Raw genomic sequence first — 57,671 nt, forward strand, 5'->3', positions numbered from 1 at the left:
AAAATTTAGCATCATCAACAAAAACTGCCTTCTGACGGGCAATCTCATTTACCACAACGGGGACACTCGCGTCATAACGATTACGGATTTTTACAATCTTACGATTTTCAAAATCTACACCACTTAAATGCTCAATGAACGTAGTCACGAAATGTTGGCGTGTTTGCTCACCATCACATATAATGTCTGCCCCTGCCAATAGCTGTTCTTGCAAAGCGATGCGCAAAGCATCTTGTTTACCTTCCATTAACTTATCGCCTTCTAATATCCAGGGCGACCAAAGTTTTTCGGGTGGTGCCAGCCAGGCAGGTTTCGGTAAACTTCCCACAATTGAGGTGGGCAATAATATATTCATGATAAAAATAATTTTTAGTATTGTAAGATTAATGCGCAAAATTGGCTGACCACTCTTCTAATAAACTTTTGTAAGGCTTGATGAAATGCTCTTCTGCAAACTTACCTTGCTCAATGGCTAACTGGCTGCGTTCTTCACGGTTGTAAATGATCTTTGTTAACGAATAGTCTTTATTTTTCAAACTTGGCTTATAGCATGATCCTGCAAAGGAATTGGCATTATAAATCTCAGGCCTGTAAACCTTTTGAAATGTTTCCATGGTACTGATTGTACTAATTAGTTCAAGGTTGGTATAACCATCCAACAGGTCGCCAAAAAAATAAAATGCTAAAGGTGCAGTGCTATGTGGTGGCATAAAATAGCGAACCTTCAGACCCATTTTACTAAAGTATTGCTCTGTTAAAGAAGATTCAGTGGGTTTGTATTCAAAACCTAATATAGGATGACAGTTTCCTGTACGATAATAGATTTTACTCTCCGCTACGCTCAGACATATAACAGGTGGTTTGATAAAGCGCTTTTTGTAGCTTTCTGAATTTACAAAATGCTTAAACATTTTGCCGTGTAATTCGCCAAAGTCGTCAGGAATGCTGAATTGCTCTTTGCCTTTGTTATGCTCTGAAAGTAAAACGTTGAAATCATAGTCGCGTATATAAGAAGAGAAATTGTTCCCGACTATTCCATCAACACGTTTTAATGTTTGATGATCAATTATATAAGTTTTTAATATTTCAATCGATGGGAATGTTTTACCACTACCATCAATATCCATATCAACAGAAACAATTTCTAGTTCAACCGAATAGCGATCGTTTTCAGGATTATCCCAATGTGCTAAAGTATTGAAACGATTATTGATCATCTGAATGGTGTTACGCAAGTTCTCCTGACGACTTGTTCCCCTTGCCAGGTTAGCAAAGTTGGTAGTTGTGCGCGTACTAATGGACGGTTTATAGTCCTCATTAAAATAAACACTGCTCAATTTGAACACGAAATCATTCTTAATTGTATACTGCATAATATCTAGACACCTTTTTTTTATTATCAAATTGTAAGTAAGATGAGAGACTAAAGGTAAAGAGGCGGGTTAATCAGGAGATGCATGGACGAGCAGGCGCAATCAACCTTATAAGCTGGCACCTTAAAAGCTATACAATCTGACCAATGACCTCTTTACGCGGAAGCATCGTCAATTCAGTAAAGGCAGGTATCCTGACTTGTAACGGCTTTTACCGGCCTTCCCGCTTGCGCAGTGACCATCTTTGCCCAAGCCTTTTGCGTTACTTACAGTTGCGCGACAGCTCGTGATTTGCACACGATTCCCTATTAATTCACCGTTAAGTAAAACCTTTACTGATTGCTTAAATAAGCAAAGAACCACGAGTTAAAACTCTGTACAAAGCTAAGTAAACAGCTATAAACGCTATATTAAACAAGTGATATAAGTAAAACCAGCTTGAAATTTTGATTTTGATAACTTTTTATGCGGTTTGTATTTAACTTCGTATTCTAAAACGGTGAATTATGCTATGGAACAACTGGACGATATAGATTTAAGACTATTAAAAATATTAGCCAATGACTCAAGTTTTACCATTAAGGAACTTGCAGCGAAAGTGAATTTGACACCATCACCGGTGGTGCAGCGTGTTAAACGCTTAGAAACCGGAGGGTATATCAAAAAGTATATCGCCTTGCTGGATCCGGAAAAATTTAACAAAGGCTTCATTGTTTTTTGTAACATCAAGTTGAAACAGCATGACCGGAAGATCGGACATAATTTTGTGAAAGATATTAAGCAGATTGAAGAGGTTGTGGAATGCTATAATATTTCTGGTGATTACGATTTCTTTTTAAAAGTATTTGCCCGTGATATGAAACACTATCAGGATTTCGTTTTTAACAAATTAGGTTCGGTAGAAAGCATAGGCAGCACCCACAGTACTTTTGTAATGGCCGAAATTAAAAACACGCACAATATCAATTTTTGAAGGTCACGCAAATATGATCGACTGGCCTACTACGTGTTCGTTACCAGGTGGAATATATGAACTTTTTTGGATCGGTTTACTTTGCTGAAAAGAGGGAACATCATGATTTACTATTCATTTATATTTACTCACAGGTTTATGTTAAGTTATAACAATCAGAAATTTTATGTCAAATAAAGGTTTACAACGTTCAAAAGAACAAGCAACTCATTTGAAACTTGTCACCATTAAAGGAATGATAGTAGAGCCAAAAAATAAAGGAATTTTAGGTTCTATGTCATCAAAATTGCGTATAATATTTGGGATAAGAGTACATGATATTATTGCGAAGACTGGTTAAGATGGCTAAAGTGTTTGATTTAGAACTTAATGCGTTATTAGCAAGTATGTCAATCAAGTGATAAGATAAGATAGGCTTTCTATTATCAAGCAGCCACTTCCAAGTACCGCTGCTACTGCCATTTATCAAAGAGAGCAGTAAGTATTACTGTTATATTAATAGTGTATGGATACAATGTTCCCAATTGATTAATAATGTGTCCTTCCATCGGCCAAGAATAATGCTCAATGTTAATGCTGTCGATATTATAAAGCTTTTTGCCAATGTAAATTTGATCACCTGTTGACATTTGTCCAATATCATGTGGGTGTATATGCTTTTTGTAAGCGTTCAAATCAGAAGTCGAAAAAATGATCTCTTCTTCACAAACGAACAGTAATCTGGCTGCTATAGTAGTAAATGAAGGCTCTATCATATCATTATTCCGTTGTAGAAAATTTAAACAACCTTGAAGAAGCTTTATTGTTCTAATATTGAATGTAAATGATCTAACAATAATAATGCACTTCCAAGTCATATTAGTTAAATTGGAAGTGCGATGCCCAGTATAAAGGAAAATGTAAATTCAAATAGCACTGAAGATGGAAAGTGCTTAAATTTAGGTATAAGCGAATGGAAGTAGCTTGTACCTATTAGACTAACGTTGTTGACAATGTTCATTCATATGCTCCAGCTAGACGTAGCCATCAAATGCAGACTATGGCCGGACGTTATATCGTATTCGCATTTAAGCAACTGGGTAGTCTCAACATTTATGAACGTCAAAATACTTTAAGACTTGGATAGCAGAAGTTACACAGTTAGGCTCTACTCCTATCAACTTACATCGTTATTTAGATTACCACTAGTGGCGAAGCAAAATTTTGTTGTGGTGTGCTATGTACTATCTTTAGTACTGCATTTCATCATTGTTATGTCAATCGCTTAGGTATATGCGCTCTAAAAGTTCATTATTGTTTCTTATTCACTTTCTCAGAGGTGTTCCGGTCTGTCAGCGCAGACAGACGCTTTTCTCCCTATTAAAGATGCTGGTTTGGGGACTTATATCGTTATTTGCGGTCAGTTTTCTCATTGCTTTAGTTCAAATGCTTTTGGCACGTTGGAATTTCATTTCCACGGTACCTTCACACGGACCAATTCCCCAATATCTCCGGGAACAACCCCGCTACCGGATTTTTCTCGAAATCGTTTTAATTGCGCCGATCTTGGAAGAATCTGCTTTCAGGGGCATATTACAACGCAAGTTCTCTTATTTCCGCATAGGTGTTATTACCTTGATTTACCTACTCACCTGTAAAGTGTTGAGCTTGAACTTCTATCTAATAACGATTGAGACTATTGTTATCCTGTCAACCGTTGTATTAGTAGTATTTTTCTCGAAGAAAAAGCTTTACATGTCAATGAGATGGTGTAACCGGCCTGATGTATACCCTTGGTTACTATGGATCAGCGCCTTTGGTTTTGGACTTTGGCATTATCACAACTTCAATTTCGATCAGGCAAACTTAGGTGCAATTATGATCAATTTGCTGCCTTTTGCCGTCAATGGACTAATCTTCGCTTATGTTTCTTTACGGGCAGGTTTATGGTGGAGCATTGGCCTGCATACGCTCAATAATGCCTGGCCGCTTTTATTATGGTTTTAAAATTGTTGTTACGAACAGGTGGAGATGAGATGCTCAGCAGTTATTGCCTTTCTTATTACAAAGATTTACAAGCGCCATTAACTGAAGTGCAAAAGTCCAACCGTTACGCTAGATGAGCCTTGTACCTAGTGAGATTCGCTATTTTGAATATCTTCTGATGATCGTCACAATACCAAAGTAGTGTGAAACGCCTCGCCGCAGTCTCAAACGCAACGTGGTTTGATTTTAAGCCAGTGCACTTTATAGTTTACAAGAATGCAGTTACCTCAGATGGTTATAAAATTACTAATGGTTACATTATTGGCCTGGGATGTGGCCGATGATCTAAACTAAAGGAGGCTTAATCTGTTAACAATTAAAACTAAAAAACTATGCTGTCATCATTAATAAACAAAGACAATAACGCTGAAAACAGCGATCTTACAAGCAAAATTATGAATTCTGTAGGCCCCGTAATTGCTGAAAACTGGCCAAAGATTGAACCTTACGCTGACAAAGCTTTAGCCGCGGCTCAGGATGATCAAACGTTTGAAATGCTTGCCAGAAAAGTTTACCCATTTCTTCCGATGGTCGTACGCTTAGCGGTAAAAGAAGATAAATTCGTTACCTTTACTTTACAACATAAAGGACCTCTATTGGCGAAACTGGTAGAAGTGAAAAACAAACAGGGTGCCTGATATCGTATCCTGATAAGCTATTCGAAAACAAGAGACGCAACGCATAAGTGCTGCGTTTTTTTGTTTTATCCTATATCCAGTCCTGTAAATCTATTTGCTGTCAGCGCCGGCCCTTAACAATTGTTCTAATATCTCAGTATGATTACGCTCACTAACAAAATCCATCGCACGGCAACTTTCATTATCTACTGCATTTACGTCTGTTTCTTTCTCAATCTGCATAGCTGTTAATCATTAGATCTGCATTGTGCAGCTACTAATTTTAATCAGTTCTTTGCTGCCGCTACGAGAAGCGATGTGCAGCGGCACCTCACTGCTATTGTTAGCTAGGTTTACGTCAGAATCAGGATCGATTGGCAATTTGGCAATGTTTTTAGCGCCTTTTCCCCATAGTTAATACAGCGGTGTATTAACTATGGAGCACTTATCGACATTAACGCCACCATTTTTAAAAAGCCCGTATTACCGTTTCTGAGCATTTTTACAGGCGTTAAAAACATATTGTTCATTATATTCCGCTTTTCTTTTATTTCATAAGTCGCTTAACAACAGCCTCATTATTATGCTGTATGGCCACGTCCATTGCCGTTTGACCGGCATTATTCAATCGTTCGAGGGTTGATCTGTCTTTGTCCAGGATTAAAGAGACTATCTGCTTGCCTGATATGTGATCTGGATTGCCAGCGGCGTAAATTAAGGCCGTGTTGCCCAATTGGTCCACATAATTAACATCAGCATCATTATCCAGGAGTAATTCGGCTATGCCAAATTTCATTTCGTTACCCTTCTGTGCAAACGACATCAAAGGTGTTTTGCCTGACTGGTTTGGCAGGTTAACATTAGCGCCACTATCGATCAATTCTTCGGCCAGTGTGGTATCCAGATCAGCTAGATAATAATTTGCCTGGCAAAGCAGGTTTAATGCAGTATTACCTTCATTGTCAATCGCCGCGTTCACAGCTAGCCCATTGTCCAATAAATAGCGTAGCATCGTAATTATTTCTTTATTAACCTGGCTCATACCACGCCCTATATTAAATATAGCTTTGGTAAGCAAGTAGTATACTGCTGCTTCACCGCTGCCTGCCCTAAAATTGATATCAGCACCACCATCAGCCAATAGCTTTACCAAAGGTGCAGAAGCATACTCGCAAGCTAGCATGAGTGGCGTGCGCCTGTATTGATCTGCTATTTCATCAAGATGAACTTTGGCTTTAATCAACGCTTCCAACGCACCCGGATCGCGGTTTAGGACAGCTTCATGGATGGTCATTCCACCGGTAGCCAAGTCACTTTCATCGCCAGAAATTAGTGCCGCTACCTCTTTTACTCCGCTGCGCTGCGCGTAAGTAAGCGGTGTTGTACCAAAAACATCTTTATCTTCTACGTCGATACCACCCTTTTCCAGTAATATACGTACGGTTTTCATAACGGCGGGTATGGCGCCTTTGATATCTTTCCGGTTACCCAGTTTTTCACAGATCACATGCAACAGGTTCCTACCGCCGGATTCAGCTGCATCCATTTTAACACCGGCTTCGCCCATGGCCTGCAAAAATGGATACATATAGAGCAAGCCGGCTTCAAAATAGGCCAGTTTGCCCGAATCATTTTTCCTTTTAGGATTTACAGCGGCATCTAACAATGCCCGAGCGGTATCGTAAATTTTTGCAGCTTTTTCATTCAGGTTCGGATCGTCGTAATCAAAACGTGTTTTGGTAAGTGCATGAAATGCAGTGTTGCCATATTCGTCAGTTTCAGGTTTCAGCCCTGACTTCTTTAAAAACCGAATGGCCTCCGCGTCAGCGAATTGGGCCGCCAGGTGATAAAGATTTTCTTCATAGTCGTTGGTGATGCTGGTATCAGGTAGCAGCTTGATTAAGTTCAAAACATCAACCTTATTACCCGGGGCGGCAAACATGTTGCGCTGGTAGGCTTCCTTAATTTGATCAAATTCCGTTATCATTGGCTGATTGAGCTGTTTTTAAAGCTTCCTTAATATTTCTATTCCTTTGTTCGATCGGAGTGGCACTAGCAATCACCTTTGCATAGTCGCCCACTAATGGCAGCAATCTGTCTTCAGCCGGATAATTAAATCACGAGTTAAAGCTGGAAAAAATCTAACGTAATCATTAGTAGTTTCGTTTTGCTGACTTTTTATCAATTTGAATTGTATTGACTATCAGTACTTAGCTGGCTTCCTTTATGTAATTGCGGTGCGAGCTAAGTCCGCTCCAATTGTTTTAGTGTGTCCTCGCAGGTACCACTCCATTACAGGCAAAGTGCCAGGTTATAAAGTACTGGAATTTTGCAGGGTCCTGATCCATCAATAGTTGGTATGCTTCAGCATAACATTGTTGTAAAAGCAACTTGTTTATTAGCGATTCTGCGCCCGGGAAAATGTGTTTTTACCACCTGTAGTCCTAAAAGCATACCTAAAACATTGTTTTCTTAATTAGTAGGTGTTAAACAAAAACCACAAAAAAAGAAAATAAGTTCAAGCTTAATCATCATCACAACATCTAATAATCACCACACCGGTAAATATCCGTTGTTAGTGGATTCGAACCAATAACAACTCACAAACATTAATAATAGGGTATTGTTTATAAGCTAACTTATAACATTTATCAATGAAAAGATCTTTTATCTATTTAGGTGTTGCCGGGATACTTATCACTACTGCACCCTGCGCCACTGCTCAAATCAAATTAAATTCAAAAGGTATAGGCGCCTTAGGAAAAGGAGTAAAAGCTGTGACATTTTCTGATGCCGATGCGGCTAAGTTAGCTTCAGAAGCAGTAGCTTACATGGATACGCACAATACTGTAGCCGGAGAAAATGATCCTTACACTATAAGGCTTAAAAAGTTGTTCGCCAAACATCAGAATGAAGGAGGCTTAAAACTGAATTTTAAAGTTTACAAAGTGAGCGATATTAACGCATTTGCCTGCGCCGACGGTAGTGTTCGCGTATTCTCATCGCTGATGGACATTATGACAGATGACGAACTATTAGGAATTATTGGTCATGAGATCGGTCATGTAGCTAATAAAGATTCACGTGATGCGGTAAGAAGCGCATACAAAAGGGAGGCATTAACCGATGCGGCATCTTCACAGTCCGGAGTGGTGAATACGTTATCAGAAAGCCAGTTGGGTGCTTTTGCCGGCGCCTTGTTAGACAGCAAATATAGTCGTAAACAGGAAAGTGAAGCTGATGACTTTGCTTATAGCTTTATGAAACAGCATAATTATAAAGTAACCGCCTTAGCCAGCGCCTTCAATAAATTAGCTGATATGGATAAGTCATCAGGTGCCAAGAAAAGCAAGTCTGAAAAAATGCTGAGTTCACATCCGGACAGTGCGGAACGGGCGGCTAAAGTTTTAGAAAAAGCTAAAAAAGATGGCTTAGCGGGATAGCTGTTTTGCTAACAATAGCACATACAGCTTGAATAAATTCTGTTTGTAGCATATAGTTTAAGTTAACTTATCACAACAAGCTTTGCTGAGCGAAATTCCTCTAGATAAAGCTTGAAATAAAAGTGACGAGAGATATCCTTCTGGAATGCCCACTGAGTCAGTCGGGCATTTTTTTTAAGCCGAAAATAATATCACTGCTTAAAATACCGTGTCCAAAGTGCTCGCGCAGAGGGAGCGAAGCAAGTGGACATAAGTAGTACATTTTTCCGGGTGATTGAGTTAGTGATTTCGATGAAGCGTACAGTACTCAATCAAATTAATTTCATATCCGGTACAATCTCTCAACTTGGTAAACTCGAACCTTCAATCATTATTAATATTCATATAAAAATAATGTATTAGTGTTCAATGAAATCTCAAAACAATTGTTGTTTAATTTGGCATCCAGTGACTGAGTTTACTTAAAGCAAAAGACCGGCGGCCAATATCAAAATCATACCAATAAAAAATACTGCAAGCAAAATTACCTTTACACGGTTTAATATGAAAAAATGTCTACTTTGATTCTTATGACTTTTTTTTATTGCATTCGAGAAATATTTCCCTCGAAATGAATAATACAATATGTACAGTGTAAACGCAACGAAAAGCCACCAGTAACGGCTGAACCAGTCCTTAATATACAGCCATCGAGCCTGATAGCGCTGGTGTGGAGCTACGTTTAATTTGACAGCATATATATTGCCGGTATAAGAACGACCGATCATTGCCCTTAACTGCTTTTTGTCTCTTAAATAGTAATAACTTGTTCTAGTTCCCTCCAAAACATACAATCGATGATTGTACTTAATTGTGACGTTGGTATGCACAAAACCAGCTTTCCTGGCAAATACCCTCTCCACCCGTTCAACCGGCAATACCATTTTCTTTGCAGGTCCAAAAGCGGCACTCACCAGCAGATCTATATTCAGCAAACTAAAGTAAGCGGCAAAAAAGTAAATACCAAACGTACTAATAGTCAGTATTATACCATAATACCATTTGGAGAAAAAGATCTCTTTGCCCAGGTAAATCGTATAGGCCACCAATGGCATCACGGCTATTCCCATATACCAGGCAACCTTAGCTGAATCTTTGTAAGTATACAAGTCCAGCCAGATGTCTAAAGTGAAATAGATCAATGAACACACGGCCCAAAAGATTAATAAAATATAATTAGCAAAGCGTTGCAAATGTTTCATGATCCTCAAAGCAATTTACTAAAGGGTCCAACGTAGCTACCTGCCATATTCATCATGCTGTCTCGGACTATCAACTTTTTGTATATCAAATTTAAACACAAAAGACTTTTAGCGGTTTTAGGAGGTTGGTTATTGTTCACCAACAGATCATCGAAGTATTTAATACTCCTGCATTTCATTCACTTGCTAAATTATCGGTATCCGCTTTTATAGTTAAAATCAATTTCTATAGCTCAGAGTCATAGTCTGTCTTGATCGCGTTGAAAATGTTTGCTATAACTCCTTTTATTTGAAAAATCGTACCACCAACATCAATATAAAATGCGAAAGTGGTACTTTTTAATAAGATAGAAATTGAGCTAAACAAAAAGGCATCACATATTGTGATGCCCTTAAATACGGAAAGATTCATATTTGGAGCTACCTTATATAGACAAATAATTGCTTAAGGTCAACGCTACAGTATAAGCGAGCTGAATGATCGCTTTCGTGATATTCTCTATGCTGGTTGATAATTTTCAAGTATCGCAATGCCGTCTTCATTCCCTTGCTGAGCGGCTAAATCAAACACGGACATACCACGGTTATCTAGTAATGTTATATCCGCGCCGTGCTTCAATAAAAGCTCAATCATAGTATTGCGGCCAAACATTGCGGCAAACATCAATGCAGTACCACCATTTCCGTGCTGCCTGTTTAAGTCTGCTCCATTTTCAATAAGTAATGTGGCTATCTCAGGGTAGCCTTTAAAGCAGGCACCCATTAGGGCTGTATTGCCACCAAAGTCGGCTGCATTGGGGTCTGCTCCTGCTTGCATCAGGTATCGCGCTGCTTCCAGGCGATTACTATAACAAGCAATAATCAGCGGCGTATAACCTTTTTCATCAGTTGCGTTAAGGTTAGTGTCAGCAGTTATGAGATTTTGTAAAGCATCAACGTCGCCCGTGCGGGCAGCGTTGATGATAGGTTGAATCGTGTTAGTCATAAAACGCAGAATAATTAAGCAGGTATAAGTCTTGGTTTTTCACGCTCCCAAAAGCGATGTTGTGCAATCATTTTGGTTAAAAGCTCTGCAAAGAGCTTATCTGGCTTTCCTACGAGTATACCTTCGCGTAATACCGAGTCTTCAGAAAAATCAGGCGGTAGCTTTTTACTGAAATAGGTAGCATCAATCACTTGCATGGCTTCTTCCGCTGCTGCTATTGGCTTGCAATGCTTAAATGCTTCATTTAGAAAGTGTACGGCATTCGCTTCTGCTTCCAATGTAGCTACGGCATTGTTACCACCAGCCACGTATACAGCATCAAATAATACGGAAGCAGCGGTTAAAAAGCTATGATCCACTTCTATTTTTGAGTCGTCCTCAGCTATTATAAAACCCTGGCGCGGTGCAACTACCTCCACAGTAGCTCCTTGGGCGGTAAGCGCGTCTTTAACTGTTTTAACTGAGTTTGCATCTGCGCCGTCAGCAGCAAGCAAAGCAATCTTGCGGCTTTTGATAGTATCTTTAACGGTATTGGCCATACTCAGCGCTTCAGACTTAGACAGAGCGCCGTCTACTTGTACCGACTGGTAATCTGCCGGATTGCCGTCAGCCGGAATGCTTTGATTGGTTGGCAATACATCAGGCAGGTGTAACCCTAAGCCGTAAGCCACTTGCGTAGCCAGGTCCTTATCAATCTGTACCAGAATACCCAGCATCCGCTCGCGGATGGCGATGGTTTTAACTTTCCCCAACTCAAAAGTGAGCGCGTCCACAATGTGATTTTTTTCCGGGTCCGACTGGCTATTAAAGAATAGTCTTGCCTGGCTAAAATGATCAAAGAAACTTTTATTACGCAGGCGTTCCTTGCGGGCCTCAATGCGTTCGCGGTAGCTTACAAACCCTCCTGCGGATTCTTTGACTTGCTGCGGGTCATTGCCGCTTAATGAGTTCGGATTATAACTGGTTTTACCACGGTTTATAGTTTGTCGCATAAATCCGTCGCGCTGGTTATTATGTACCGGTACTATCGGCCGGTTAATAGGTATCTCCTGAAAGTTAGGCCCGCCTAAACGGGTCAGTTGTGTATCAGTATAAGAAAACAGGCGACCTTGTAACAACGGGTCGTTGGTAAAGTCAATGCCCGGCACCACATGACCGATGTGGTAAGCAATCTGTTCTGTTTCTGCAAAGAAGTTATCCGGATTGCGGTTCAGTGTTAGTTTACCTACGCGCTGCACGGGTACTAATTCTTCGGGCACCAATTTGGTTGAATCGAGCAAGTCAAAGTCATATTTGAATTCATCTTCCTCCGGAATGATCTGTAAGCCCAATTCATACTCAGGGAAGTTGCCGCTTTCGATAGCATCCCAAAGGTCGCGGCGATGAAAGTCCGGGTCTTTACCGGAAATATTTTGCGCTTCATCCCAGGCTACGGAATGCACGCCTAATAACGGTTTCCAGTGGAATTTCACAAAACTGGCCTTGCCCTCAGCATTAATCAGGCGGAATGTATGCACCCCAAAACCTTCCATCATCCGATAGCTGCGCGGAATAGCGCGGTCACTCATTGCCCACATAATCATGTGCGCCGATTCCGGCATCAGGGAAATAAAATCCCAAAAGGTGTCATGCGCAGACGCTGCCTGCGGAATCTCATTGTCTGGCTCGGGCTTAACAGCATGGACCAAATCCGGGAACTTAACGGCATCCTGTATAAAGAAAACCGGCATGTTGTTGCCTACCAGGTCGAAATTACCTTCCGTGGTGTAAAACTTTGCAGCAAAACCGCGCACATCGCGCGCCAAATCTGTAGACCCCCTTGAGCCTGCCACTGTTGAAAAGCGTACAAATACCGGTGTTTCCACATCTGTGTTGTTCAGGAATGCGGCTTTAGTATATTCAGTCAATGGTTTATATAATTTAAACACGCCATGCGCACCCGAACCACGGGCATGCACTACCCTTTCGGGTATACGCTCGTGATCAAAATGCGTCATCTTTTCGCGGAAGAGAAAGTCTTCCAACAAAGACGGGCCACGGTCGCCCGCCTTTAGCGAATTTTGATCATCGTTTATCGGTAACCCGGTATTTGTGTTCATTTGCTCGCCCGCGGCATCTGCGGTATGTGGAGCAAGGCTTTGAGTTTTTGTATTTTCAGGTTGTGGGGCCAGTTGTTTGTCAATGGCAGCCTCAGTACCCATTTTAGGTGATGGTTTCTTTGCCATGTTATGCTTCAGTTGCTGCTGTGTAGTTAATGTCGCTTTCGGCTACTTGGGTTAATTTTTCGTCTGCGGCCTTTTCTTCCGCCAACGTTTCAGCCAAAATACCTGCAACGTCTTCCAGACCAAGCGTAATGGCAAGTTGATGTAATCCGCCGTATGTAGCGATTTCATAGTGCTCCACTTTTTGGGAAGCCAAAATGATTCCGACGTCTCGTGTGGCTGTGCCGGGTGCGGTGCTTTCAATAATGCCCTCGCCCTCTTTGGCTAATCCTTCCATGGCGTCACACTTTTGTGCTTGTACTTTTTCGCCCAACAATTCAAACACCTGTTCCAAGCGTGATACATGCGTTTTGGTTTCTTCCAGATGATCTGCAATTCCTTGAGCAAGCGCTTTCGATGTAGCTGCCGAGATCATCTTAGGCAAATTTTTAACCAAATGGTTTTCTGCCCAATAAATGTCTTTAATGCCGTCTGTAAATAATTCCAGCAAAGCCGGCTGCTCTTTAGGCGATGTTTTAGTACTGAATTTAGGTTCCCCTGACTCTTTTTTCATAATGCACGAATGGTAAATGACGATATCTTTTTAGCTGATGGCCCGATTTGCTAACTCATAGGATGCTTCGGCGGTAAGTATTGTAACCTAAACCCTTGGGTTATGCAATTGTTTATTTTGTTAGTAATTAATGTATGGTCATTTGATATTTACATTCTTGGGCTGTAGTACACCAACATGTTTTGATTCTTGATTTGTATGTCCTAACACACCAAGGGTAGATAGTATAGCATCGTAGTGATGGGTGTTCTGTTTAGGGAAGTACAGGATTGCCTGATCAATAAGATGATTATTTAAGCTCTACGTTATTACAATTAACAAACCGCAGTATTTCAGCTATTATGCTTAATTATGTCGTTAACGATTAATAGCGAGTGAGAATACGGGTTTTATCACAGGCATTTGCTATATTTGAATGTAAATGGGTTGAGTCACCTAAGTGACTACCTTAAATTTGACCTTCTTCATAAAATACTGGTGATAAGCATATTATAAGGATGGGTTCGAATCCAAACGGGATCACTTTTTATAAAGCTTCTTAAATTTTAAGAGGCTTTTTTTTATGTATTTATTTGAGCAAATTCTAAAAGATTTCTTCTTTTTTAAATCTCGCTTCTGGTTTTAAAACTATAAACAGGTTTAAGCTGTTTGTAGCTGCATCAACCATTTACAAGTTCACTTTATAAATGACAAAACAAAGCGCCGGATTATTATTGTACCGCAAGCGTAATAGCGAGCTTCAGTTTTTTTTGGTCCATCCTGGAGGGCCCTACTTTAAGGGTAAAGATGCGGGCGTTTGGAGTATACCAAAAGGTGAGTATGATAGCAGCGAAGATGCGCTGAGTGCAGCTAAACGTGAATTTGAGGAAGAAACCGGCTTACCTGTAAAAGGTAATAACTTTATAGCACTTACACTAATTAAGCAAAAAGGCGGTAAAATTGTAAGTTGCTGGGCTATTGAAGCAGATGTTAATCAGGGCAAAATTGTAAGCAACAGCTTCGATATGGAATACCCTTATAAATCAGGAAAATTTGTAACCGTACCCGAAATTGATAGAGCTGGTTGGTTCAATTATAATGATGCTTGTGTGAGAATCAACGAGCGTCAAAAGAGTTTCCTGGATGAGTTGCTAACTTTGCTAACCACTTAGTGATTTTGAGTATACGTGTACAACCACAGATTGTGAGTAGATGTTATTAAATACTCCTTTCCCTTTTTAAAAAAGTATTATATTTTTGTTAGCTATACACCGTTACATTGTTAATGACTGATAATATAAAGCCCACGCTAGATGATTCTGTAGTTCTGCAGGTATTAGCGCAAAGTAAAAAGGCTACCGCTATCTATAACTCCGAAGATCTACATATACGTTTTGCTAATGATTCAATGCTCCGCATTTGGGGCAAGGACAGGAGTGTGATTGGAAAAGCTTTTGAAGAAGCTCTGCCTGAAATAAAAGGACAGCCGTTTACTTCTTTGTTACAAAACGTTTGGCGTACTGGTGAAACATACGTTGCGGAATGTATGCCTGCCGAATTACTGATTAATGGAGAATTTAAACGCTCGTTATTTGATTTTGAATATAAGGCCATCAAAAATGATGATGGAAGTACTTTATGCATATTACATACCGCTACCGATGTTACTCAGCAGCAAAAGTACTGGCAAGAAATAAGAGAGCGTATTGAGAATGAGCAGCAGTTAGTTGAAGAACTTACCGCTAATAATGAAGAACTACGCTCACTAAACGAGGAATTAGCTGCAATAAGCGAAGAGAACCGCAATGCGCTTGAGCAACTGGCTATGGCAAAGCAGGCCGGTGGTGTAGGTATATTTGATTTAGATGTAACTCATGATGTGCTTATTTGGGATGAGCGCTGTAAAGAACTATTCGGTGTATCGCCTAAACAGAAGGTTACTTACTCTTCTGACTTTGTAAACGGTTTACATCCTGACGATCGTGAACATACAGTTAATGCTGTAAGTGACGCATATAATAAGCAAAAAACCGGCGGCAAGTATAACGTAAAATATCGTACTGTTGGCGCAGAAGATGGACGCATACGCTGGGTACATGCTATTGGACAAGTGCATTTCGACGCGGCTGATAAACCGCAACGCTTTATTGGTACTGTAACTGACATTACCGAAGAAGTTAATTCAAGACTACAGCTTGAACAAAGTGAAAGCCGTTTACAGGATGCCAATGAAGAGTTATATGCAATTAACGAAGAGCAGGCATCAATAAACGAAGAGTTACGCGCTACCAACGAGGAACTCGCCGATACCCAGTCGCAACTATTACAATCGAATAATAATTTGAGCGATAGCAGGGCACGTTTGCGCGATGTATTGGAGCAGGCACCTGTAGGAATGTGCGTTTTGCGTGGACCTGATCATGTAATTGAAATTGCTAACGACGCCATATTGAACATATGGGATCGTAAATATGAGGATGTAATTGGACGCCCACATCGTCAGGCACGTCCGGAGTTGGAAGGTCAGCCAGTGTTTGACTGGCTCGACAAAGTATATCAGACCGGCGAACGCCAGGTAAACCGTGAATTTAAAGTAATGCTGCGTAGCGGTGACGGCATGCGCGAAGCGATTGTAAATTCAGTTTACGAAGCCTTGAAAGACTCATCGGGTGTGATTGACGGTGTTTTGATTATACTTGAAGATATTACCGATGCTGTTAAAGAACGCCGACAGGCACAACATATGCAGGAAATGTTCAATCTGGCTATAGATGCTGGTGAACTTGGCGCATTTTATTATAACCCACAATCTAATCTTTTTTCGGGAAATGAAATATTGAAGAAATGGTTTGGTTTAGGAGCCGACGAACATATTTGCCTGGAGTTAGCAACAAATGTAATTGCCGAAGAAGACCGCAGATTTGTAAATGAAGCGATAGCTACAGCATTAAATCCTGCATCTGATGGTAAATATGATATTGAATATACTGTCATTAATCCTAATACAAATATACCGCGAATAGTTAAAGCCAAAGGTAAAGCACGCTTTAACGCAGACGGCAAGCCCGAAAGTCTTAATGGAATGTTGTTGGACATCACTGAACGTAAACAGGATGAACAGCGTAAAAATGATTTCATAGGCATGGTTAGCCACGAGTTAAAAACCCCGCTTACCTCAGTAAATGCATATATACAAATGCTGCAAGGGCGTTCGGTTAAAAATCAGGATGTTTTTACTGCCGGTGCATTAGATAAGGTTGCCAACCAAATCAAAAAGATGACTGTCATCATCAATGGATTTTTGAATGTATCCAGATTCGAATCGGGCAAGATTCATATTGATAAGCAGTTTTTTGATATGGCCGAACTGGTTAAAGAGGTTGAAGATGAATCACTCACAACAATTAGCAGTCACAAAGTTGTATTTGCACCGGTGGAGTATACTCCCGTAATTGCCGATCGTGATAAAATTGGCCAGGTTATTAATAATTTAATCAGTAATGCGGTTAAATACTCGCCGCAAGGCAGTACCATACAAATTGCCTGTGTAACTAAAGAGAATTTTGCCGAGGTATGCGTTACCGATGCCGGGATGGGTGTAAAACCTGAAGATCAACAAAGGTTATTTGACCGGTATTACCGCGTAAAAGGAGAACATATGACTGCAATCTCGGGCTTTGGCATAGGATTGTACCTTTGTTCGGAAATTGTGGCGCGTCATAATGGTAATATATGGGTAGAAAGTGAATTTGGTAACGGATCTACTTTTTGCTTTAAAATTCCGGTAGTAAATTAACAGGTAAGCTATTGCGGCTTACCTGTCTTCAGCTCTAATTCTTCGGTAGCTTTGCGCAAATTGTACCCTTTGCCTGCAAGATAGTTGTTGGCCCGGCCACGGAATTTCGCAAACCACTGATTAATCTCGCGTTTAGTCAGTACATCCATAGCATTGTCCCTTGCTTCTGATAGGTAGGCATGAACCTGTTTTTTCTCATCAGCTTTTAAGTTCGGAAGCAATGCTATAAAATGTTCGTATTCAACTATTAGCCCATTATTAGTCATAGCGTTTTTTAAATGCTCTAATTCCTTTGCGCTCAAAATGGGTGATAGTTTTTGTGTAAAAGCATTTCTTTGCTTCTCTAATCCCGTTTTCATTTCAAGCCAGGTGCTATTATCTGCTTTTTTGAATTCAGTCTTGCTCAGGGTCATACTATCTTTTAACCTTTTGAGCTTATCATTTCTCTGATTGTTAAACTCAATTATCTTTTGATATTGCAAAGCCACCAAGTTGTAAATTGTTAAATTTTTAGCTTTATTACTAGCGTCAAGGTTCAAGGTTGCAATTACTTCGTTAGCTCTTTTTATGGCTGCATCTTGTGATGTAGTATCCCGTCGTTTCGCCCAATCATCTCCTTCCTTTTTCAAATTGTAACCCTCGCCGGCAAGGTAATTGGCGATTTTGCCTTTATATTTACCAAACCACTGCTGCTTCTCCTTTGCTGTACCTCCGTCAATTGCAAACTCACGAGCTTCAATTAAATAATTTTTTATCTGTGTTTGCTGAGCTTCTGTTAAGTAAGGAAGCATTAGTAAATAGTTTGCATAGGTAAGCGGTACAGTATTGTAAGTCATGCCATCTTTAACGGCATCCACTTGCTCTCGAGTAAGCTGGGCATAAAGCTTAGTTATATAAGCTTTATGAAGCTTTGCTGTAGCTTCAGCCGTCTTGCTTTTTATTACCCGCACCCTAACTGTATCTGTAGCTGCAGCCTTTAGCTCTTTGTCTCGGAGGTTTTGTAAGTTGTTCAAACCAACATACTGCGCGGCAACTAAAGTGGTTACGCGATTTTGTTTGGAAGGGGATTTAAGTTTTAGCTGTTCAACTATATTGAGCGCACGTTTATTTGCAACCGCCGCATAGGAAGTATCTTTTACTTGTGCCGTAGCAAATTGTGCTAATAACGTACCGGCTGCAATGGCAAGGCCTCGCAGTATAAATTCTGATTTCATAAGGGTATATAATTGGTTTATAAAAAGCCCGAATAATAAGGCTCGTGTAACCAAAAATGTGAATTATAAATAACCCTTATCTATAACATCTTTGCTTTGTATTATGATATCTTCACTGAACATCATTATTTTAAAAATGCGTCAAGTGCTCTGGTTGGCTTACCATCGTCTCCCCAGGCACTTAATGCGTAATGGCTCCATGATGCTGCGCCCTGCGGTTCCCAGTACAGAACGCCAAGCCCTTTGCCGTTAGGTACTTGCTTTACCTTTTGTTGTACAGCTACAAGCATGTCATAGGTATTATCTGGCTTAGTGGCCTCTCCTCCTACCTCAACAATCATTACCTCTTTGTTATAACGTTGCGCCATGTCATTCATATTTTTCCCTAAATCATCTATGGATAGTGTATAATCAGGTTTGCCTTTTAGCCAGTAAGGATAATAGGACATGCCAATAACGTCAAATTTTGCACCATGCGTTGTGGCTTTATCAAACCAATTTCTAAAGCGTGCATTGTCGTTTCCGCGGTCGAGATGCAGGATGACTTTACTTTTCGGACACACTTTTTTTATTGCATCGTACCCTCTATTAATTAACTGGGCAAGTTGCGCCCAATTGTTTGTGCTTCCCTCCGGATATATCATACCACCCGGTGTTTCATTGCCAACCTGCACCCACTCAGGATAAACACCTGCATCTTTTAAGGCTTGCATTACCTCCTTTGTATAACTGTAAACGTCGTTTAAAAGTGTAGTAAAGTCGTGCCCTTCCCAAGCCTTAGGTTTAACCTGTTTTCCCGGATCGGCCCAGGTATCACTGTAATGAAAATCGATCATTATGCGCATTCCCCATTTCTTTGCGCGTAAGGCCATAGCAACCGTTTCATCTTTACTACAGTGGCCACTTGCTTTATCATTGCTTGGATTAACCCAAGTACGCAACCTAATGGTGTTGAGTCCTTTATTTTTCAAGATTTTGAAGCAGTCCTCCTCCTTTCCTACCGAGTTGTAAAACTTAAATCCGGTTGCTTCCATTTGCGGCAACCAGCTAATGTCAGCGCCTTTAGCAAACTTTGTTGTGTGGTTAGTGATTTGAGCATGAGAAAATGATGTCACGCAAATTGCAACTATGAAGCAATAAAGCGACGTAAATTTTGAAAGTTTATTACTTAAAAGTGTCTTCATTGAAATTTTATTTACTTTAACCTAGTATGGTTAATACTATGATAATTATTTAATAAACAGGTTATTATGATTAATTTAGGTAACAAATTAAGCTACAAAAGCGTTACATTAGTATACCAATTATAAACATTATGAAATTTATTTCCCGCATTCAGCTTTGGGGTGATCAGAATCATCCAAAGTGGTTAGATCTGTTTCGCATTATTTTAGGTATTGTGTTGGTTTGGAAAGGCATATCCTTCATGCTTAATCTTCACGCCTTTACATCATTAATGACCGAATCGGGACTGCCAATGGCGTTATCATTAAGCATTGTTGCGCATCTTATTATTCTGTTTCACGTTTTTGGTGGCTTTTTCATTGCTCTCGGCTCCCACACCCGCATGTTTTGTTTGTTAAACCTGCCAATCCTGGTTGTTGCCGTACTATTTGTAAACCTCAGTCAGCACATTTTCAGACCGTATGCAGAGTTTTGGCTGTCTGTATCTGTACTGATTGGTTTGGTGGTGTTTTTGGTTGAAGGCAATGGTAAGTTATCAGTAGAAAACAAAGCAGAGAAGATGGTTTGACGTATACATTTATAAAACTAAAAAAGCCCCTGATATTATAATACCAGGGGCTTTATTTATTGTCCAACAGTTCTTTGCCTTACAGCCTCGTACAATATAATTCCTGCGGATACGGAAACATTGAGCGATTCAATTTCGCCAAACATTGGAATCCTGGCCAGATGGTCAGATATCCTGATAATATCATTTCGAATACCATCTTCCTCTGATCCCATTATTACAGCTGTAGGAACTGTATAATCGGGCTTGTAAAGATAATCGTTCGTTTTTTCGGTACAGCATACCAGTTGCAAACCCGACTCCTGTAAAAACCGGACAGTTTGCACAAAATTTTCGTGGCGGCATACCGGTATTTTATAAAGCGCGCCTGCTGATGTTTTAACAGCATCGGCATTAATTTGCGCCGAACCTTTAGCTGGTATTAATATGGCATGCACGCCTGCACATTCGGCCGTACGCGCTATAGCGCCCATATTACGCACATCGGTTATACTATCCAACACTAATATAAGCGGCACCTCACCTTTTTCATAAATCTCTGGTATGATGTTTTCAATGCGTTGATAAGTAATAGGCGAAATCACAGCTACCGCACCCTGATGGTTTTTGGTGGTCATGCGGTTTAGCTTCTCTACCGGAACAAATTGAGCCGTAAGCTGGTATTCAGCAACAGTTTCTTTAAGTTCGTGATATAGCTGACCGGTTAAGCCGCGCTGTATGTAGAGCGCTTCAATATCCTTGCCCGATACAATGGCTTCAATTATAGCCCTTATGCCAAAAATAAACTGCGCGTTATTATTGCGCCTGGGTGGATAGTTTTCTGCCATGTTCAAATAAAAATAAGATGCCAAAAATACACATTATTACGGGCAAAATGCGTTCTATGTAAATAAGAGCAAATGGTAAACATAATCAATACAAAATAGGTGCGAATAATATGAACACTAAGCCGTTAAATATTTTTCAACAGCGTTAGTGAGTAACTAAAGCAAATTAGTGTTAAGCCAGCACCTCTATTTTGTATATTTTTGCTCCCCCACTATTTTTGGAGAAACCCATAATGATATTTGAAAATAACAACCGTACAGGCAATGATCGTCGCAGTAAAAACTTTACTGCAAGTAACATGCTTGCTGGTAAGCTGCCCCCTCAGGCCCGTGATTTAGAGGAGGCTGTACTTGGAGCACTGATGTTAGAAAAAGATGCATTGTCGTCGGTTATTGACGTGTTGAAGCCGGAAGTGTTTTACGTTGAGTCGCATCAAAAAATTTTTAACGCCATTCGTATACTTTTCGAAAAAACATCTCCTGTTGATATTTTAACCGTTACTGCACAACTGCGTATGCAGGGTGAACTTGAAATGGTAGGTGGTGCATTTTATATCACTGAACTTACCAATCGTGTAGCTTCGGCAGCCAACATTGAATACCATGCCCGTATAATAATTCAAAAGTACATTCAACGTGAGCTGATACGTATATCAACCGATACCATTAACCTGGCATATGAGGATACCACGGATATCCTTGAACTATTAGACCGTGCGGAAAAAAATCTTTTTGATATAGCTCAAAACAACCTCAGACGCGACTCGCGTAAGATGGATGATTTGATGCAGGAGACCTTGAAAGAAATTGAAGAGCTCAAAAATAAGACCGACGGGCTTACCGGTATAGGTACAGGCTTTACCGACCTCGACCGCATGACATCGGGTTGGCAAAAATCAGATTTGGTTATCATTGCTGCCCGCCCGGCCATGGGTAAAACAGCATTTGTATTGAGCTGTGCACGTAATGCTGCCGTTGATTTCAACAAACCTGTGGTAGTGTTTTCTTTGGAGATGTCGTCGGTTCAGTTGGTTAACCGTTTAATATCGGGCGAGGCCGAAATTGAGCAGGAAAAAATCAGAAAAGGTAAAATGGAGGAGTGGGAATGGCAACAAATCCACTCTAAAATTGGCCGCTTAGAGGCAGCTCCCCTAATTATTGATGACACACCAGGCTTAAATATATTTGAGTTCCGCGCAAAATGCCGTCGTTTAAAATCACAACATGATATTCAGTTAATCATTATTGACTATTTACAGTTGATGACGGGTAAAGTTGATGGTAAAGGCGGAGGTAACCGCGAGCAGGAAATTGGTAGCATATCTCGTGCACTTAAAATGGTGGCCAAGGAGTTACAGGTACCTGTAATTGCACTTTCGCAGTTGAGCCGGGCTGTCGAGAGCCGTCCGGGTGGATCAAAACGCCCAATGTTGTCTGACTTACGTGAGTCGGGCTCTATTGAGCAGGACGCCGATATGGTGTTATTCCTTTACCGTCCAGAATACTACGGTTTGGAGTTTGACGAAGATAACAACCCAACTAAAGGAGTGGGCGAGGTTATTATAGCCAAGCACCGTAATGGTGAAACCGGAACTGTAAGACTTAAGTTTGTGGGCAAGTACGTTAAGTTTGCCGATTTGGAAACCAGTATGGATAACTATCTGCCACCTGGTGGCGGCGGAAATGCGTTTTCGGGCTTATCGCCATCACAGGGCTTTGACAGTAATCCGGGAAATATCATCATCAGGCCGTCTCGCATGGATGATATGGATGATGAAGCTCCTTTTTAATTAGATTAACAATCCTAATACAACGCCTGCTAAAATAACGACAGGCGTTTTTATTTTAGTAAAGTACAGGAGACAGAAAGCGCAAATCATAATAAGGTACGACATCCAGTTCGTGCCGAAAGGTGCTACCAACAGTATTAGCGCAGTAGCCATAAAGCCTACCGCTACAGCATTTATGCCACTAAGCGAGTTTTTGATACGTGTGATTTTTTTCAAATCTTCCCAAAACGGAACTATGAAAAGTATTAAAATTAAGCCCGGCAAATTGATGCCTATAACGGCTACTATACTTCCAATTACCTCACCAGCAATTCCATAACCATTGTTACCTAAAGTTATTGCTCCAACAAATGAGGTAAATGAAAAGGTTGGCCCCGGTAAGGCCTGTTGAAGTGCATAGCCCGACAAGAATTCGGCATTGCTTAAGTAATGTTTTAATTCAACAAACTCGGTATACATCAACGGCACCAATACTTGTCCACCACCAAAAATAAGAATACCGTTACGATAAAAGTTTTCAAACAAACGTACTGGCAAACTAAACGGCGATGTTCGGTTTATTAACGCACCAAGCGCTGCAAAGAACAGCAGTATGCCAATAAAGTAACCTACCTTTTTTGGGTTTACGTTTGAAAACAACTTAACCCTTATAGCGTCTTCTACAGGTTGTGTTTCGAATGCTGACGATATGATGCCGCCAAGCAAAATTAGTAGCGGAAATGCATAGGGATTTTGCAGTATAAGTGTCGCTATTAATGAGCCCGTCGCCAGGTAAGCGCTCACCCTGCTCTTCACAATCTTTTGCGCAAATGTTACTGCAGCATAGGCTACAATGCCAACGGCGGCAGGCCGTATGAAATGCAATATGTTATTAATTTTTCCTGTTGAAGCAAAGGTTTTGTAACCTATTGCAGCCAGGCACATAATAGCAGCTGAAGGCAAAACCCAAATTAAAAAAGTTAACAAGGCCAGCCGCAACCCTCCTACCTTCCAGGCAACGCCAACAAGCGTTTGGGTTGACGATGGTCCGGGTAAAATTTGCGATAAAGCACTCAACTCCATCAACTCCGCTTCGGTAACATATTTTCTTTTTTCTACAAACTCACGCAGCAATATAGCAACGTGCGCCTGCGGCCCGCCAAATGTACTGAAGGTGTAAATTAAGGTGTCGCGAAGGAAAAGTAGCTGGCGGTTTTTCAATTCACAGGAGTGTGTTTATTGGAACAAATATTTAAGTACTGGTAGGTTACCGTTAAAAAAAAACTTAATTATTAAAAGATGCTTTTCGGTCGCCCACTCATATTGCTAATAGTCATCATCCTCGTCGTCATACAGCCCGGATGCCTGGTTATACGCAGATTGTAATTCAGACAGTGCATGATTATCTCGTTTTTGACGGGTTATTTGCATACCTTGCTGATAGGTTCTCAATGCATCTTCCTTGCGATTCAACTGTTCATATAGCTTACCCAAATGGTAATAGGTTCCGCTATAGTTGGGGTGATTATTAACCAATCCTTCAAAATACTTAAGCGCATTTTCGGTATCGTTGAGTTTTAAGTATTCAGTTGCTAAAGCATATTGAACAAACTCATCATTAGGCTCGCTTTGTAAAAATTCGAGCAGTTTTTGTAAGCGGTTAGCCTGCATTTTAAACTGTGTGTTTTTTGTGTACTTTTGCTGATAAGGCCGCAAAACTATGCTGCCTGCTGTGCAAATGTAATGTTTGGCGGCTATAGCATCAACCTTGTAACAGTTATCACGTTTGTGCAGGCATATAAAATTGCCTTTTCTGCAACAAACCCGGACTTAACAGGTTTAAGGGATTATAGTAGCAAACAGTTAGTACGGCATAAAATATGCTATATAGCCGTTAAAGGTTAAGTTGTGATGGGTAATAACATGAAAAAAATAAAGCTCGATATTGTTGGTTTATCTTACAGCCAAACACAATCGGGTGCTTATGCTTTAGTTTTAGGCGAAGTTAGCGGTCGTCGCCGGTTGCCCATTATTATAGGCAGCTTTGAGGCGCAGGCAATTGCCATTGAGATTGAGAAAATGACTCCAAGCCGCCCGCTCACACATGATTTATTTAAAAGTTTTGCGCAGGCCTACAGCATAAACATACAGGAAGTAATTATATACAACCTGGTTGACGGAATTTTTTATGCTAAACTTATATGCTCTGACGGTAAAAAAACTAGCGAAATTGATGCGCGTACGTCTGACGCTATTGCAATGGCTGTTAGATTTTCTTGCCCCATTTATACACATGAATTTATATTATCCACTGCGGGTATTGTAATTGAGGGTAATGATTTTGTTTACCTGGAAAACTTGAGCGAACCTGGCGAAGAGAAACAAGCGGCTACCGGCAGCGTAACTAATTATACATCCTTAAGTACCGATGAACTAAAAAACCTGCTTAAAGATGCACTGAATGAAGAAGCTTACGAAAAGGCGGCAAAAATCAGAGACGAACTAAACAAGCGTAAAGCGTCTTAAATAGGCTGCATGAAATTTACTTCTTTGGTTTTTTGACGATTTTTCTTCTGAAGTTGATTAGTCGCCATGCTCAATAATATTGCAGTTTTCTTACGCGAAAATCTTTTTCATTTCGCAATATTTAGCTACTTTTCCCCTTTAATTAAAACTATTATTTCCCGATTAAACTCATCGTGCTTTTATGAATATTAAGTCACGCTTAATACTGATGAATTTTATGCAGTTTTTTATATGGGGGGCCTGGCTGCTCACCATTGGTGCATATTGGTTTCAAAACAAACAGTGGTCGGGTGCACAGTTTGGTGCAATATTTTCAACTATGGGCATATCGGCTATATTTATGCCTGCCCTTACCGGTATACTTTCTGACCGATTTATAAATGCCGAAAAACTTTACGGAATAATGCACATAGGCGGCGCGTTAACGTTGCTTTGCCTGCCATTGGTTGGCGACCCCTCAACGTTCTTTTGGGTGATGTTGCTTAACATGATATTTTACATGCCAACATTGTCATTATCCATCACGGTAGCTTATTCAGCCCTTAAAGGCAGCAACCTTGATGTGGTTAAAGATTATCCACCCATTCGTATTTGGGGTACAATTGGTTTCATAGCTGCCTTGTGGACGGTAAGTTTAACTCACAATGAAACATCAGCCAATCAGTTCTACATAGCCTCTGGTGTTGCTCTGGCCTTAGGTTTGTACTCGTTCAGCTTGCCTAAATGCCCGCCGCAATTAAGGTTAAGTGAAAAGCGCTCATTTACCGAAAGGTTAGGCCTCAATGCCTTTGCCTTATTCAGAACACCGCGTTTTGCCATATTTTTTGCTTTTTCAATGTTGCTGGGTGCAGCACTTCAATTAACCAATGCATACGGCGATACCTTTTTACATGACTTTGAAAAGGTAGATGCTTATAAGGATGCTGTTGCTGTGCGTTACCCGGCCATTATTATGTCTATTTCTCAAATATCTGAGACGTTGTTCATTTTGGCTATTCCGTTTTTCCTGCGCAAGTTTGGTATTAAATACGTAATGCTGTTCAGTATGCTTGCATGGGTATTGCGTTTCGGGCTGTTTGCTTTTGGTAACCCTGCAGCAGGTTTATGGATGATTGTGTTATCATGCATTGTATATGGTATGGCTTTCGACTTCTTTAATATATCAGGATCATTATTTGTTGAAACTCAAACCACGCCAGCTATTCGCGGTAGCGCGCAGGGCTTGTTTATGATGATGGTAAATGGCTTTGGCGCCCTGTTTGGTAGCTTTGCCAGTGGTTACCTCATTGATCACTACTTTACACTTGCCGATAAGACTAAAGACTGGCAAGGCATTTGGCTTACATTTGCAGCATACGCGTTGATAATTGCAATCATATTTCCTTTCGTGTTCAGATACAAACATAATGCTGCTCTAGAACATGCTATAAAACACGCTTAAAAGCGTTGCTTTGCTATAAAAATACAAAGGCATCACTAAACTAATAGTGATGCCTTTGTATTTTTATAGTGATTTGGTATGCCTTACATAGCAAATAAGCGGTAACCTACAGTGAAGTTGAACATATTCAATCTTACATCGGCATTACCCTCGCCGTTTTTTACTTTGTTTAAACCCAACTCGTAACGTAAATCAAGTGATAAGCGCGAAACGTCAAGGCCGGCTCCAAATTGCCAGGCATAGTTTTGGTCTTTAACACGCAGGCGGCTGGCATTACTGAAAGCATCACCTACGCTTTGGTCATGGCTTACTGCAAATGAAACCAACGGTCCGGTATTAAAACGTGTGCCAACACCCATTAAGCCAAAACGCTTACCAATTAATAAAGGAAGGTCGATGCTTCTGAATTTTGCTGTGTTTTCAGCGCGGGCACCAGAGTCGTAAAATTTCACATTCTTCGATGTGTAATATAACTCCGGCTGGAAATGAAGCCCGCCAATACCTATACGGCCCCATATACCTGCAAGATATCCTGCCCTGTTATCGGCACTTAAAGTTTTCTCGGTTGAAAATGCAGATAAGTTTACACCGCCTTTGATGCCTATATTAACGTTAGGCATCAGTGGAACTGTTTGCGCACTTGCTGATGCAACAATGCCCAATGCTCCAATGATCATATAAAAAATTTTCTTCATAGTAGTGTAGTGTATGATTATAGCGTTAACAATGTTTGTTAACTTTTGTGCTATAAAAAATCAACTACAGCTATTGATTTGCTTAAAAGCTAAGATTGCCTCGGTAATAAGCCAGTATTTTTGTCCGTATATAATAATCGTAACGGGCATTGATAAGGTTGTTGTTAGCCCTGTCTAAATTGTTTTTTGATACAATGTAATCTACTGAAGTTAACGCTCCCTCATTAAATCTGATTGTAGCCGTACGAAATGATTCTTTGAATGCATCAACCTGCTCAGTTAAAATTTGCAATCTGTCATAAGCCGATGTCATGTTTAAATAGGCCTGCTCAACATTTTGCTTCAACTGAATACGGGTATTTTCTTCAACATAACGTGCTTCTGATAAATCAATTTTTGCCAAAGCTACCCGGTTGCGGTTTTGAAAAGCATTTAGAATTGGAATTTGCAATCCGATGCCAACCTGGGTTGTATAATTGTTTTTAAATTGATTGTAATAACCAAGGCGCTCATTAGTATAATTTTGGTTAAAAGCATATACCGGTTGGTTACCGGTAGGCGTTTTAATAAAGCTACCAGTGTTTATCTCCATCGAATCAACAAACACTGAACGACGTGCAGCACTCGAATACCGGGTGGCTACACCACCAAATAATGAAAGTGTCGGATACAATAATCCTTTTATTGCCTTTACCTTTTTTTCGGCGCTTTGCCTACGTAGCTCAGAAGCCTTTACTGTAGGCAAGTTTGAGAGTGCTGCGCTGTAAACATCGTCTGCTGTTTCACTAAATTTGGTTGATGGCAGCTGCGCAGCATCAATCCTTTGCAATTTTATGTTTTTAGAGAACGGGACGTTCATTAGCATTAGCAAGTTCAGTTTTGACGCCTCGAGCGAATTATTAGCGTTTATTACTGATAATTGATCGGTAGACTGCTGACCGCGCACATCAAAATAGTCTGAAGGCTTTACTGCACCGTTATCTTTCATAACTTGCAACCTCTGCACTTGTTGCTTTGATACCTCTAGCTGATTGTTTGCCAGGGTTAATAAATCGCTGTTATTTATGGCCTGCAAATAAGTTGTAATCACATTAAGGGTGATATCGTTTTTTGCCTGCTCAAAATCCATTTTACCTGCCTGGTAGGCAAGTGATGTTTGGCGTATGCTATTTTGAATAGTCATACCGTTAAAGAGAATTAAGTTGGCGTTGGCGCTATAGTCGGCCGATGTTATTTGCTGATTGAGGTACGTGTTTGTGAAAGGATCAAGGCTTCGACCTGTGCTTAAACCGTGATTAACACTGCCGTTAAAAGTTGGCAGTAAATAGGCGCGCTGCTGCTGCCAGTAAACACGGCCACGTTCCATTTCCAGCTCACTGCGTTTAACAGTAAGGTTATTTTGAATAGCAATTTCAATACATTGCTGCAGGTTTAACGTGCTGTCGGATGTTTGGCTGTAAACGCTGGAAATCCCTACGAATAAAAATAAAAACAAAAAACGCATTTTACTAATCACAGGTTTAAAGTTGAGTCAATTTTACCATCAAGAAGATTGATAATGCGTGAACCATAGCCTGCATTTTTTTCAGAGTGAGTTACCTGTATAATGGTCACGCCTTCTTCTTTATTTAATTTTCTAAACAGGTCCATAATTTCCTCACCCTGTTTTGAATTAAGGTTTCCGGTAGGTTCATCAGCAAGGAGCAATTTTGGTTTGGCGATAAGTGCACGAGCTATGCCTACCAGCTGCTGCTGACCTCCTGATAACTGTGCTGGAAAAAGGTCTTTCTTTCCAACAATATTAAATTTATCTAAAGCATCTGCCACCAGTGCTTTACGCTCGGCGCTTTTTACATCCTGATATAAAAGCGGAGTTTCAATGTTTTCGTAAACCGTTAGCTCATCAATTAAGTGATAGGCTTGAAATACAAAGCCAATATTTTGTTTGTAAAGTGTTGAGCGTTGTTTCTCTTTAAGCTGATGAACCGGCTCATTTAAAAAATACTGATAACCATCAGAGGGCTGGTCGAGCATACCTATAATATTGAGTAGCGTCGACTTTCCTGATCCGGAGGGTCCCATGATGGATACAAATTCGCCCTGGTCAATATCAAGGTCTACCTTGTTTAATACATAGGTTTTATTGCCGCCGGTATTGTAGTATTTGGATACTTGTTTAAGTGATAACATGGATGTAAAATTATAACAGTGCCAGTAAATTTTGCCCGCTAACTACTCCTTAAGGGAGATTTTTATACCACTATCATAATGTGCTTATAATCAATGTTTTTTATTGAATAACCTAACAATCATTGTTCGTTTGTGCAACAGCGGTTGTTCGGTTGTGATACAGTAAATACAAGCTTTACGCTATTCAGTATTAGCATGATGTGAGCATACCAAATTGTAATTTGTATTTTCGTAGCATGTTAACGCTACGCCAGCTCTTTCTTAATAATAATGCTCAAACTACCGATTTTCCCTTATGCCTGGAGTTTGAGCGTGCCGAAGGTATATACATGTACAACAATGAAGGTAAGGCGTGGATTGATTTAATCTCTGGTATAGGCGTTAGCAACATAGGGCACAGAAATCCTCAGGTAATTAACGCCATAAAAGATCAGCTTGATAAATATATGCACCTGATGGTTTATGGTGAGTACGTGCAAACCCCACAGGTGCGTTTTGCCGAAAAGCTTGCTTCTTTACTGCCGGATGCATTGCAGTCTGTATACTTTACTAATTCGGGCGCGGAAGCAATTGAAGGTGCTATGAAGCTGGCCAAACGCTTTACCGGCCGTAGTGAAATTATTGCCTGCCGTAACGCTTATCATGGCAGCTCGCAAGGTGCATTGAGCATTATGGGTAATGAAGAGTTTAAGCAAGCATACAGGCCGCTGTTACCCGGAGTAAGGTTTATTGAATTCAACAACATTGATGACCTTTCTTACATTACTGAAGATACCGCTTGTGTGATTATTGAAACCATACAAGGTGAGGCCGGCATAAGAGTTCCTGACGCCGCCTACCTTACAAAGTTACGCAACAGATGCTATGAAACAGGTACGCTGCTAGTATTGGATGAAAATCAAACGGCTTTTGGCAGGACGGGTAAACTTTTCGCTTTCGAGCATTTTAATATTATTCCTGATATACTGGTTTTGGGTAAAGCACTTGGCGGTGGCATGCCATTGGGAGCATTTGTATCATCAATCGACATTATGGGTGCATTGAAGAACAATCCCATACTTGGACACATTACCACCTTTGGCGGCCATCCTGTATGCTGTGCGTCGGGGTTGGCTTCATTGAATGTTTTACTTGAAGAAAAGCTGATTGATACCGTTGCTGAAAAAGAAGCTTTGTTTAAGCAATTACTCACTCACCCGGCAATTAAGCAAGTTAGAGGTAAAGGTCTAATGCTGGCTGCTGAATTGGACAGTTTTGATTTGAATAAAAAAATTATAGACAAGTGTATTGAAGATGGCGTTGTAACGGATTGGTTTTTACATTGCAGCAATTCCATGCGTATTGCACCTCCCCTAATTATTACTCAACAACAAATTAAAGATGCATGCAGCATTATTATAAATGCTGTAAATCACTACGTTTAAGTTTTAAGCCTACCTGAGCTTCTTTTTCTCGTCCGCCTTTTACCAGCAGTTTTTGATGTTATCTTTATCAACTGCTAATGATAGCAAATGGCATCTTAGTGTACCATAAACACCTTTTTTGAACTTAATTGGTATAGTTTATGCACTTATATTCATGTATTCGCAAATTACGGGGGCTTGCGCTGTATTTACAGCATTTTGGACGTCGGGATGCCCTCTTTTTAAGTCAGAAGTGTACGATTTCCGGCTTATAAACTTGAATAATTCAAAAATCTATCTATAAAAAACAAAATGAAAATTGCCTACATCTCCACCTATCCGCCACGTGAGTGCGGTATAGCTACGTTCAACCAAAACCTAATGCGTGCTATCAGTGCTAATTTTCCTGAACGAAAATCATTATCACAAGGAGGCTTTGTAGTTGCTGTAAATGATTCGGAAGATTTACAGGAGTATGAGTACCCGGAAGAGGTAAAATACGTCATCCGTCAAAACCACCAAAAAGATTACATACGCGCGGCTAACTTTATTAACACCAGCACCGCAGACGTGTGTATAATGGAACACGAATTTGGTATTTACGGTGGCGAAAGCGGTATTTATATTTTGCCGTTGTTAAACCGTTTAGAGAAGCCTCTGATTTCGATATTGCATACCGTATTGCGCGAACCAAGCTACGTACAGCGTATTATAGTAAGAGAGATTGCAGAACAATCAGCCAAAATAGTAGTAATGAGTCAACGTGCAGTTGAATTTTTGAATACTATTTACGAAATACCGGCAGAGAAAATACAGATTATTGAACATGGTGTTCCTGACCTGGAAGCTCCTGAAAATAACCCTGTACAGAATATCAGTGCCTTTAAAAATAAAAAGGTGTTACTTACCTTTGGTTTAATAAGCCGCAACAAAGGACTGGAAGTTGTTATTAAAGCTTTACCTAAAATTGTAGCCAAACACCCTGATGCTATGTATGTGGTGTTGGGCAATACTCACCCTGGTGTGGTTAAACACTCAGGTGAAGAATATCGTGATTATTTGAAAAGCCTGGCTGCACAGCTTAAAGTTTCAAATCACTTAACTTTCATCAATAAATTTGTTGCCGAGGAAGAGCTGATTAATTACTTAACGGCAGCTACAGTTTACGTTACCCCTTATCATAACGAAGCTCAAATTACCAGCGGTACCTTATCTTACGCAGTAGGTTCAGGTGCAGCGGTAGTATCTACTCCATATTGGCACGCAACTGAGTTACTTGCCGATAACCGCGGACGTTTATTTGATTTCAAAGATGCCGAGTCATTGGCTGAAACTGTAAACAGCCTCCTTGATAACGAGCAGTCACTTAATGAAGTTAAGCAAAACGCTTACGAATACGGTTTACACCTGCGTTGGCCGGTAATTGGCGCTGAGTACATTCGCATTGCACAGGAATCGGTAAGCCGTCATGACTTCCGCGATAAAATTCTACGCAACAGCATTGTTGATCCGGAAATTATGCCTGCATTTAACTTGGCTCACATTTTACGCCTTACTGATGATACCGGCATAGTACAGCATGCTAAATACGGCATACCTAACTTAAAAGAAGGGTATTGCCTTGATGATAATTCACGGGCGCTTATTATGGCGTTGATGGCTTATCAGCGTAATAAAAGCCCGGAAGCACTTAACTTATTGCCAATATATCTCAGCTACATACATTATATGCAAACTGATGACGGTAACTTCCGTAACTTCTTAAGTTTCGATCGCCGTTATTTGGATGAGGTAGGTTCTGAAGATTCATTCGGCCGTACAATTTGGGCTTTAGGCCATTTGATAGGATGTGCAGCGCATAATTCGTACCGCGAGTTTGCAATGGAATTGTTTCACAGATCATATCCTCACTTCCAAAAGCTGGAGCACATACGCGGTATGGCTAACACCATCATCGGTATATCTTTATACCTGAAAGCTATTCCTACAGACGAAGGCATGGTGAATGAACTTATTCGTTTAACAACTCCTTTGGTTGAAGCTTATAAAAGAACATCATCACCTGAGTGGCATTGGTTTGAAGATGTAATGACGTATGATAATGCTATTCTTCCTTTAGCGTTATTGCACTCTTGCGAAATAACCAGCAACGAAGAAGTTAGGGCAATTGCAATGGAATCAATGGCATTCCTTGACAAGTTGACTTTGTCTAATGGTTATTTAAGTCCTATTGGTAATGATGGATGGTACTATCGTGGTGGCACCTTCCCTACCTTTGACCAGCAAGCAATTGAAACTATGGCCATGGTACTGATGTATTTCCAGGCTTATGAAACGCTACGTGAACCGGAATACATCGAAAAGATGTTCCTGAGCTATAAGTGGTTCCTTGGCGAGAATACGTTACGTGCTCCGTTATATGATCATGAAACCAAAGGTTGCTGCGATGGTTTAATGCCAACCGGTATAAATCGTAATCAAGGTGCTGAAAGTACGCTGGCTTATATGATATCGCATTTAACAGTACTTAAAGCATTTGAGCTGGAGTATGAGTATAATAAATACGGGCAAAAAATAGAGGTTTGCTAATGAGAGTTGCCGTTCTATCTCCCGTTGCCTGGCGCACACCGCCACGGCACTACGGACCATGGGAACAGGTAGCTTCAAATATTGCCGAAGGTATGGTTAAAAAGGGTGCAGAAGTCACCCTTTTTGCCACCGGCGATTCTATAACCGCCGGTCAGCTGCAATCTATTTGCGAAGCTGGCTACGAAGAAGATCGCTCGCAGGATGCTAAGGTGCTAGAGTGCCTTCACATCAGCAATCTCATGGAGCAAGCCGATAGGTTTAATATCATTCATAACAATTTCGATTTTTTACCGCTCACCTATTCAGGATTAATTAATACGCCTGTTATAACAACTATCCACGGCTTTTCATCACAGCGGATAATTCCGGTGTACAAGAAGTATAACGCAACTTCGCATTATGTTTCCATAAGTAATGCCGACCGTAGTACCGATTTAAATTACCTGGCAACTGTATACAATGGTTTAGATGTAAGAGATTTTAATTACATACAAACTGCAGAAGATTACCTGTTATATTTTGGCCGTATTCATCATGATAAGGGCACAGCGGAGGCTATTGATATTGCGCGCAAAAGCGGCAAAAAACTGCTGATTGCAGGGATTATTCAGGATGCAAATTATTACCGCGAACGAGTTGAACCGTTTATTGATAATGAGCAGATTGTTTATGTTGGACATGCAGGCCCCGAGGAGCGTCAAAAATTATTAGGTAATGCCTCTGCCCTGCTTCACCCAATTAATTTTAATGAGCCGTTTGGCATGAGCGTAGCAGAATCAATGCTTTGTGGTACACCTGTTATTGCATTTAACAAAGGATCAATGCCTGAGCTGATTAAGCACCAGGAAACCGGCTACCTGGTCAACACCGTTGACGAGGCCGTTGAATGTGTAGCTCAACTCCCTAAAATTAACAGGCAGGAATGCCATGATTGGGCAGTTTCAAAGTTCTCAAGCGATAAAATGGTAGATGACTACTACGAACTGTATCGCAAAATACTGGAGCAGTAATCATCAATATACAACAAAAAAAGCTTACCAATTTGGTAAGCTTTTTTTGTTTGAACATATAGTCCAAAGTATTTTGTTATTCGCTGGCTTAAACGCCATCTGATTTCAACCTGTTAAGCAAAGTTTTCAAATCAACTTCGGCAAATGATGATGAATAGTCTGACAAACCGTATGGTAATATAAGCTTATTGTTATGTACTATTGAACCGCAAGAGTAAATTACGTTAGGTACGTAACCTTCACGCTCTTCGCTGTTAGGTAATAACAATGGCTCTTTTAAACGCCCTATTTCCACTGATGGGTCATCCAGTTTAAGTAGGCTGGCACCTAATACATATTTACGCATAGGGCCTACGCCATGGCTTATAATCAACCATCCGTCTTCTGTTTCAATAGGCGAACCACAATTACCTATTTGTACAAACTCCCATGCAAACTTAGGTTTTTGCAGCAACTGCGGATTTTCCCATATGTTTATTTTATCAGAGTACATGATGTAGTTGTTGCAACCATCAATACGCGATAACATGGCATATTTGCCGTTAATTTTACGAGGAAATAATGCCAGATTTTTATTCTGAGATCCGGCACCGTATAAAGGCATAATACGGAAATTCAGAAAGTCATTTGTTTGTAGCAGTTTAGGCATAATCAAAGAACCATCATAAGCCGTATACGTAGCATAATATGATGAGCTTCCATCTTCATTATAAAATTTAACAAAGCGGGCATCCTCAATACCCTTACGTTCGTATTCTGATATTGGAAAAATGACACGATCAGATATATCAGTATCCAACGAAAATACAATTTCGTAATATGAATCGGCAAGCCATAACACCTTGTCATACTCAAGCCTCCTCATGTCATCACCCTGAAGCTTTTGCGAATCAAGAATCAACCGGCGAAGGTTTGAATACTCGAAGTGATGATCGAGTTTGCTTTCCAACTCTTTAAGTACATCAATATTTATTTGGGTGGTAATAGCCTTCTCAAAAAACAGCTTTTTGTTATAAACTGCATTACGTACAATCTCCGCTTCATCAATATAGTTTCCTGCTGGTAATACAGTAATATTATTGTGCTTGTCAAAAAGCGCGCGTCTGAAAGTTATTGACGAAATGTGACCTTCTCCTACCGCCCTAAAGCTCATGATTACACGGCGCTCTCCTTCTTCCAAATCGCTTTGGTCCGGATCATCTATAATGGAAGGATTAAAGAATGCTGCCGATTCAATTGAATATTCGTGAGTGAAATAAGAGCCGATAAGCAATTTACGATATACGCTTAAGCTGTCAAAGTCAATTCCCAGTTCAATAAACAGGTTTTTTAATTTGGCGCAATGGCGGTTTAAAACTCTCGTAATATTACGATGCCGGCTTGAGTACTCTTGTAGCAAGGGCGATATAAGTCCGAAAATTTGATCTTCCGGAACATCCATAACCCGTTGTATTACTTCTTTTGAACGTTCGTTACCGTTAAAAAAGAACCGGGCAATAACACGCTTAGAATCGGGGTTTACTTTTACAGCCTTACGCTCGATAGAAAGTCTCATATAGGGTTTGTATATATTTATAACAGTGGTGGCAAAATTACAATTGCTTTAACCGAAAATACAATTATAATTCAGCTTTAATAGTTGTCATAATCTACACAAATTATAGTGCTTAAGGTTTTATGTTTTTTATATTAAACCGTAAATGGCGCATTGCCGCCAAGCTTTTGATAAATAATTAACGGTTAATTAAATAACTTTATTCCGTTTGATGAGATACGCCTTAAGTATAGCGTTGTAGCCATCATGTATATTGGCGTCAATAATGTCAACCTTATACTGTGCACACTTTAGTTGCAGTTGATGCCTGTAGCTGCTGAGTGCTGCTTGGTAACTTTCTCTCACACGGCCGGGATGCACCCTCACCTCTTCCCCTGTTTCAACATCAACAAAGTGGTGTGGGCGGTTATCAAAGCTGAAGTCAACCTCATTTACTTTGTCATTCACATTAAATATAATTACCTCGTGCTTGTTATATTTTAAATGCTGTAACGCCGAGAATAAAGCCTGTGACTTTTCTTCGTTCATGCTGTTTTCAAACATATCGCTGAAAATGATCACCATTGAACGTTGATGTACTTCTTCGGCCAGGTGATGAATTACGTCAGTTAAATTAGTTTGCACGTTTATTTTTGGCTGATCGTAAGCTTTTTGCAATTCGGCAAATAGGTAGAACAGGTGTGTAGATGTAGATTTGACAGAGCTCAGCCAATCAATTCTTTCCGAAAATAAGCCTAAACCAAAGGCGTCACGCTGTTTTTTAAACAGGTACATAAGCGACGCTATGGCGTAAATGGAAAATTGAAGTTTACTTGGTTCCTTTTGCGGATAGTTCATGGAAGATGAAGTATCCAAAAGCAGGTAGCACCTTAAGTTTGTCTCTTCTTCAAATCGCTTTACAAAAAGCTTATCAGTTTTGGCAAATAATTTCCAGTCAATGTTTTTTACTGATTCGCCATTGTTGTATAGCCTATGCTCGGCAAACTCAACCGAAAAGCCATGGAAGGGACTTTGATGCAATCCGGTTACAAATCCTTCCACAACCTGCTTTGCAAGCAGCTCGAGGTTTGCTAATTGACGTATTTCCTGGTTAGTGTTAAGATTAGCCATTGCAACTAATTTAAATAAAAAAAGCGTCTCCTTTTAAGAAACGCTCTTTTAATATCATAGGGAAACTGCTTATGCAAGTTGTTTGCCTAATTTTTCGGTTAATACCGACTTAGGCACAGCACCAATTTGCTTATCTACAATTTCGCCGTTTTTAAAGAATAACAACGCAGGGATATTACGGATACCGAATTTCATTGAAATACCAGGATTGTTGTCAACGTTTACTTTGCCTACAACAGCCTGACCGTCATATTCTTTGGCAATTTCCTCTACAACCGGACCTACCATACGACACGGACCGCACCATTCTGCCCAAAAGTCAACTAATACCGGTTTATCTGATTTTAATACCAACTCATCAAAGTTAGCATCGGTAATTTCTAAAGCCATGTTTTTAAATGTTTATGTTTTAACAAATATATAACAATCAAATTGCTTGCCACAAATGGGGGCTGACAAACTGACAAATAAATTACTGGAAAGTTTTACAGCTTATGGTTGATGCTCAATATTAGCGGAAAAGGTTTTCAAAACTCATCTCCGTGCATTAATAATATTGATTTAACTAAACTAATTTGTCTTCTTTCCCCAGCTTCCTGATTACACGGGCGGGATTTCCAACTGCTAAAGAATCATCAGGTATATCTCGCGTAACTACCGCTCCTGCTCCAATCACACAACGGTTGCCTATGGTTACCCCCGGACAAATGATTGCGCCACCTCCTATCCAACAGTCGTCGCCAATGGTAATGGGTTCTGCATTTTCCCTGCTGCGCCTTTCAACGGCATCAAGCGGGTGTGTAGCCGTATAAACCTGTACACCCGGAGCAAAAAACACATTGTTGCCTATGGTAACAGGCATAACGTCAAGCACAACGCAATTAACATTAAAGTACACGTTTTCGCCGCAGATTATATTATAGCCATAATCACAATGAAATGGTGGCTCAATGTATATGCTTGCAGGTGCGTTAGGCAATAATTTGGCAAGGACAGCCTTTGTACCATCCCCAACAACATATTCAGTAATATTAAGCTTGTGAAGCAAACGCTTGCAATCGGTACGTTCTTTAACCAATTCAGTATCATAAGCGAGGTAGTACTCGCCGTTAAGCATTTTTTGTTTTTCAGTTTTCATAGGGTAGTGGCTAATACATTTTTACTATGCAGCCCGTTTAGGCATTTCCCGATAAACTTTTCCGTCAATCTCACAACCTCCTTTGGCATGCTGCGGATGATCTGAAATTATTGTTGGATCGTTAGGATTATCATTGTTTTTCGCTTTTCCCCATTGTTTAAAAAAGAAAGCGACTGCATAATCCTGGCAGCGAGATCTGATGTACTGAATCCAATCTTTTTTTATAGGCCGTGCTTTATGTCCTGATTCTCCCCCAACAATTACCCAATCAATTTTAGCAAGGTCCAAGGTATAGACAGGTGCTATTAACGGTTCGATAGATAGAAATTTTGTATTAGCAGCAGTTTTTGATAAATCATCTATACGAAACGTATATTCTTCACTTTCAACAGAAACGCCCATCCAAATATTTTTAGACCAAGTAAGCTGTGATGATAAGTCTAGCAATCTTTCTGACCTTTTCGTTAAAACTTGGTATATGTGTTGTGGGGTATTATTCATTACAGTAAATACCGCCTTTATAAATTCCAAAGGAACTTCTGGGTGAAACAAATCACTCATCGAATTCACAAACACTATCTTAGGTTTCTTCCATGTAAATGGAACGTTCAAGGCATCAGCATGAGTTCTTATCTGAAATCCATCGACATACTTATCAACTCCCATTGCTTTCAATCTTCTTGACATTACTTCTGCATAACAGAATTTGCATCCGGGACTTATTTTGGTACATCCAGTTACTGGATTCCAAGTAAGCTCTGTCCATTCAATACTTGATTGCGCCATTATAACTTATATTTAGGCTTGATAACATCATTGGCGATTTTTAATCCACTATGATTGTTGGTAGCCATCATAAAATGATACATTATAGAATTTGTACTATTCTTCATAACAAAAGATTCAGATACATATTCAAATACTGTTTTTAATCTTTCAGTATATAGATTACCTATTTTAGTAACAATATCTTTCTCTTTATTGATTTGTGTCTCTTCACCAAATAAAGTACTTACACTTCTTCTCTGATAGAAATAATCTATGATATATTGTCTGTCTAAGCCTAAAAACTTCTCTAATTTTCTTTGCCAAGCTTCTGATATATTTCCATCGTTTTTAAGTAATCGGCTAACGCCTAAACCAGTCGGAACTAATATCCAAAAATCTATACCAAGCCCCTTTAAGGCTTGTATAGATTCCCAATTTACAGTCATACCATATGGATCAATAAAAGCAAGTGCCCTATATACTTTGTTACTATCTAAATATTTAGCCATTGCTATTAATTTTTCATTGCAATCCGCTTTTACAACGTTTATTCCTTTTCTATTAGGGTAAATTGATTTAATACTATCTTCTAGTGAAGCTTTGAAAAGCTCCTCCTTTTCAACGAAATAATATAGATCAAAAGGCTTGGGGGTCCTCTATATCGAGAATTCTTAATGCAGTTCCTTTAATTGCTTCTTGCGTTTCATTATTTTCGATCAATCCAGAACCTGCAAAACCATCAAAATATAATGTTTTTACCCAGCTCTGTTTGCTCATGATTGTTAAATATGCTTTTGCGTAAGCAACAACCATTTCCATTTTAGTCTCGGTCCAATTACCTCCAAAATTATTCATGCAAAAATACTAATATAATTAGCAAAAAAATATTATTACTTTAAATATATAGATTTTCGCAATAAAATAAATTATTGTCACTTACCTCCAATTACTTTAGCCACCATAAAGTGCTTACCATCCTGCTCGGGGGCATTTGATAGGGCTTCCTCGTGGGTAATTTCTTGCTTTACTACATCTTCGCGCAATACATTTACCTCTTCTGTCATGTAAATAAGCGGCTCAATGTTTTGCGTGTCAACCTCATTCAGCTTATCCATAAAGCCAAGTATCTTGTTCATATCGCCTACCAGTTCATTGGTTTCCTGTTCGGTTACTTCAAGGCGTGCAAGGTGTGCAACTTTGGCAACGGTATCTTTATCTATTAACATAGCTTTCAAATTTGCTGTTTATTATATTGTAAACCTCATCGCGCAAAGCATCTGCATCAGCTACGGTAAGGTTACTGGTTTCTATAGGGCGGTGTACATAAACTTTGCATATTCCCGGGCTGCTTCCGCGCTCAAGGCCGGTGTCCCACAGAATTTGCCAGGCATTAAGTGTTGTAACCGGAATAATTGGCACCTTGTGTTCAATAGCAAGCCTGAAAGGGCCGTTTTTAAATTCATGTAGCCTGGGCGGAAAATCATCAGGTATTTTACCCTCCGGAAATATAACAAGGCTCATGCCTTGCTGTAAGCGTTCGGCAGCAGTTTTAAAGGCCCTGAAAGATGACATCTTACTTTCGCGGTTAACCGGTATGTCAACGGTTTGGAATGATAACCGGGTCACAAAATTATTCAGCAGCTCCTCCTTACCTATGAAGCAAAAGTTATTTTTTACCAACAGGCTTGCAGCGGTAATATCTAGGTTTGAGGTATGATTAGGACATATAATATAAGTGCGACTCCAGTCAATTTTCTCTTCGTAACTAAAGGTGTAAAATATACCCGCAATTGATGAACTAAGCACTCCCCATACTTTTCGCATGCGGTTCATTGCTGGGTAACGTGCTGGGTTTCGTGAAAAAAAGTATAGCAGCGGCCATAATATGATGAAGAAAGCAGCAACACTGTAGCGGTAAAAATAAGCGTGTACTTTTTTCAATAGTATTTTCATCAATGCCAAAAATATAAAAATTCCTTACTTTCGCGCCATTATGGAAACTGTTGTAAGTGGTATTCGTTCAACCGGTAAACTGCATTTGGGTAACTATTATGGTGCAATCCAAAACTTTATAAAAATGCAGCATGAGTATAATTGCTATTTTTTTATTGCCGATTTACACTCGCTAACTACGCATCCAACCCCGTCTGATTTACATGGAAATGTTAAACAGGTGTTGGTTGAATACCTGGCCGCAGGTATTGACCCTGAACAGGCTACCATTTATATCCAAAGTGACGTTCCGGAGGTTGCTGAGCTTTATCTTTACCTTAACATGAATGCTTATCTTGGTGAGCTTGAACGTGCTACATCTTTCAAGGATAAGGTACGTGCCAGCCCTGATAACGTTAATGCCGGTTTGTTGACCTACCCTGTTTTAATGGCAGCCGATATTATTATACATAAGGCAACAAAGGTGCCCGTGGGTAAAGACCAGGAACAGCATTTAGAAATGGCTCGTACCTTTGGTAACCGTTTTAACCGTTTATACAATAACGAATACTTTCCTGAACCATATGCCTTTAGTTACGGCGACAAGCTGGTAAAAATTCCGGGGCTTGATGGTAAGGGCAAAATGGGTAAATCTGAGGGTGAAGGCAATGCCATTTACCTGAGCGACTCGCCCGAGGTAATTCGCAAAAAAGTAATGAAAGCTGTAACAGATGGAGGTCCGGCTACTGAAAATCAACAAAAGCCTGATGAGATACAGAACCTGTTTGATTTGATGAAAGTGGTATCAACTGATGACACTTACAATCACTTCAATAATTTGTACAACACCATGCAAATACGCTACGGCGACCTTAAGAAGCAACTGGCGGAAGATATGGTATTGGCAACAGCTCCCATACGCGAAAAGATAAACGATATAGCTAATGATAGCGAATACCTGAGTCGCGTTGCACGTTTAGGAGCCGACAAGGCCCGCGAAAGTGCAAGGAAAACTATTAGTGAAGTACGGGAAATTATAGGGTTCAGAAGCTTTTAATTTGGGTTCATAGTTGATGGTTCATGGTTCATAATGTATCTTAGCAATAAGAGCTTAATTGAGCCTGCCTTTTTACTATGAACTGTCAACTAATAACTATCAACTAAAAGATGCATATTGCAATTGTTGGAAACATAGGCGCAGGTAAAACCACCCTAACTACCCTACTTGCCAAAAATTATGGCTGGGAACCGCAGTTTGAAGCTGTAGACAATAATCCATACCTGGAGGATTTTTACAAAGACATGAAGCGGTGGAGCTTTAACCTCCAGATATATTTTCTGAATAGTAGGTTTCGTCAGATTAGTGAAATTCAAAACGGCGAGCGCAACGTAATACAAGACCGTACCATTTATGAAGATGCTTACATATTTGCAGAAAACCTGCATGATATGGATTTGATGGATACTCGTGATTTCGAAAATTATCAGTCTATATTTGAAAACATTACTTCATTCATCAAACCACCCGATCTTTTAGTTTACTTAAAAGCTTCCATTCCCAAGTTAGTCAACAACATACACCGCCGTGGCCGGGAGTATGAAATAGGCATCAGGCTTGATTATCTTTCCAAGCTCAATGAGAAATATGAAAAGTGGATTGCCAATTACAAATTAGGTAAACTCCTTGTTGTTGACATGGACAACCTGGATTTTGCCAACAACACTGAAGATTTAGGCACCATCATTAACTTAATAGAACGCGATATACACGGACTATTTTAGCCGCTGTTGAGCGTTTCAATTTTTCTCTATAATTAACAGCCTGCTCGAGCACATCATCCAGTACACTATAACATGAAAATACTTGGCGTAATACCTGCACGTTATGCTTCTACCCGCTTTCCGGGTAAACCATTAGTTGATATTACCGGAAAGGTAATGATACAGCGTACGTATGAGCAATGCGTTAAGTGTTCGAGCTTGGATGAGGTGATTGTTGCTACAGATGATGAACGTATTTTAAGTCATATACATGATTTTGGTGGCAAGGCCATGATTACATCAGTAGACCATCAAAGCGGTACCGACAGGTGTGCTGAAGTTGCAGCAAGCTATCCTGAATATGACGTTGTTATAAATATACAGGGTGATGAACCTTACATTGACCCGGTGCAAATAAGTAAAGTTGCGGCTTGTTTTACTGCCGCCGATACACAAATTGCAACACTCATAAAAAAAATAACAAAAGCCGAAGATTTACATAATGTAAATTCGCCAAAAGTTATCATTAACAAGCTGGCTGAGGCAATATATTTCTCACGTTCGGCCATACCTCACGTGCGTGGATCAGAGCCTGAGGAATGGCTCACTCACTTCAATTACTTTAAACACATAGGCATTTACGGTTTCAGGTCTGATGTATTGCAGCAGGTTACCAGGTTGCCTGTTTCGTCATTAGAAAAAGCCGAAAGCCTTGAACAACTGCGCTGGATTGAAAACGGCTACCGTATTAAAGTAGCCGAAACTGATTTAGAAACACAGGCAGTAGACACTCCTGAAGATTTAGAAAAACTGCCGGGAAAATAGGTCGTTACAGTTTAGCTGTCAAACTTATCAAGCAACTTTAGTAAGGTTTCAAAATCTTTTGGATAAGGAGCATGGATATTTACGTCCTGTACACCATCGGGCTTAAATGTTACTTCGTACGCATGTAGAGCGAAGCGTTTCATGATCGGAAGTTCTTCCTGGTCTTTACCTAAATGATACTTGCGCTTAAGCTGAGACAAGAAGACCGGCTTGCCTTTATACATCTCATCTCCGGCAATTGATGCCCGCTGAGTGGCTAAGTGTATACGAATTTGGTGCATGCGTCCTGTTACAGGTTTGCATTCAACAAGGGTGTAATGCTTAAAGTATTTTAACGACTGAAACCACGTTTCGGCCCGCTTGCCATCCTGCCTGCTTATTGAAACAGATCCTTTGCCGGTATTAAGAATAGGCAAGTCAACAAAAAGTTCTTCGAAGACATGCGTACCCTCAATAACTGCATGATATACCTTTTTTACTTGCCGGCGTTCAAACTGCATTGATACCGTACGGTAAGCTTCCGGATTTTTTGCAAAAATCAGCGCGCCTGAAGTTTCCTTGTCCAAGCGGTGGCATATTTGGGCATCATCCCAATAGTTTTTGGCCAAACGCAGCATGCTTATTTCACTGCTTCCATCACCGCGTTCGTCAAGCGAGCTTATAAACGGTGGTTTATTAACCACAAACACATTATCATCTTCGTAAATTATAAGATCGTTAAACTTCGGAATCTTCATAAGGTGCAAAAATACGGTTAAATTGACAAAGTTCAGCAACGCATTGTATTCACTTAATTAAGTACGCTAAAGTCAACGTAAACATTTTAGCTCGTTTTTACGACCTATTTGTTACCTTTGCCCTCGCTTTTGGTTCCCGAAGCATCGCTCTCCGGGATTAAAAGGGAATTTGGTGCAAATCCAAAACTGTCCCGCAGCTGTAAGTTCTATTTAAACCAATGCCCAATCTTTAGTCACTGTATGCTTACCGCATATGGGAAGACGGGCCAAGGGGAACAAGTCAGAATACCTGCCTCTAGCGTATAAAATTCATAGCTTTCGCGGATTGAGGCTGAATGAAGATACTTTTCGTGTTTTTCATTTTTGGTGTACAATTTTCGGTATGCTGTGGGGTATTAACTCACATCACACATGGAATCAGGTAGGCTTTACGTGCTTTTGCGCGCAGGGTTTGTTGTATGTTTTAAACCGGGTGTTGCATTTTTTGCGGCAATGTGCTGGCTATGCACTGCGCTTTACGGCCAGGATACTGCATCGGTTAAGCGCCTTGCTGAAGTGCAAGTTATTGAACGTACCAATACAATAAACATCACATCTCCTACCCCCGCACAAATACTAAAGGGTGCTGCGTTACAGCGTTTGAATACCTTATCAGTTGCTGATGCTATAAGATACTTTTCGGGTGTACAAATGAAAGACTACGGCGGTGTTGGCGGGCTAAAAACTGTAAATGTACGTAGTTTGGGCAGCAGTCAAACAGCCGTATTTTATGATGGGCTGCAAGTTAATAATGCGCAAAATGGCCAGGTTGACTTGAGCAAGTTTAGCATGGACAACATTGGCAGCATTGAATTATATAATGCGCAAAAAAATACCATTTTTCAACCGGCTCGTGGTTTTGCAGCCGGGAATTCGGTTTACTTAACAACCAAATCACCAACTTTTAAAGGAAATTCAAAGGACCTATATAAGGCAACATTTAAAACCGGCTCTTTTGGCCTTGTCAATCCATCAATTTTATGGCAGCACCGTATTAGTAATGCAACCTTTAGCACCTTAAATGCTGAGTATACACATGCTAACGGCAGGTATAAATTCAGGTATACAAACGGTGTGTATGATACCATTGCTGTAAGGAATAATGGAGATATTAATGCGCTAAGATTTGAAGCCGGGTTAAAGACAGCAATTACTGATAGCAGCTCATGGGAGATTAAGGGATACCTATATAATTCAGAGCGCGGTTTGCCCGGAGCAATAATTGAAAACAGGTTTAATTACAATCAACGCGAGTGGGATCGTAACCTATTTGTGCAGTCGGGTTTTGAACGCCGGGGCAAGATTTATAGTGTTATGCTCAAAGCAAAATATGCTAATGATTATTTGCGCTATCTCGACCCGGACATTATTACGACGGATGGATTTTCAGACAGTCGCTATCATCAGCAAGAGTTCTACTTTTCGGTAGCCAATTTATTAAAGTTGGAAAAATACTGGAACGTAAGCATCTCTGCCGACTATGCACGCAATGCAATGCAGTCCAACATTTTTCGGTTTGTTAACCCGTTACGTAATACGGCTTTGATAGCAATAGCAACGCAGCTTAAATGGAGTAGGTTTGATTTACAAGCAAATTTACTGAGCAACATCATTAATGAACACACACAAACCATTACCGGCAAAACTGAATATAAATATACGCCAACTATAGCGGCATCATGGCAACCCTTCAAAACTGAAGCATTCCGTTTGCGAGGTTTTTATAAAAGCATCTACCGCATTCCTACTTTTAACGAGTTGTATTACACTTTTGTTGGGACCGCAAATTTACAGCCCGAATACAGTCGGCAGTTAGATGTTGGATTTACGTTTCAACTAACGCGCAATAGTGGCATATTGCGTAACATCAGTATTCAAACCGACATTTACGGTAACAAGGTAGATAATAAAATTATAGCGGTACCAAGTCTCAACCTTCAACGGTGGACAATGCAGAACATAGGTCGGGTTAACATCAAAGGCATCGAAAGTAATATGCAGTCGGGATGGTATATAAATGATGAGGTGCTTATCAACGGAGGCTTAAGCTACACCTATCAGCAAGCCTACGATGCATCGGCCGGCGCTAAAGCAAAACAGCAAATACCCTACACCCCACTTCACAGCGGATCGGCTTTGGCGGGTGTGCTTTACAAGAATTACAGCGTCAACTATAGCTTTATTTACACAGGTGAACGCTACAACCAGGCGGCAAATATCGCATCAAATTATGTTGAACCCTGGTACACACATGATTTGTCTGCAAACTGGCGTCAACCTTTGAAAGACCACGAACTTAATATTGGTGCAGAAATAAACAACGTATTCAATCAATACTATGATGTCGTTACAAATTTCCCTATGCCGGGCAGGTTTTACAGACTTAAAATGACTTTTACTTACTGAAATGAAAAAGCTTAGACATACTTATTGCTATCTGCTTTTGGCGGGTTTTGCTATGCTGGCATCATCGTGCCGCAAAGATGCCAAGCCGGATACCGAGCAAACCGAAACAGTTTTTGAAGGTAACATTGCGAGCGCTGTTAAGGGATTTTATTTGCTTAACGAGGGAAATCTCAACATGAACAAAGCATCGCTTGATTATATTGATTACACTACAGGAGTATATCAAAAAAATGTTTACAGCAGCGCTAACCCCGAAGCTGGAAGAGGTTTGGGCGATGTAGGTAATGACATGGCTATATACGGCTCAAAGTTGTTCATCGTTGTAAACAACTCCAATAAAGTTGAAGTACTTGATGCAAGAACCCGCAAACGTATAAAGCAAATTGACATAGTAAATTGCCGCTACATTACATTCAAAAACAATAAGGCTTACGTAAGTGCATACGTTAGCGCCGTTGGCGATGCAAACGCAGGTAACGGTATAGTTGCCGAAATTGATACCACCACCCTATTAATTGAAAGGCGTGTAACGATAGGTCGTCAGCCGGAGGGTATTGCTATTGTAGGTAATAAATTATACGTAGCCAATTCTGGCGGATATAGTCCTAAAAATTACGAACGTACCATTTCAGTAGTAGACTTAGCGTCGTTTACTGAAATAAAACGAATTGACGTTGCTATTAACTTGAACCGTATGCTTGCTGATGCTAACGGTGATTTGTACGTTACCTCTCAGGGTGATTACCTCAATATCAAACCTAAACTTTTTGTGATTGACACCCGCACAGAACAGCTCAAAAAAACATTTGAGCTTGGCGTAAGAACTTTTTGCTTAGATGATAAATACCTGTATACGGTCAACAGTAACGGGCAAAATTTCGACTACAGCATAATCGACGTTGATACTGAAACCTTATTAAACAGGTCGTTTATTACCGATGGTACGGGTGCAAAGCTTGCACAGCCATATGGAATTGCCGTGAATCCTGTTACAAAGGAGATTTTACTTACTGATGCCGGCAGTTATGTAAATCCGGGCACACTTTATTGCTTTGACACCGCCGGACGTCGGAAATGGAGCGTCACAACGGGCGATATTCCGGCACACTTTGCTTTTATCTTTTAAATTATATACAATCAAACTCAAAGAATGAAAATTAAACTTTTACAACACAACAAATTAATTTGTTTGCTTTTAATCAGCGCTATTGCGGTGCTTTCATCATGTTCGAAAAATGAAACAGAACCATTTCAAAAACTTGAAGTTGAGAGCATTGCCGGCATCTATATGCTGAGTGAAGGCTCGTATGGTGCAGGTAACGGATCTATTGCCTATTATAATATGGCCAATAAAACAAGTGAGAAAGATTACTATCGGAAAGTTAATGGTACTGCTCTGGGTGAAACATCAAATGACCTGCAGCGTTATGGCAGCAAAATGTATTGTGTAGTAACAGGTATTGACGGCGCAACAAAATCATTTGTAGACGTAATGGATATTAACACCTGCAAAACCATCAAAAGAATATCATTTAACTCTGCTACCAACGGCTATATGCCAAGATATATTGCCTTTTACCAGGGTAAGGCCTACGTTTCGCGCTATGATGGCAAAATTAGTCGTATTGATACAGCAACTCTAAATGTTGATGGTGAGTTAGATCTTAAGGCTCCTTACCTTGAAGGTTTAGCGGTAGCCAACGGTAAATTGTACGTTGCCAATTCAGATTATCTTTTGAACGGCGTAAACAAGGTTTCTGTAGTTAACTTAAATTCATTTACCAAATTGAGCGATATTACGGTTACGCAAAATCCAACAAAGGTTACGGCTGCCGCCAACGGAAACGTGTATGTGATTTGCCAGGGCAATTATACCACAGTAGCAGCACAGGTAGACGTTATCAATAGCCTTACCGATACCAAAACCACGCTTACGACTCTTAAAGGTGTGGATTACAGCACATCAGTATCAATTTACCAGAATGCGGGCGTTATAGGTTTAACTAATACAACCACCTTTACGCCTGACATTAAAGTTTTTAATGCTGCTACATCAACAGTGGGCAATAACTTTATAACTGATGGCACATCGGTTGGCTTATTGTACGGATTAACCGTTGACCCATTTAGCGGCGGCGTTGTAATTGGCGATGATGTAAGCTTTACCAGCAAAGTTTGGCGTGCTTATTATTACGACAAGGCCGGCGTTAAAAAGCTTGAGTTTGAAACGGCGGTTAACCCTAAATCGGCTGTATTCGTTTATAATTACAAAAAATAAGGCTTGTTATAAATATGTTAAACATTAACTATAAAATAACGCTCAGCTTTATCTCCATACTAGCTGGTGGTGTAATGCTGCTAAGTTCGTGCTCGAAGAAAGATGAACAAACTCCAACAGACCCTGAAGCTACACAGCCAATAAGGCCCGTTACCGATCTAAGTAAAGCTTATGTAACGCAGCTATTTAGCTACAACCCTGCTCCGGGGCAATTTATAAATACTTCGGTAGGTAATACAGAGGCAGCTCAAAGCGTACTTAATGGTAAAAATGGTTTGGTAAGCTTAGGCGCATTTGGAGGCAGTATTGTATTTGGCTTTGACCACACCGTTTTAAATGTTGATGGCAAAGAGGATATCGTGATATATGCTAACGCGGCAACCGGTTCTGCTGAGCCAGGTGTAGTGTGGGTAATGCAGGACACGAACAAAAATGGCCTTCCTGATGATACCTGGTTTGAACTTGCAGGATCTGCAACAAACGCCGCAGGCTATGTGCGTAACTACCAGGTAACCTACACCCGCCCCGACCCCGTTACCGGTGACGTTAAATGGAAGGGTAGTTTGAAAGACTCGGGCTTGGTTAAAACCAATACGTTTCACAAGCAGCCATATTATCCCGAAGCTGTAACAGCCGCAAGCTATACATTACAAGGCACTCTATTACCATCAACAAACATAGATGCAAATAACCCATCCTTTATCACAAGCGCTCCCTTCAATTTTGGTTACGCCGACAGCACTCCCGGTGGCGATAAGGTTGATATTGGCAATGCAATTGATGACAAAGGAAATAAGGTTAAGCTTAACGGTATTGACTTTATTAAAGTGCAAACCGGCATACAATTTAACTTAGGCTGGTTAGGCGAACTATCAACAGAAGTTAGAGGCATAGCTGATATCAGCCTCGAAAAGCTGTAGCTTAAAGTTTTTCAACATCCTCGCAGTATATTAATTATTGCGAGGATGTTATTAGATCTTATCGGTTTAAGGTACCTTTGTCATTCAATTTTAGAACTTTTGATTTGCATGTTACTCAAAAGCTATTTTATACCAATTTATAACAAGAACCAATTAAACTAATTTTAGATAACCGTTATCTCTTTTAATTACCGCATTATTCTCTGCAACCTGGATAGCCTCGAGCAACAGTTGTTTCATGTCTTCTGTTAACCTGCTAAAACCAAACAGTTTGGCAACCAGGTTTGCAGTAGCTTCGTCAGTAATAGCAACTGCTTCACATACAACTTGTTTAATTGCCAGGTTTATTTCCTCAGGCGCAATGAGCTGTAATCTTCTGGAAGAAGACGGAAGTTGGCTTCGATTACGAATTACAGGTTCTTCCATTTCGTAATGCCAAAGAAAATCACCTTTCATTTTTATCAAACCATTTTGCTCACTAAGATTGCAGGCCTGTGTCAGTGTGTATTTTATCCGCGATCCAACCTTCGATATGCCTGCTGCTTCGACCATCCGCCGGGCCATTTCATCAAAATGAACCGGGCTTTCGACCTTAACAATTTCACTTATCCAAGCAGCTAAACTGCCGAAAGAGTGTAAGTGCATTTCCTGAGAGCCAATGGCAGCTGGTAGTGTTGCCAGCTGATAGTAAACAGTTTTAGTAATTGTTTCCTCTACCTTTTCACGCTCCAAAACGCGTTGTTCTTCTTCATAAACTTTCGTTTCCTGATCTGCGCTGTCGGTTATGGCTTTAGCTTGTTCAATTGCTTTAATCAAACGTTTTAATTCACGTTCAGGGTTTCGGTACCAATCTGTACTCCACACACGGTAAATGTTCCATCCAAACATTTCCAGCACCTGTGTGCGCAATCGATCACGGTCTGTGGCTGATCTGGCTTTGGCGTAGTTTCGCCCGTCGCATTCAATTCCAATAATATAACGTCCTGGGTTATGCTGGTCAACAACCGCGAGATCAAGATAAAAGCCGGCCGAACCCACCTTACTCCTGACAACATAACCTAGAGCGGTCAACTGGTTTGCAACTTCATCTTCAAAAGGCCTTATTTCTGTTAAAATAGATTCGCTGTTTTGTTCAAATTTTGCATGCTGCGCGAAATGCAAGAAGCTTTTTAAAGCGCGGATACCAAACTTCGCATTTTCTTTAACGGGTATGTCTGCCGATGTGATATTAGTGAATACCTCACAACGCATTTTTGCCCTTGTGATGAGTACATTTAACCTGCGTTCGCCGCCCTCATTGTTTAGTGGGCCAAAACTTATGGGTACCGTACCGTTTTCAACTCGCCCGTAGCCAATACTTATATAAATTACATCGCGCTCGTCGCCCTGAACGTTTTCAAGATTTTTTATAAAAAAGGGTTCATGTGGATGACTTTTAAAGAATGTTTCTACTTCGGGATGCTGGCGGCGTTGCAATTCTAACGCCGCTTGTATGGCCTGCATTTGCGAAGTGCTGAACGCCACAACGCCCAAGCTTAGCTCAGGATATTGCTTAGCATGGGTAATAACCGCTTGAGCAACTTTCTCAGCTTCTATTGGGTTAGTACGTGTTTTACCACGATCGTAAACGGCCTCTGCAAGGTGGTGGAAACGTAGTCCAAGACTTTGACGTGAACCAGGACTGGGGAAAATTACCAATTTGTTTTCGTAAAACTCATGGTTTGATAAAGTGATCAGTGATTCATGGCGGCTACGGTAATGCCATTTCAACATACTGCTCGGTGCACCTTGTCCATCGCACATGCCAAGAATGCTCTGCATATCAGCTGTCTGGTTGTCTTCGTCTTCCACTTCGGTATTCAGCTTATCGAAAAAGCTCGTTGGCGGCAGTTGTTTGGTATCGCCAACAACCACCAATTGCTTCCCGCGCATGATAGCCCCCAAAGCATCAACAGGACGCACCTGGCTCGCTTCGTCAAAAATAACAAGGTCAAACTGTATGTTTCCCGGTGGTAGAAAATTGGCGATAGACATTGGGCTCATCATCCACACCGGCTTAATGGCCTGCATGGCAGCACCAGCTTCTTCAACCAACTTACGTATGGGCATGTGGCGGGCACGTTTGTTAAATTCAGTTCTTAAAACGTTTACCTGGCCGCCCGCATGTTGCTTTGGTATATTTTCCCAATGCTTTAAGGATACCCGTGCTCGGTTATACACTAAATTAAGCTGGTCGAGCCGTTTGAACTGATCAATAACGCTTTCATGGCTTACCCGTTCAAACTGTGTTAGCGCCGGATTTGACTTAAAAGCCTGCTCAATCAGGTATTCGTACCATGTCTTCAGTAAGGCAGTTTTTAACCATTGAGAAGCAATTTCCCAATGGGTTGAAACGTCGACCAAAAAATCAAAACCGGCCTGACTTGCTGCCAGGGCAAGATTGTTCCAATCAATAACCAGTTGAAGCTCCGCAAACCTCTCAGCACGTTTTAACCAAAATGCCGCCTGTGCACGAAACGTCATTGCATCTATTTCTGATTGCTTTACGCCCTTTGATTCGTTAAGCCTCAGCGTGGTGAAAACTGTTTGCCGTTGAATTTCGATATTGTTCGCATGTTGCTTAAGCTCTTTTGCCCACGCAGCAGCGGTAGAGGCTGCATTATTATGTTTTAAAAATTCAATTAGTTGAGCACTAATCCGGTTGTCAGAAAACTGTTGGTGTACGTCTGAGAGGTATTCAGCTGCACAACTTAGCGCGCTCCATTCCGATTTTTGTTTTGACCATCGCTTACCAAATATAGATGCCGCTAATGGTTCTAATGCGGCCATCTCAGTTTCCATGCGCCGGGCCTCTGAGATAGTATCAACTATTTTTAATTTTTCAGAAAGTTCATCCGGCAGGCCGACTTTTAAAAAAGATGCCAGCCTTTGGTTTGCCCGGCGGTAGCTTCCAATCAAAAACTTGTACCATTTACTGCCATGCGCTACCAAATTTTGACGAATGTCCAGAATATCCTGCGACCAGGCCTCCGGTATAAGCTTGTCTTTATGTTCTTTGTAAAGCAGGTCAAGTGCTTGCCCTGCGTCAACTAATTCACGAATATCCTCTTTCTTTAAAAGCCATACATCATTGCTAATATCAAGGCCGGTAAGATCAGTAGCTTTGGATGCTACTTCTAATTGAGTACTTAAAAAGCTTAATGAGTTAGCATCGTCGGCCGGTTCAAGGCCGGTAGAGGTATGTATTTTGTCTGATAATTCGCGCAAAGCCGCAACTGCCTGACCTGCCTGTCGTACTTGTTCTAAAACCGGGCCTTTCTCGTGCGGTAACAAAACGGTAATTTCGCTGCCCCAAAATAAAAGGTTTTGAGGGGTGCCAATATCTTTAAGCCTTGCTTGAAGACGGTCACATATTGCCGTTGCCTCACGTATCTTATCAGCGTTCCAATGATCAATATTATGAATAGGTATTTTAGGCAAGTGTTGCGCACCAATCTCTTTATCAATTTGTAATAGATACCCTATGACCTGGTTAGCGCTCAAACCGCTACCGGCAACACCAGCATTCACTGCATTGCAATAATTGTTTAATTCATTGCGGAAAACAGCCAGTTGCTGAACTTCTAGTTCCAACTGGTTAATTGACGGCCTTCCAAGTTCCATAACCCGTTTAAGTTCTTCTAACAGGTCACGCTTGTTGGCCTTATGACTATGTAGTTCCAAACAAGCCTCGCCAAGCTGTGCGGAATCTAACCTACGCTTTACAACTTCCAACGCGGCCATTTTCTCGGCCACAAACAAAACCTTTTTTCCCTGACCTATGGCGTCGGCAATAATGTTGGTTATAGTTTGTGACTTGCCTGTGCCTGGAGGGCCTTGTATAACCAGATTATGTCCCTCATTCACTGCCAATATTGCTTGCATTTGTGAGCTATCGGCATCTACAACTTTAAATAAGGCGTTTGCGTTAGTTTCTTCGTCGAGGTCTTTGGCGTCTTCGTTTTCAGGCTGATAGTTCGAATGGAACCCGGTTTCAAATAATGCTTGAATGTTGTCATTTAAGCCTGGCTGTTGAGCATCTGGCCATTTTGCAGTATCAAGATCATTATAAATCATGAATTTGCCGAAAGAAAAAAAGCCAAGCTCAATTTCATCGTGTTCAACCGCCCATAACTCTTGGTTGGCAATATGATCTTCTATTAGCTTGAAATATGAGTTAACATTCATATCCTCCGAATCTGGCATATCCGGTATTGATATGTTAAAGTCGGCCTTCATTTTGGCCTGCAATGATAGATTTGCGCCTATCTCGCTTCCTGTATATTTTAAGCGGAAACGCTCTTGCGCGCTGGAACGTTCAAGCTCTACTGGTATAAGTAAGAGTGGTGCGTAGCGCGGCGTGTCTGTATCACCCTGCTCATACCATTTGAGCATACCAAGCGCCAGGTAAAGTATGTTTACGCCCTGTTCCTCAATGCTGGTACGGGCAAAATAGTAGGTGTTTAGTAACCTCGTTTGTAATTTCTGCTCTGTTTCGCTGGTTTGTAATTTAGTGTCCTGATAAGATTCATCTGTTGATTGAGGCAATTCAGCCACTTCAATGTGATCGCCAACAACATCTTGAATACCTTTACTGATTTTCTTTTCAGATATACCCAAGAAAGTCATGGCCTTGTTTTGCCTTGCAAGAATATCAAAAATGAATTCAGATTTCTCTTGGACTATTTTAAGCCCTTTCCCTTTAGGAGTCTTATAATTTAGAAGAGGGTTCCTTAAACCGAGATCCAATAATTCTTTACGTGAAGCTTCCAGCTTTGCTTTTATAGATTCGAGCATTTTTGTGACAAGGTTAAACAATTTTTGACGGCCGTATCAAATTTAGCCTATTAACACTTGTAAAACAAATGAGTTGATTGAGCTTTGTGTAATCTAAAGTATTGCACTTAAAAATCATCATCTTGATTTCCCTCAACCATATATATTATGAGATTTTCGTTGCATCAAGCTTCAATTTTTACAAAGGCGAATTAACAGTTTTGCATAATTAAGTGCCTGTGATAGTTCATAGCTTTTAGCAATTAAATAGGCGTTTTAGAACGTTCATGTACAAACAATCACTGATGTATGTAGCGTTATCAAAGGGGTTCATTAAAGCAGCGGGTCAAGGTTAACTGGCTTGAGGAAGTTTGGCCTTAAAAAAAAGCTTTATCAAATCGACACTTTTTAGAATGACTATTGACACTTAAACAAAAAGGGTTGCTCTTTTGGAGCAACCCTTTCAAAAGTCGGATCTAAGTCCGATTATGTACCCAGAGCCGGGGTCGAACCGGCACGGCCTTGCGGCCACAGGTGTTTGAGACCAGCGCGTCTACCGATTCCGCCATCTGGGCCTGTCCGCAACTTCCTTTCAGAAGCGGGATGCAAATGTATTCAAACTATCCTTAATTCGCAACAAATATTTTTGTCTATAGTAAATATCTGCAATTTGATTAAGCCTGCTTTCTTTTGCGGTGTCATTAAGTGTTTCATAGTCAGCAGTAAGCGCGCTCAGCTGCCCATTCAAATCATCCTCAACAGCAAGCGCCTCAGCACGTAATTTTGCTAATTCTTCAGCATCATCAACCTCCATTAGCCTTTCGTTCAGGTCCATCATCTCCATTAAAAAGTCGGCAGGCAATTGAGGTTTCGCTCCCTCGTTTACCAAACCATGCTGTTTTAATATATACTCTAAACGTTTGGCAGGATTGCTGAGCGTATTGTATGCTTTATTGTTTAAGGTTGAAATTTCCAGTATCTCTTGCTGTTTTGCTTCATCTTCGTTTGCAAAAAAGTCGGGGTGATATTGCTTGCTCAGGGAGTAGAACTTATTTTTTATCGCTGCCTCGTCTGGGTTAAAGGACTCGGGTATATTATAAAATTCAAAAAAATTAATCATGTACAAAGTGTTGATGTAATAAGGTAAAGGTATATATTTAAACAAATGTTTAGTCCTTTTTACATATTGTTAAATCGGTACAATCTGAGCTAAAAATATAAAGCCATTAGCCGAGGTAAAACCATATTGTAATGAGTGCGTTAACATATTTTAAGCCAATCATTCACACTCTTATGAAACGTTTTTTTGCTCCTTACAACCTGCCTGCAAGCCTGGATGTTGCACTTTTATTGTTACGGTTTTCGTGCGGAATTGCATTTATAATGCATGGCTATGGAAAAATTCAAAGTCCGATGAGCTGGATGGGTCCCGAATCATTTATCCCTCCCGTGTTCCAGGCGTTAGCTGCAATATCTGAATTTGGAGGAGGCATAGCACTTGTATTAGGTTTAGCCACACGCCTTGCCGCTTTAGGCATAATGATTACAATGGCGGTAGCAGTTTACGTACATGCCGTTATGGGTGGTGATCCCTTTGTTAGTGCAACCGGAGGCAAATCATATGAATTAGCTGCAAACTACCTGTGTATAGCTTTAGTGTTTTTGGCTGCCGGTGCCGGACGCTTCTCTTTAGATAAGTTAATTTTTGGCGACCGGGCCAACTTGTCATAAGTTGTTATCAAATAGAAATTATATTCAAAGATACCAAAGCATTCAGTGGCTTTTCGGTTGATGATATTGAAAAGGCCAAACACTTTTACAGTACTGTTTTAGGTTTAGATGTTGAGGAGTTGGACATGTCAGGCACTTTGCGTCTGCATATTGCCGGCGGTGGCAAAGTTCTTATTTATGTCAAACCCAATCATAACCCGGCAACGTTTACGATACTGAACTTTCCGGTAAAGAATGTTGAAGCGGCAGTTGCTGAGCTTACAGCGAAGGGAGTAAGATTTAAAATTTACGACGAGCCGAACTTCAAAACTAATGAAAACGGTATTTTTTTAGGCGGCGGACCAAAAATTGCCTGGTTTAAAGATCCTGCCGGAAACTTCCTTTCAATCATTGAAGAAGGGGAAGCGTAACAATGAGTCTCTGAAAACGTAAGGTATTTATTATCTTCACTACCTAAATACGCTTAAGCAATGAAACTTCGATTCATTGCTAAGTTACTTTTTAGGGACTTTTTTATGCACAATACCTTACTTCAATTTCTTCTTCTTTTAACAGTAGCATTTCTGCTGATATTACTCGCCCGTCGTTTAAAAATTGCTTATCCCATATTTCTGGTGCTGGCAGGTTTAATCATCAGTAATATACCGGGCATGCCGGTAATCAATATTGAACCCGACCTTGTCTTTTTGATATTCCTCCCCCCGCTTTTATATGAGGCGGCCTGGTGGACATCGTGGAATGAGTTCTGGAAATGGAAGCGTCCTATATCGTTACTGGCCTTTGGGCTGGTGTTTTTAACGTCATCTGTAGTTGCGTATACGGTGTCATCCTTTATACCCGGCTTTACGTTAGCAACAGGCTTTTTACTCGGCGGTATAATTTCACCTCCTGATGCTATAGCAGCAACCTCGGTTTTAAAAAGCATAAGGGTTCCAAAACGAATCATCACCATACTTGAAGGCGAAAGCCTGGTAAACGATGCCTCAAGTTTAACGGTATTCAGGTTTGCTTTGGCTACGGCAATAGCAGGTC

52 protein-coding genes, 1 tRNA gene, 1 pseudogene and 2 riboswitches (2 of these 56 only partly in view) are annotated in these 57,671 nt (G+C 40.5%); of the genes and pseudogenes, 24 read left to right on the top strand and 30 right to left on the bottom strand.

Annotation, left to right across the window (positions count from 1 at the left end; translation table 11 throughout):
• Together GO816_RS10535 and GO816_RS10540 are read right to left on the bottom strand one after the other, a co-directional pair.
• Window positions 1–355: the 5' end (the start) of a methionine synthase gene (locus GO816_RS10535; protein WP_157541858.1), read on the bottom strand. It extends 674 nt beyond the left edge of the window; only the first 355 of its 1,029 coding nucleotides appear in the window; its start codon is at window positions 353–355; its stop codon lies beyond the left edge, outside the window.
• Between the two features lie 28 nt (window positions 356–383).
• On the bottom strand, window positions 384–1,373 hold the full coding sequence (locus GO816_RS10540; RefSeq protein ID WP_157541859.1) for a DUF1852 domain-containing protein: 990 nt from the start codon (window positions 1,371–1,373) through the stop codon (window positions 384–386).
• A 167-nt stretch (window positions 1,374–1,540) separates the two neighbouring features.
• Window positions 1,541–1,722, bottom strand: a riboswitch (cobalamin riboswitch).
• 162 nt (window positions 1,723–1,884) lie between these two features.
• Here GO816_RS10540 and GO816_RS10545 point away from each other — a divergent pair.
• Window positions 1,885–2,346 (top strand): Lrp/AsnC family transcriptional regulator, encoded by a 462-nt coding sequence (locus GO816_RS10545; protein WP_157541860.1) that lies wholly within the window; start codon window positions 1,885–1,887, stop codon window positions 2,344–2,346.
• A 166-nt stretch (window positions 2,347–2,512) separates the two neighbouring features.
• Complete coding sequence (locus GO816_RS10550; RefSeq protein ID WP_157541861.1) at window positions 2,513–2,686, top strand: hypothetical protein; 174 nt, start codon at window positions 2,513–2,515, stop codon at window positions 2,684–2,686.
• 112 nt (window positions 2,687–2,798) lie between these two features.
• Here GO816_RS10550 and GO816_RS10555 read toward each other — a convergent pair whose 3' ends face one another.
• Complete coding sequence (locus GO816_RS10555) at window positions 2,799–3,101, bottom strand: hypothetical protein (RefSeq protein WP_157541862.1); 303 nt, start codon at window positions 3,099–3,101, stop codon at window positions 2,799–2,801.
• Between the two features lie 517 nt (window positions 3,102–3,618).
• Between GO816_RS10555 and GO816_RS10560 the strand changes: the two genes are divergently transcribed.
• Both GO816_RS10560 and GO816_RS10565 read left to right on the top strand, forming a co-directional pair.
• Window positions 3,619–4,332, top strand: a complete 714-nt coding sequence (locus tag GO816_RS10560) for a CPBP family glutamic-type intramembrane protease (protein ID WP_157541863.1) — start codon at window positions 3,619–3,621, stop codon at window positions 4,330–4,332.
• 371 nt (window positions 4,333–4,703) lie between these two features.
• A complete protein-coding gene (locus GO816_RS10565; RefSeq protein ID WP_157541864.1) occupies window positions 4,704–5,009 on the top strand; it encodes a hypothetical protein in 306 nt (101 codons plus the stop codon).
• A gap of 90 nt (window positions 5,010–5,099) precedes the next feature.
• Here the strand turns inward: GO816_RS10565 and GO816_RS18905 are convergent, their stop codons facing one another.
• A complete protein-coding gene (locus tag GO816_RS18905; protein ID WP_262884865.1) occupies window positions 5,100–5,231 on the bottom strand; it encodes a hypothetical protein in 132 nt (43 codons plus the stop codon).
• Window positions 5,232–5,535: 304 nt separating this feature from the next.
• Window positions 5,536–6,975 carry an ankyrin repeat domain-containing protein gene (locus GO816_RS10570; RefSeq protein ID WP_157541865.1) on the bottom strand — a complete coding sequence of 480 codons (1,440 nt, stop codon included), beginning with the start codon at window positions 6,973–6,975 and terminating at the stop codon, window positions 5,536–5,538.
• Between the two features lie 667 nt (window positions 6,976–7,642).
• Here GO816_RS10570 and GO816_RS10575 point away from each other — a divergent pair.
• A complete protein-coding gene (locus GO816_RS10575; RefSeq protein WP_157541866.1) occupies window positions 7,643–8,431 on the top strand; it encodes a M48 family metalloprotease in 789 nt (262 codons plus the stop codon).
• A 461-nt stretch (window positions 8,432–8,892) separates the two neighbouring features.
• On the opposite strand, the gene GO816_RS10580 is transcribed toward GO816_RS10575, so the two are convergent.
• The 4 genes from GO816_RS10580 to GO816_RS10595 all read right to left on the bottom strand — a co-directional run bounded on the left by GO816_RS10580 (window position 8,893) and on the right by GO816_RS10595 (window position 13,432).
• On the bottom strand, window positions 8,893–9,672 hold the full coding sequence (locus tag GO816_RS10580; protein WP_157541867.1) for a hypothetical protein: 780 nt from the start codon (window positions 9,670–9,672) through the stop codon (window positions 8,893–8,895).
• Window positions 9,673–10,171: 499 nt separating this feature from the next.
• Window positions 10,172–10,657, bottom strand: a complete 486-nt coding sequence (locus tag GO816_RS10585; protein ID WP_157541868.1) for an ankyrin repeat domain-containing protein — start codon at window positions 10,655–10,657, stop codon at window positions 10,172–10,174.
• Window positions 10,658–10,671: 14 nt separating this feature from the next.
• A complete protein-coding gene (locus GO816_RS10590; RefSeq protein WP_157541869.1) occupies window positions 10,672–12,882 on the bottom strand; it encodes a catalase in 2,211 nt (736 codons plus the stop codon).
• Between the two features lies 1 nt (window position 12,883).
• Window positions 12,884–13,432, bottom strand: a complete 549-nt coding sequence (locus GO816_RS10595) for a YciE/YciF ferroxidase family protein (protein ID WP_157541870.1) — start codon at window positions 13,430–13,432, stop codon at window positions 12,884–12,886.
• Window positions 13,433–14,118: 686 nt separating this feature from the next.
• Between GO816_RS10595 and GO816_RS10600 the strand changes: the two genes are divergently transcribed.
• Together GO816_RS10600 and GO816_RS10605 are read left to right on the top strand one after the other, a co-directional pair.
• The gene (locus GO816_RS10600) at window positions 14,119–14,583 is read left to right on the top strand and encodes an NUDIX domain-containing protein (RefSeq protein ID WP_157541871.1); all 465 of its coding nucleotides are present in this window, start codon (window positions 14,119–14,121) and stop codon (window positions 14,581–14,583) included.
• 113 nt (window positions 14,584–14,696) lie between these two features.
• The gene (locus tag GO816_RS10605) at window positions 14,697–17,207 is read left to right on the top strand and encodes an ATP-binding protein (RefSeq protein ID WP_157541872.1); all 2,511 of its coding nucleotides are present in this window, start codon (window positions 14,697–14,699) and stop codon (window positions 17,205–17,207) included.
• 8 nt (window positions 17,208–17,215) lie between these two features.
• Here the strand turns inward: GO816_RS10605 and GO816_RS10610 are convergent, their stop codons facing one another.
• Complete coding sequence (locus tag GO816_RS10610; RefSeq protein ID WP_157541873.1) at window positions 17,216–18,421, bottom strand: DUF3826 domain-containing protein; 1,206 nt, start codon at window positions 18,419–18,421, stop codon at window positions 17,216–17,218.
• 125 nt (window positions 18,422–18,546) lie between these two features.
• Window positions 18,547–19,536, bottom strand: coding sequence for a glycoside hydrolase family 53 protein (locus GO816_RS10615; RefSeq protein WP_317163620.1), 990 nt, complete (start codon window positions 19,534–19,536; stop codon window positions 18,547–18,549).
• Between the two features lie 200 nt (window positions 19,537–19,736).
• Between GO816_RS10615 and GO816_RS10620 the strand changes: the two genes are divergently transcribed.
• Window positions 19,737–20,174 (top strand): DoxX family protein, encoded by a 438-nt coding sequence (locus GO816_RS10620; RefSeq protein ID WP_157541875.1) that lies wholly within the window; start codon window positions 19,737–19,739, stop codon window positions 20,172–20,174.
• A 56-nt stretch (window positions 20,175–20,230) separates the two neighbouring features.
• Here the strand turns inward: GO816_RS10620 and rlmB are convergent, their stop codons facing one another.
• Entirely contained in the window at window positions 20,231–21,001 is a 771-nt protein-coding gene (rlmB, locus tag GO816_RS10625; protein WP_157541876.1) for a 23S rRNA (guanosine(2251)-2'-O)-methyltransferase RlmB, read from the bottom strand.
• Window positions 21,002–21,234: 233 nt separating this feature from the next.
• On the opposite strand from rlmB, the gene dnaB reads away from it, so the two are divergent.
• The gene (dnaB, locus tag GO816_RS10630) at window positions 21,235–22,791 is read left to right on the top strand and encodes a replicative DNA helicase (protein WP_157541877.1); all 1,557 of its coding nucleotides are present in this window, start codon (window positions 21,235–21,237) and stop codon (window positions 22,789–22,791) included.
• Here dnaB and chrA read toward each other — a convergent pair whose 3' ends face one another.
• On the bottom strand, window positions 22,792–23,991 hold the full coding sequence (chrA, locus tag GO816_RS10635) for a chromate efflux transporter (protein WP_157541878.1): 1,200 nt from the start codon (window positions 23,989–23,991) through the stop codon (window positions 22,792–22,794).
• Window positions 23,992–24,096: 105 nt separating this feature from the next.
• Window positions 24,097–24,441, bottom strand: coding sequence for a tetratricopeptide repeat protein (locus GO816_RS10640; protein WP_157541879.1), 345 nt, complete (start codon window positions 24,439–24,441; stop codon window positions 24,097–24,099).
• 252 nt (window positions 24,442–24,693) lie between these two features.
• Here GO816_RS10640 and GO816_RS10645 point away from each other — a divergent pair, with 252 nt between their 5' ends.
• Together GO816_RS10645 and GO816_RS10650 are read left to right on the top strand one after the other, a co-directional pair.
• Entirely contained in the window at window positions 24,694–25,296 is a 603-nt protein-coding gene (locus GO816_RS10645) for a bifunctional nuclease family protein (protein ID WP_157541880.1), read from the top strand.
• A gap of 181 nt (window positions 25,297–25,477) precedes the next feature.
• On the top strand, window positions 25,478–26,737 hold the full coding sequence (locus GO816_RS10650; RefSeq protein WP_157541881.1) for a nucleoside permease: 1,260 nt from the start codon (window positions 25,478–25,480) through the stop codon (window positions 26,735–26,737).
• Between the two features lie 83 nt (window positions 26,738–26,820).
• Here GO816_RS10650 and GO816_RS10655 read toward each other — a convergent pair whose 3' ends face one another.
• The 3 genes from GO816_RS10655 to GO816_RS10665 all read right to left on the bottom strand — a co-directional run bounded on the left by GO816_RS10655 (window position 26,821) and on the right by GO816_RS10665 (window position 29,622).
• Complete coding sequence (locus tag GO816_RS10655; protein ID WP_157541882.1) at window positions 26,821–27,432, bottom strand: porin family protein; 612 nt, start codon at window positions 27,430–27,432, stop codon at window positions 26,821–26,823.
• Between the two features lie 82 nt (window positions 27,433–27,514).
• On the bottom strand, window positions 27,515–28,936 hold the full coding sequence (locus tag GO816_RS10660; protein WP_157541883.1) for a TolC family protein: 1,422 nt from the start codon (window positions 28,934–28,936) through the stop codon (window positions 27,515–27,517).
• Window positions 28,937–28,944: 8 nt separating this feature from the next.
• Window positions 28,945–29,622 (bottom strand): ABC transporter ATP-binding protein, encoded by a 678-nt coding sequence (locus GO816_RS10665; protein WP_157541884.1) that lies wholly within the window; start codon window positions 29,620–29,622, stop codon window positions 28,945–28,947.
• 236 nt (window positions 29,623–29,858) lie between these two features.
• Here GO816_RS10665 and GO816_RS10670 point away from each other — a divergent pair, with 236 nt between their 5' ends.
• From GO816_RS10670 to GO816_RS10680, 3 genes are all read left to right on the top strand, one after another.
• Window positions 29,859–31,046: an aspartate aminotransferase family protein gene (locus GO816_RS10670; RefSeq protein ID WP_157541885.1), complete on the top strand. Its 1,188-nt coding sequence runs from the start codon at window positions 29,859–29,861 to the stop codon at window positions 31,044–31,046.
• Window positions 31,047–31,337: 291 nt separating this feature from the next.
• Window positions 31,338–33,614 (top strand): glycosyltransferase family 4 protein, encoded by a 2,277-nt coding sequence (locus tag GO816_RS10675; protein WP_157541886.1) that lies wholly within the window; start codon window positions 31,338–31,340, stop codon window positions 33,612–33,614.
• Window positions 33,614–34,624: a glycosyltransferase family 4 protein gene (locus GO816_RS10680; RefSeq protein WP_157541887.1), complete on the top strand. Its 1,011-nt coding sequence runs from the start codon at window positions 33,614–33,616 to the stop codon at window positions 34,622–34,624. Before GO816_RS10675 ends, GO816_RS10680 begins: the two co-directional genes overlap by 1 nt.
• A gap of 88 nt (window positions 34,625–34,712) precedes the next feature.
• Here GO816_RS10680 and GO816_RS10685 read toward each other — a convergent pair whose 3' ends face one another.
• The 9 genes and pseudogenes from GO816_RS10685 to GO816_RS10725 all read right to left on the bottom strand — a co-directional run bounded on the left by GO816_RS10685 (window position 34,713) and on the right by GO816_RS10725 (window position 41,148).
• On the bottom strand, window positions 34,713–36,179 hold the full coding sequence (locus GO816_RS10685) for a glycoside hydrolase family 130 protein (protein ID WP_157541888.1): 1,467 nt from the start codon (window positions 36,177–36,179) through the stop codon (window positions 34,713–34,715).
• Window positions 36,180–36,368: 189 nt separating this feature from the next.
• Window positions 36,369–37,289 (bottom strand): DUF58 domain-containing protein, encoded by a 921-nt coding sequence (locus GO816_RS10690; protein WP_157541889.1) that lies wholly within the window; start codon window positions 37,287–37,289, stop codon window positions 36,369–36,371.
• Window positions 37,290–37,358: 69 nt separating this feature from the next.
• Window positions 37,359–37,679 carry a thioredoxin gene (gene trxA / locus GO816_RS10695; protein WP_157541890.1) on the bottom strand — a complete coding sequence of 107 codons (321 nt, stop codon included), beginning with the start codon at window positions 37,677–37,679 and terminating at the stop codon, window positions 37,359–37,361.
• Between the two features lie 175 nt (window positions 37,680–37,854).
• Window positions 37,855–38,427, bottom strand: a complete 573-nt coding sequence (locus GO816_RS10700; protein WP_157541891.1) for a sugar O-acetyltransferase — start codon at window positions 38,425–38,427, stop codon at window positions 37,855–37,857.
• Window positions 38,428–38,451: 24 nt separating this feature from the next.
• A complete protein-coding gene (locus GO816_RS10705) occupies window positions 38,452–39,213 on the bottom strand; it encodes a DUF5131 family protein (RefSeq protein WP_157541892.1) in 762 nt (253 codons plus the stop codon).
• Window positions 39,213–39,815 (bottom strand): annotated as a pseudogene (tcmP, locus tag GO816_RS10710) (three-Cys-motif partner protein TcmP); the annotation flags it as partial. The pseudogene tcmP and the gene GO816_RS10705, both read right to left, overlap by 1 nt.
• Before the next feature lie 16 nt (window positions 39,816–39,831).
• The gene (locus GO816_RS10715; RefSeq protein WP_198171490.1) at window positions 39,832–40,014 is read right to left on the bottom strand and encodes a hypothetical protein; all 183 of its coding nucleotides are present in this window, start codon (window positions 40,012–40,014) and stop codon (window positions 39,832–39,834) included.
• Window positions 40,015–40,127: 113 nt separating this feature from the next.
• Complete coding sequence (gatC, locus tag GO816_RS10720; RefSeq protein ID WP_157541895.1) at window positions 40,128–40,421, bottom strand: Asp-tRNA(Asn)/Glu-tRNA(Gln) amidotransferase subunit GatC; 294 nt, start codon at window positions 40,419–40,421, stop codon at window positions 40,128–40,130.
• Entirely contained in the window at window positions 40,408–41,148 is a 741-nt protein-coding gene (locus GO816_RS10725) for a lysophospholipid acyltransferase family protein (RefSeq protein WP_157541896.1), read from the bottom strand. The genes gatC and GO816_RS10725 overlap by 14 nt, the downstream gene beginning before the upstream one ends.
• Before the next feature lie 40 nt (window positions 41,149–41,188).
• Between GO816_RS10725 and trpS the strand changes: the two genes are divergently transcribed.
• The 3 genes from trpS (at window position 41,189) to kdsB (ending at window position 43,713) form a co-directional block, all read left to right on the top strand.
• On the top strand, window positions 41,189–42,184 hold the full coding sequence (trpS, locus tag GO816_RS10730) for a tryptophan--tRNA ligase (RefSeq protein ID WP_157541897.1): 996 nt from the start codon (window positions 41,189–41,191) through the stop codon (window positions 42,182–42,184).
• A 110-nt stretch (window positions 42,185–42,294) separates the two neighbouring features.
• On the top strand, window positions 42,295–42,909 hold the full coding sequence (locus tag GO816_RS10735) for a deoxynucleoside kinase (RefSeq protein ID WP_157541898.1): 615 nt from the start codon (window positions 42,295–42,297) through the stop codon (window positions 42,907–42,909).
• A gap of 72 nt (window positions 42,910–42,981) precedes the next feature.
• A complete protein-coding gene (gene kdsB / locus GO816_RS10740; RefSeq protein WP_157541899.1) occupies window positions 42,982–43,713 on the top strand; it encodes a 3-deoxy-manno-octulosonate cytidylyltransferase in 732 nt (243 codons plus the stop codon).
• Window positions 43,714–43,724: 11 nt separating this feature from the next.
• Here the strand turns inward: kdsB and GO816_RS10745 are convergent, their stop codons facing one another.
• Window positions 43,725–44,450, bottom strand: coding sequence for an RluA family pseudouridine synthase (locus tag GO816_RS10745; protein WP_157541900.1), 726 nt, complete (start codon window positions 44,448–44,450; stop codon window positions 43,725–43,727).
• 113 nt (window positions 44,451–44,563) lie between these two features.
• Window positions 44,564–44,761, top strand: a riboswitch (cobalamin riboswitch).
• Between the two features lie 100 nt (window positions 44,762–44,861).
• Between GO816_RS10745 and GO816_RS10750 the strand changes: the two genes are divergently transcribed.
• From GO816_RS10750 to GO816_RS10765, 4 genes are read left to right on the top strand one after another with little or no spacing between them, the layout of a single operon-like run.
• On the top strand, window positions 44,862–46,895 hold the full coding sequence (locus tag GO816_RS10750; protein ID WP_157541901.1) for a TonB-dependent receptor: 2,034 nt from the start codon (window positions 44,862–44,864) through the stop codon (window positions 46,893–46,895).
• Window position 46,896: 1 nt separating this feature from the next.
• The gene (locus GO816_RS10755) at window positions 46,897–48,021 is read left to right on the top strand and encodes a YncE family protein (protein ID WP_157541902.1); all 1,125 of its coding nucleotides are present in this window, start codon (window positions 46,897–46,899) and stop codon (window positions 48,019–48,021) included.
• Window positions 48,022–48,045: 24 nt separating this feature from the next.
• Entirely contained in the window at window positions 48,046–49,173 is a 1,128-nt protein-coding gene (locus GO816_RS10760; RefSeq protein ID WP_157541903.1) for a YncE family protein, read from the top strand.
• A 14-nt stretch (window positions 49,174–49,187) separates the two neighbouring features.
• Window positions 49,188–50,093 (top strand): cell surface protein, encoded by a 906-nt coding sequence (locus GO816_RS10765; RefSeq protein WP_157541904.1) that lies wholly within the window; start codon window positions 49,188–49,190, stop codon window positions 50,091–50,093.
• 153 nt (window positions 50,094–50,246) lie between these two features.
• On the opposite strand, the gene GO816_RS10770 is transcribed toward GO816_RS10765, so the two are convergent.
• The 3 genes from GO816_RS10770 to hscB form a co-directional block, all read right to left on the bottom strand.
• Window positions 50,247–54,929: a DUF3320 domain-containing protein gene (locus tag GO816_RS10770; RefSeq protein ID WP_157541905.1), complete on the bottom strand. Its 4,683-nt coding sequence runs from the start codon at window positions 54,927–54,929 to the stop codon at window positions 50,247–50,249.
• Window positions 54,930–55,399: 470 nt separating this feature from the next.
• Window positions 55,400–55,483, bottom strand: a tRNA-Leu gene (locus tag GO816_RS10775).
• A 17-nt stretch (window positions 55,484–55,500) separates the two neighbouring features.
• Window positions 55,501–56,028, bottom strand: coding sequence for a Fe-S protein assembly co-chaperone HscB (hscB, locus tag GO816_RS10780; protein WP_157541906.1), 528 nt, complete (start codon window positions 56,026–56,028; stop codon window positions 55,501–55,503).
• 173 nt (window positions 56,029–56,201) lie between these two features.
• On the opposite strand from hscB, the gene GO816_RS10785 reads away from it, so the two are divergent.
• From GO816_RS10785 to GO816_RS10795, 3 genes are all read left to right on the top strand, one after another.
• The gene (locus GO816_RS10785; protein WP_157541907.1) at window positions 56,202–56,639 is read left to right on the top strand and encodes a DoxX family protein; all 438 of its coding nucleotides are present in this window, start codon (window positions 56,202–56,204) and stop codon (window positions 56,637–56,639) included.
• 65 nt (window positions 56,640–56,704) lie between these two features.
• Window positions 56,705–57,049 (top strand): VOC family protein, encoded by a 345-nt coding sequence (locus tag GO816_RS10790; RefSeq protein ID WP_317163624.1) that lies wholly within the window; start codon window positions 56,705–56,707, stop codon window positions 57,047–57,049.
• Between the two features lie 105 nt (window positions 57,050–57,154).
• Window positions 57,155–57,671 carry the 5' portion of a Na+/H+ antiporter gene (locus GO816_RS10795; RefSeq protein ID WP_157541908.1) on the top strand. 1,091 nt of this gene lie beyond the right edge of the window, so the window shows 517 of its 1,608 coding nt (coding positions 1–517); it begins with the start codon at window positions 57,155–57,157; its stop codon lies off the right edge, out of view.

The organism is Mucilaginibacter aquatilis, from assembly GCF_009755275.1.
In the GTDB taxonomy this organism is placed as follows: domain Bacteria; phylum Bacteroidota; class Bacteroidia; order Sphingobacteriales; family Sphingobacteriaceae; genus Mucilaginibacter; species Mucilaginibacter aquatilis.

What these genes read in the sequence shown, in the direction of transcription:
- GO816_RS10540 (WP_157541859.1), bottom strand. Translation starts at nt 1,373, where the DNA reads ATGCAGTATACAATTAAGAATGATTTCGTGTTCAAATTGAGCAGTGTT.
- GO816_RS10545 (WP_157541860.1), top strand. Translation starts at nt 1,885, where the DNA reads ATGGAACAACTGGACGATATAGATTTAAGACTATTAAAAATATTAGCC.
- GO816_RS10550 (WP_157541861.1), top strand. Translation starts at nt 2,513, where the DNA reads ATGTCAAATAAAGGTTTACAACGTTCAAAAGAACAAGCAACTCATTTG.
- GO816_RS10555 (WP_157541862.1), bottom strand. Translation starts at nt 3,101, where the DNA reads ATGATAGAGCCTTCATTTACTACTATAGCAGCCAGATTACTGTTCGTT.
- GO816_RS10560 (WP_157541863.1), top strand. Translation starts at nt 3,619, where the DNA reads ATGCGCTCTAAAAGTTCATTATTGTTTCTTATTCACTTTCTCAGAGGT.
- GO816_RS10565 (WP_157541864.1), top strand. Translation starts at nt 4,704, where the DNA reads ATGCTGTCATCATTAATAAACAAAGACAATAACGCTGAAAACAGCGAT.
- GO816_RS18905 (WP_262884865.1), bottom strand. Translation starts at nt 5,231, where the DNA reads ATGCAGATTGAGAAAGAAACAGACGTAAATGCAGTAGATAATGAAAGT.
- GO816_RS10570 (WP_157541865.1), bottom strand. Translation starts at nt 6,975, where the DNA reads ATGATAACGGAATTTGATCAAATTAAGGAAGCCTACCAGCGCAACATG.
- GO816_RS10575 (WP_157541866.1), top strand. Translation starts at nt 7,643, where the DNA reads ATGAAAAGATCTTTTATCTATTTAGGTGTTGCCGGGATACTTATCACT.
- GO816_RS10580 (WP_157541867.1), bottom strand. Translation starts at nt 9,672, where the DNA reads ATGAAACATTTGCAACGCTTTGCTAATTATATTTTATTAATCTTTTGG.
- GO816_RS10585 (WP_157541868.1), bottom strand. Translation starts at nt 10,657, where the DNA reads ATGACTAACACGATTCAACCTATCATCAACGCTGCCCGCACGGGCGAC.
- GO816_RS10590 (WP_157541869.1), bottom strand. Translation starts at nt 12,882, where the DNA reads ATGGCAAAGAAACCATCACCTAAAATGGGTACTGAGGCTGCCATTGAC.
- GO816_RS10595 (WP_157541870.1), bottom strand. Translation starts at nt 13,432, where the DNA reads ATGAAAAAAGAGTCAGGGGAACCTAAATTCAGTACTAAAACATCGCCT.
- GO816_RS10600 (WP_157541871.1), top strand. Translation starts at nt 14,119, where the DNA reads ATGACAAAACAAAGCGCCGGATTATTATTGTACCGCAAGCGTAATAGC.
- GO816_RS10605 (WP_157541872.1), top strand. Translation starts at nt 14,697, where the DNA reads ATGACTGATAATATAAAGCCCACGCTAGATGATTCTGTAGTTCTGCAG.
- GO816_RS10610 (WP_157541873.1), bottom strand. Translation starts at nt 18,421, where the DNA reads ATGAAATCAGAATTTATACTGCGAGGCCTTGCCATTGCAGCCGGTACG.
- GO816_RS10620 (WP_157541875.1), top strand. Translation starts at nt 19,737, where the DNA reads ATGAAATTTATTTCCCGCATTCAGCTTTGGGGTGATCAGAATCATCCA.
- rlmB (WP_157541876.1), bottom strand. Translation starts at nt 21,001, where the DNA reads ATGGCAGAAAACTATCCACCCAGGCGCAATAATAACGCGCAGTTTATT.
- dnaB (WP_157541877.1), top strand. Translation starts at nt 21,235, where the DNA reads ATGATATTTGAAAATAACAACCGTACAGGCAATGATCGTCGCAGTAAA.
- GO816_RS10640 (WP_157541879.1), bottom strand. Translation starts at nt 24,441, where the DNA reads ATGCAGGCTAACCGCTTACAAAAACTGCTCGAATTTTTACAAAGCGAG.
- GO816_RS10645 (WP_157541880.1), top strand. Translation starts at nt 24,694, where the DNA reads ATGAAAAAAATAAAGCTCGATATTGTTGGTTTATCTTACAGCCAAACA.
- GO816_RS10650 (WP_157541881.1), top strand. Translation starts at nt 25,478, where the DNA reads ATGAATATTAAGTCACGCTTAATACTGATGAATTTTATGCAGTTTTTT.
- GO816_RS10655 (WP_157541882.1), bottom strand. Translation starts at nt 27,432, where the DNA reads ATGAAGAAAATTTTTTATATGATCATTGGAGCATTGGGCATTGTTGCA.
- GO816_RS10660 (WP_157541883.1), bottom strand. Translation starts at nt 28,936, where the DNA reads ATGCGTTTTTTGTTTTTATTTTTATTCGTAGGGATTTCCAGCGTTTAC.
- GO816_RS10665 (WP_157541884.1), bottom strand. Translation starts at nt 29,622, where the DNA reads ATGTTATCACTTAAACAAGTATCCAAATACTACAATACCGGCGGCAAT.
- GO816_RS10670 (WP_157541885.1), top strand. Translation starts at nt 29,859, where the DNA reads ATGTTAACGCTACGCCAGCTCTTTCTTAATAATAATGCTCAAACTACC.
- GO816_RS10675 (WP_157541886.1), top strand. Translation starts at nt 31,338, where the DNA reads ATGAAAATTGCCTACATCTCCACCTATCCGCCACGTGAGTGCGGTATA.
- GO816_RS10680 (WP_157541887.1), top strand. Translation starts at nt 33,614, where the DNA reads ATGAGAGTTGCCGTTCTATCTCCCGTTGCCTGGCGCACACCGCCACGG.
- GO816_RS10685 (WP_157541888.1), bottom strand. Translation starts at nt 36,179, where the DNA reads ATGAGACTTTCTATCGAGCGTAAGGCTGTAAAAGTAAACCCCGATTCT.
- GO816_RS10690 (WP_157541889.1), bottom strand. Translation starts at nt 37,289, where the DNA reads ATGGCTAATCTTAACACTAACCAGGAAATACGTCAATTAGCAAACCTC.
- trxA (WP_157541890.1), bottom strand. Translation starts at nt 37,679, where the DNA reads ATGGCTTTAGAAATTACCGATGCTAACTTTGATGAGTTGGTATTAAAA.
- GO816_RS10700 (WP_157541891.1), bottom strand. Translation starts at nt 38,427, where the DNA reads ATGAAAACTGAAAAACAAAAAATGCTTAACGGCGAGTACTACCTCGCT.
- GO816_RS10705 (WP_157541892.1), bottom strand. Translation starts at nt 39,213, where the DNA reads ATGGCGCAATCAAGTATTGAATGGACAGAGCTTACTTGGAATCCAGTA.
- GO816_RS10715 (WP_198171490.1), bottom strand. Translation starts at nt 40,014, where the DNA reads ATGGAAATGGTTGTTGCTTACGCAAAAGCATATTTAACAATCATGAGC.
- gatC (WP_157541895.1), bottom strand. Translation starts at nt 40,421, where the DNA reads ATGTTAATAGATAAAGATACCGTTGCCAAAGTTGCACACCTTGCACGC.
- GO816_RS10725 (WP_157541896.1), bottom strand. Translation starts at nt 41,148, where the DNA reads ATGAAAATACTATTGAAAAAAGTACACGCTTATTTTTACCGCTACAGT.
- trpS (WP_157541897.1), top strand. Translation starts at nt 41,189, where the DNA reads ATGGAAACTGTTGTAAGTGGTATTCGTTCAACCGGTAAACTGCATTTG.
- GO816_RS10735 (WP_157541898.1), top strand. Translation starts at nt 42,295, where the DNA reads ATGCATATTGCAATTGTTGGAAACATAGGCGCAGGTAAAACCACCCTA.
- kdsB (WP_157541899.1), top strand. Translation starts at nt 42,982, where the DNA reads ATGAAAATACTTGGCGTAATACCTGCACGTTATGCTTCTACCCGCTTT.
- GO816_RS10745 (WP_157541900.1), bottom strand. Translation starts at nt 44,450, where the DNA reads ATGAAGATTCCGAAGTTTAACGATCTTATAATTTACGAAGATGATAAT.
- GO816_RS10750 (WP_157541901.1), top strand. Translation starts at nt 44,862, where the DNA reads ATGGAATCAGGTAGGCTTTACGTGCTTTTGCGCGCAGGGTTTGTTGTA.
- GO816_RS10755 (WP_157541902.1), top strand. Translation starts at nt 46,897, where the DNA reads ATGAAAAAGCTTAGACATACTTATTGCTATCTGCTTTTGGCGGGTTTT.
- GO816_RS10760 (WP_157541903.1), top strand. Translation starts at nt 48,046, where the DNA reads ATGAAAATTAAACTTTTACAACACAACAAATTAATTTGTTTGCTTTTA.
- GO816_RS10765 (WP_157541904.1), top strand. Translation starts at nt 49,188, where the DNA reads ATGTTAAACATTAACTATAAAATAACGCTCAGCTTTATCTCCATACTA.
- GO816_RS10770 (WP_157541905.1), bottom strand. Translation starts at nt 54,929, where the DNA reads ATGCTCGAATCTATAAAAGCAAAGCTGGAAGCTTCACGTAAAGAATTA.
- hscB (WP_157541906.1), bottom strand. Translation starts at nt 56,028, where the DNA reads ATGATTAATTTTTTTGAATTTTATAATATACCCGAGTCCTTTAACCCA.
- GO816_RS10785 (WP_157541907.1), top strand. Translation starts at nt 56,202, where the DNA reads ATGAAACGTTTTTTTGCTCCTTACAACCTGCCTGCAAGCCTGGATGTT.